This window comes from Flavilitoribacter nigricans DSM 23189 = NBRC 102662 (assembly GCF_002646595.1).
GTDB lineage: Bacteria > Bacteroidota > Bacteroidia > Chitinophagales > Saprospiraceae > Flavilitoribacter > Flavilitoribacter nigricans.
The window spans coordinates 171479-229149 of record NZ_PDUD01000018.1; the positions used below are offsets into that span (position 1 = coordinate 171479).

At 52.1% G+C, this 57671-nt stretch carries 41 protein-coding genes and 1 pseudogene (2 of these 42 running past the window's edge); 13 read left to right on the forward strand and 29 right to left on the reverse strand.

The features are described from left to right. Positions 1-212, forward strand: partial view of a S9 family peptidase gene (locus CRP01_RS11790; RefSeq protein ID WP_099150243.1) — the 3' portion only. Its footprint begins 1816 nt before the window's first position; only the last 212 of its 2028 coding nucleotides appear in the window; the start codon falls outside the window, past its left edge; the stop codon is at positions 210-212. 92 nt (positions 213-304) lie between these two features. Here the strand turns inward: CRP01_RS11790 and CRP01_RS11795 are convergent, their stop codons facing one another. After that, entirely contained in the window at positions 305-2977 is a 2673-nt protein-coding gene (locus tag CRP01_RS11795; protein ID WP_099150244.1) for a sialate O-acetylesterase, read from the reverse strand. Positions 2978-3172: 195 nt separating this feature from the next. On the opposite strand from CRP01_RS11795, the gene pcaDC reads away from it, so the two are divergent. From pcaDC to CRP01_RS11810, 3 genes are all read left to right on the forward strand, one after another. After that, positions 3173-4309, forward strand: coding sequence for a bifunctional 3-oxoadipate enol-lactonase/4-carboxymuconolactone decarboxylase PcaDC (pcaDC, locus tag CRP01_RS11800; RefSeq protein WP_099150245.1), 1137 nt, complete (start codon positions 3173-3175; stop codon positions 4307-4309). Continuing rightward, a complete protein-coding gene (locus CRP01_RS11805; RefSeq protein ID WP_185154556.1) occupies positions 4306-5505 on the forward strand; it encodes a 4-hydroxybenzoate 3-monooxygenase in 1200 nt (399 codons plus the stop codon). Before pcaDC ends, CRP01_RS11805 begins: the two co-directional genes overlap by 4 nt. Positions 5506-5746: 241 nt before the next feature. Further along, positions 5747-6769, forward strand: coding sequence for a hypothetical protein (locus CRP01_RS11810; RefSeq protein WP_099150246.1), 1023 nt, complete (start codon positions 5747-5749; stop codon positions 6767-6769). A gap of 57 nt (positions 6770-6826) precedes the next feature. Here CRP01_RS11810 and CRP01_RS11815 read toward each other — a convergent pair whose 3' ends face one another. The 4 genes from CRP01_RS11815 to CRP01_RS11830 all read right to left on the reverse strand — a co-directional run bounded on the left by CRP01_RS11815 (position 6827) and on the right by CRP01_RS11830 (position 12354). Then, entirely contained in the window at positions 6827-7675 is an 849-nt protein-coding gene (locus CRP01_RS11815) for a glycerophosphodiester phosphodiesterase (protein WP_099150247.1), read from the reverse strand. A 119-nt stretch (positions 7676-7794) separates the two neighbouring features. Continuing rightward, positions 7795-9999: a ligand-binding sensor domain-containing protein gene (locus CRP01_RS11820; RefSeq protein WP_099150469.1), complete on the reverse strand. Its 2205-nt coding sequence runs from the start codon at positions 9997-9999 to the stop codon at positions 7795-7797. Positions 10000-10231: 232 nt separating this feature from the next. Beyond that, positions 10232-11230, reverse strand: a complete 999-nt coding sequence (locus CRP01_RS11825; protein ID WP_222845716.1) for an alpha/beta hydrolase — start codon at positions 11228-11230, stop codon at positions 10232-10234. Between the two features lie 71 nt (positions 11231-11301). After that, a complete protein-coding gene (locus CRP01_RS11830; protein ID WP_222845717.1) occupies positions 11302-12354 on the reverse strand; it encodes a sialidase family protein in 1053 nt (350 codons plus the stop codon). Between the two features lie 260 nt (positions 12355-12614). Here CRP01_RS11830 and CRP01_RS43160 point away from each other — a divergent pair, with 260 nt between their 5' ends. The 3 genes from CRP01_RS43160 to CRP01_RS11845 are packed head-to-tail and all read left to right on the forward strand — an operon-like array spanning position 12615 to position 18675. Further along, positions 12615-13553 (forward strand): PKD domain-containing protein, encoded by a 939-nt coding sequence (locus CRP01_RS43160; RefSeq protein ID WP_099150249.1) that lies wholly within the window; start codon positions 12615-12617, stop codon positions 13551-13553. Between the two features lie 30 nt (positions 13554-13583). Further along, positions 13584-16994, forward strand: coding sequence for a SusC/RagA family TonB-linked outer membrane protein (locus CRP01_RS11840; RefSeq protein ID WP_099150250.1), 3411 nt, complete (start codon positions 13584-13586; stop codon positions 16992-16994). Between the two features lie 16 nt (positions 16995-17010). Then, positions 17011-18675: a SusD/RagB family nutrient-binding outer membrane lipoprotein gene (locus CRP01_RS11845; protein WP_099150251.1), complete on the forward strand. Its 1665-nt coding sequence runs from the start codon at positions 17011-17013 to the stop codon at positions 18673-18675. Positions 18676-18763: 88 nt separating this feature from the next. Here the strand turns inward: CRP01_RS11845 and CRP01_RS11850 are convergent, their stop codons facing one another. The 6 genes and pseudogenes from CRP01_RS11850 to CRP01_RS11870 form a co-directional block, all read right to left on the reverse strand. Then, entirely contained in the window at positions 18764-20038 is a 1275-nt protein-coding gene (locus CRP01_RS11850) for a photosystem II biosynthesis protein (protein ID WP_099150252.1), read from the reverse strand. A gap of 2 nt (positions 20039-20040) precedes the next feature. Beyond that, positions 20041-21051 carry a polysaccharide deacetylase family protein gene (locus CRP01_RS11855; protein ID WP_099150253.1) on the reverse strand — a complete coding sequence of 337 codons (1011 nt, stop codon included), beginning with the start codon at positions 21049-21051 and terminating at the stop codon, positions 20041-20043. A 130-nt stretch (positions 21052-21181) separates the two neighbouring features. After that, complete coding sequence (locus tag CRP01_RS11860; protein ID WP_099150254.1) at positions 21182-22549, reverse strand: PhoPQ-activated pathogenicity-related family protein; 1368 nt, start codon at positions 22547-22549, stop codon at positions 21182-21184. Between the two features lie 6 nt (positions 22550-22555). Then, positions 22556-23815, reverse strand: coding sequence for a hypothetical protein (locus tag CRP01_RS43425; protein WP_394337760.1), 1260 nt, complete (start codon positions 23813-23815; stop codon positions 22556-22558). Between the two features lie 75 nt (positions 23816-23890). Next, a pseudogene (locus CRP01_RS43430) lies at positions 23891-25096 on the reverse strand (sialidase family protein); the annotation flags it as partial. A gap of 139 nt (positions 25097-25235) precedes the next feature. Then, positions 25236-26084, reverse strand: coding sequence for an AraC family transcriptional regulator (locus CRP01_RS11870; protein WP_170110335.1), 849 nt, complete (start codon positions 26082-26084; stop codon positions 25236-25238). A gap of 464 nt (positions 26085-26548) precedes the next feature. Between CRP01_RS11870 and CRP01_RS11875 the strand changes: the two genes are divergently transcribed. Continuing rightward, positions 26549-28444: a PfkB family carbohydrate kinase gene (locus tag CRP01_RS11875; protein ID WP_099150257.1), complete on the forward strand. Its 1896-nt coding sequence runs from the start codon at positions 26549-26551 to the stop codon at positions 28442-28444. A gap of 64 nt (positions 28445-28508) precedes the next feature. Here the strand turns inward: CRP01_RS11875 and CRP01_RS11880 are convergent, their stop codons facing one another. Beyond that, positions 28509-29432 (reverse strand): dihydrodipicolinate synthase family protein, encoded by a 924-nt coding sequence (locus CRP01_RS11880; RefSeq protein ID WP_099150258.1) that lies wholly within the window; start codon positions 29430-29432, stop codon positions 28509-28511. Positions 29433-29865: 433 nt separating this feature from the next. Then, positions 29866-31443, reverse strand: coding sequence for a sodium:solute symporter family transporter (locus CRP01_RS11885; RefSeq protein WP_099150259.1), 1578 nt, complete (start codon positions 31441-31443; stop codon positions 29866-29868). 313 nt (positions 31444-31756) lie between these two features. Between CRP01_RS11885 and CRP01_RS11890 the strand changes: the two genes are divergently transcribed. Beyond that, a complete protein-coding gene (locus tag CRP01_RS11890) occupies positions 31757-32806 on the forward strand; it encodes a sugar phosphate isomerase/epimerase family protein (RefSeq protein WP_099150260.1) in 1050 nt (349 codons plus the stop codon). 65 nt (positions 32807-32871) lie between these two features. Here the strand turns inward: CRP01_RS11890 and CRP01_RS11895 are convergent, their stop codons facing one another. The 3 genes from CRP01_RS11895 to CRP01_RS11905 form a co-directional block, all read right to left on the reverse strand. Continuing rightward, a complete protein-coding gene (locus CRP01_RS11895; RefSeq protein ID WP_099150261.1) occupies positions 32872-34842 on the reverse strand; it encodes a DUF7133 domain-containing protein in 1971 nt (656 codons plus the stop codon). A 21-nt stretch (positions 34843-34863) separates the two neighbouring features. Continuing rightward, positions 34864-36795 carry a 3-keto-disaccharide hydrolase gene (locus tag CRP01_RS11900; RefSeq protein WP_222845718.1) on the reverse strand — a complete coding sequence of 644 codons (1932 nt, stop codon included), beginning with the start codon at positions 36793-36795 and terminating at the stop codon, positions 34864-34866. A gap of 391 nt (positions 36796-37186) precedes the next feature. After that, entirely contained in the window at positions 37187-37981 is a 795-nt protein-coding gene (locus CRP01_RS11905) for a DJ-1/PfpI family protein (RefSeq protein ID WP_222845719.1), read from the reverse strand. 116 nt (positions 37982-38097) lie between these two features. Here CRP01_RS11905 and CRP01_RS11910 point away from each other — a divergent pair, with 116 nt between their 5' ends. From CRP01_RS11910 to CRP01_RS11920, 3 genes are all read left to right on the forward strand, one after another. Next, entirely contained in the window at positions 38098-39072 is a 975-nt protein-coding gene (locus CRP01_RS11910; RefSeq protein ID WP_143473358.1) for a GlxA family transcriptional regulator, read from the forward strand. A 63-nt stretch (positions 39073-39135) separates the two neighbouring features. Beyond that, on the forward strand, positions 39136-39477 hold the full coding sequence (locus CRP01_RS11915; protein ID WP_099150264.1) for a PadR family transcriptional regulator: 342 nt from the start codon (positions 39136-39138) through the stop codon (positions 39475-39477). Beyond that, complete coding sequence (locus tag CRP01_RS11920; RefSeq protein WP_099150265.1) at positions 39470-42136, forward strand: ABC transporter permease; 2667 nt, start codon at positions 39470-39472, stop codon at positions 42134-42136. Before CRP01_RS11915 ends, CRP01_RS11920 begins: the two co-directional genes overlap by 8 nt. Before the next feature lie 119 nt (positions 42137-42255). Here the strand turns inward: CRP01_RS11920 and CRP01_RS11925 are convergent, their stop codons facing one another. From CRP01_RS11925 to CRP01_RS11960, 8 genes are all read right to left on the reverse strand, one after another. Then, entirely contained in the window at positions 42256-45006 is a 2751-nt protein-coding gene (locus CRP01_RS11925) for a glycoside hydrolase family 2 protein (protein ID WP_099150266.1), read from the reverse strand. An 80-nt stretch (positions 45007-45086) separates the two neighbouring features. Further along, the gene (locus tag CRP01_RS11930) at positions 45087-46268 is read right to left on the reverse strand and encodes a hypothetical protein (RefSeq protein ID WP_099150267.1); all 1182 of its coding nucleotides are present in this window, start codon (positions 46266-46268) and stop codon (positions 45087-45089) included. Continuing rightward, entirely contained in the window at positions 46265-46957 is a 693-nt protein-coding gene (locus CRP01_RS11935) for an ABC transporter ATP-binding protein (protein WP_099150268.1), read from the reverse strand. The genes CRP01_RS11930 and CRP01_RS11935 overlap by 4 nt, the downstream gene beginning before the upstream one ends. Before the next feature lie 124 nt (positions 46958-47081). Beyond that, the gene (locus CRP01_RS11940) at positions 47082-48314 is read right to left on the reverse strand and encodes an ABC transporter permease (RefSeq protein ID WP_099150269.1); all 1233 of its coding nucleotides are present in this window, start codon (positions 48312-48314) and stop codon (positions 47082-47084) included. 178 nt (positions 48315-48492) lie between these two features. Then, positions 48493-49710, reverse strand: coding sequence for an ABC transporter permease (locus tag CRP01_RS11945; RefSeq protein ID WP_099150270.1), 1218 nt, complete (start codon positions 49708-49710; stop codon positions 48493-48495). 10 nt (positions 49711-49720) lie between these two features. After that, on the reverse strand, positions 49721-50482 hold the full coding sequence (locus tag CRP01_RS11950; RefSeq protein WP_099150271.1) for an outer membrane lipoprotein-sorting protein: 762 nt from the start codon (positions 50480-50482) through the stop codon (positions 49721-49723). Further along, positions 50479-51072 carry a TetR/AcrR family transcriptional regulator gene (locus tag CRP01_RS11955; RefSeq protein WP_099150272.1) on the reverse strand — a complete coding sequence of 198 codons (594 nt, stop codon included), beginning with the start codon at positions 51070-51072 and terminating at the stop codon, positions 50479-50481. The genes CRP01_RS11950 and CRP01_RS11955 overlap by 4 nt, the downstream gene beginning before the upstream one ends. Positions 51073-51308: 236 nt before the next feature. Further along, positions 51309-51875, reverse strand: a complete 567-nt coding sequence (locus tag CRP01_RS11960) for a DUF922 domain-containing protein (protein WP_099150273.1) — start codon at positions 51873-51875, stop codon at positions 51309-51311. A 336-nt stretch (positions 51876-52211) separates the two neighbouring features. Between CRP01_RS11960 and CRP01_RS11965 the strand changes: the two genes are divergently transcribed. Then, a complete protein-coding gene (locus CRP01_RS11965; protein ID WP_099150274.1) occupies positions 52212-52970 on the forward strand; it encodes a glycoside hydrolase family 73 protein in 759 nt (252 codons plus the stop codon). A gap of 50 nt (positions 52971-53020) precedes the next feature. On the opposite strand, the gene CRP01_RS11970 is transcribed toward CRP01_RS11965, so the two are convergent. From CRP01_RS11970 to CRP01_RS11990, 5 genes are all read right to left on the reverse strand, one after another. After that, entirely contained in the window at positions 53021-54433 is a 1413-nt protein-coding gene (locus CRP01_RS11970; protein ID WP_099150275.1) for a sodium:solute symporter family protein, read from the reverse strand. A 119-nt stretch (positions 54434-54552) separates the two neighbouring features. Beyond that, on the reverse strand, positions 54553-54795 hold the full coding sequence (locus tag CRP01_RS11975) for a hypothetical protein (protein WP_099150276.1): 243 nt from the start codon (positions 54793-54795) through the stop codon (positions 54553-54555). A gap of 88 nt (positions 54796-54883) precedes the next feature. Further along, positions 54884-55660 (reverse strand): 3-ketoacyl-ACP reductase, encoded by a 777-nt coding sequence (locus CRP01_RS11980; protein ID WP_099150277.1) that lies wholly within the window; start codon positions 55658-55660, stop codon positions 54884-54886. Next, on the reverse strand, positions 55657-56820 hold the full coding sequence (locus CRP01_RS11985) for a Gfo/Idh/MocA family protein (RefSeq protein WP_222845720.1): 1164 nt from the start codon (positions 56818-56820) through the stop codon (positions 55657-55659). Before CRP01_RS11985 ends, CRP01_RS11980 begins: the two co-directional genes overlap by 4 nt. 81 nt (positions 56821-56901) lie before the next feature. Beyond that, positions 56902-57671, reverse strand: the 3' portion of a protein-coding gene (locus CRP01_RS11990) for a sugar phosphate isomerase/epimerase family protein (protein ID WP_099150278.1). Its footprint extends 52 nt past the window's final position; only the last 770 of its 822 coding nucleotides appear in the window; the start codon falls outside the window, past its right edge; it ends in the stop codon at positions 56902-56904.

Here is a 57671-nt window from a genome sequence, read left to right on the forward strand (position 1 = left end):
GCCAGTCGATCGAGCTTTACCGACACATCAAAACCCGGACCGAAACACCGGTACGTTTGATCCTGTATCCGGGAGAAGGGCACGGCAATCGCAATGCTACCGCTCGTCTGGACTATAGCCTGCGGATGCTTCGCTGGTTTGACAAATACCTGAAAAACGACGAGTCTGTACAATTAGACACCAAATTGGATGTGAAAGGACGGGACCGTTAGGATGGTGATCAACCGACTCATTTCCTTTCATGAGTGACGGATCGCGTTAGGTGCAATACTGTAGAGGCTGCACCTAACGCGATATTTTTTCTCTATTTCGCCTGTTGGAAATGCTGCACATGTTTGGCAATGTCCCGCATGGGCGCCACCCAGATCTCACTTTCCCGTTCTTTGAGGTACCGTAGCAAGGTCCGGTGTGCTTCCAACGATACGTTCAGATTGTGCTCTCCTCCTACCCCGTGAAACAGGAAGACCAGTAAAGTGCCCTCGGCTTCCGCCTTTTGCACCAACTGAATCAGCTCCTCTCCGCTCTGACCGTTGATACTGTAGCAGTCTACATCCATGAGATCCACTTCTTCGATAGGATGCATTTCGTGGCGGACCGCCCGGGCCGCCAGGAATTCGTGCTCCATTTCCTGAATAAAGGTACCCTCCGCGACCGCCTTGTGGCCACAGGTAAAGGCAAAGGTACGATCCTGCCGGCCGTCGATCGCTTCCAGATAGGCATTGGTCATTCTTAATTCCCTGGTGATCCTATCAAGCGAATACGTGCTCAGATCGTATTCCGGCCTCACCCAGGACATACCCGGTCGGCTGGCATCACAGGGGTGAAAAAGCGTATGGTTGCCCAGCTCGTGTCCATCAGCGGCGGCCCTGCGCCAATCCTCGATCCTTCCAGAACCGGCCGGAGAGGAAGCCGTAAGGTAAAAGGTGCCCTTGAGACGTAGGGAATCAAGTAATGGGATGGCATTATCCAGGTGTACATTCAGTGCATCATCGTAGGTGAGGGAAACTGCGCATTTTTTCCCGTTCCAGGCTATTTCATCAACTCCCGGGAAAACGGATACCTGAAAGGGCGAAGCCGGTAGCCCCGCCTCATTGATCAGGTTAGCGAAACGCGGGTTATCCGCCCAGGCGTAGCGCACGAATTCGGGGTGTTCAATGCCTTCCTTTCGAACGGTAATCTCATGGGCTCCGGTAATTTCCGCATCTGCCCACACAAAATGCCGGTCGGCTCCGGCAATAGCAAAATGGGCCGGCTTATCACCTTTGGAAAGGGCCAGGTCGCTATCGTTGGCTTTGAACTGGAGAACGATCCGGTCCCCATCTACGCGAAACGTTTCCAACAAAGGTCCGGAATGTACCAGATCCTGCTCTCCGTAAGCAAGCTTTCGGGCGCCCAGTGCGAGTCGAACGCCCACGTCCTGTTTGTTGAGAGGGTGAATATCGTTCCATTCTCCGATATCGATGGCTACGGCCATCGCTGTATTGGGCACCTGCAATCCCTGAAGCTGGGCATCGCGCAGTACCGCCCAATTGCTTTCCACCGGCAGATAGTCTACTTCCATAAAATTGGTCAGTTGCACGTACAGGAAAGGAAGTGGTCCCTGATCCCATAGCTTACGCCAGTTGGCGATCAGTGCCGGCAGGAGATCGTAATAGGGCCGCGGGTTCCCGCTGTTGCTCTCTCCCTGGTACCAAAGCCAGCCTTTGACCCGCACAGGCTGCAGCGGAGCGATCATGGCGTTGAATAGTGCCGTCGGCTGGTTCTGCCGGGAAAAGTTGCCACCACTTCTTTGGACGGGAGGAAAAACCTCACCTACCCGGTAGTGCCAGGTGCCTTTCAGATCGATATCCCGACCGTTGGCCGTCAGGAAATAAGGTTTATCCGGTACAAAGCCTCCTTTATTGCCGTAGTTGAGCACCCGGACGGTGATGGTGTTTTTACCGGCTTTTAGTACGCCGGCCGGAATGGTATAACGCCGCGGAGGATATTGGTAGGTGATATTGCCCACCTGGGTACCGTTGACGTAGGCGAAATCGGCATCTACGATCCGTCCCAGGAATAACTTGGCTTCTGCCCCCGCCATTTCCTGCGGAATATCGATCTCCTTCCAGTACCAGACCACGCCGTTGAAATCCCGCAGGCCCTGGTCCTCGAAGTAACCGGGTACATTGATCGGATGCCAGTCGATCGGCTTGTAGCCCTCTTCAAACCATTTGGGTGATGCAGCCAGACCGGCATCTTCCGAAGTACGCATTCGATTGCGCGGCAGGTTATTAATAGAGTCGATATAAGCCTGATCCTGATTTTGCTGCACGGTCGACATCAGATTTGGGAATTCCTGCAGACCGGATTCGCCGATCCAGGCTTCGATCGGTGTACCGCCGACACTGGCATTGATCAGTCCGATCGGGACCTGATAACGATCGTAGATATGCTTTGCGAAAAAATAGGCCGTTGCGGAAAAGCCCAGTACATCTTCCCCCTTTGCCATTTTCCAACTACCGGACGAAAGATCCGGGGCGGGACCATCCAGATTGGTAGCGGTCGCAATAAAAAAATTGCGGATCTGCGGGTAATTTGCGGATCGAACCTCTTCCGGGTAATTCTCCTTAACTCGTTCCATGGGGAGGACCATGTTGGACTGGCCGCTACAGATCCAGACATCCCCGAAGAGAATATCCCGGACCTGCAATTCATTATTCCCACTGATCGTCATTTCGTAAGGACCGCCGGCCGGCTGTGCGGCTAAGGGCACGGACCAGTCTCCGGCCGCATCGGCGGTAGTTCGGTAGTTCTTTCCCCGGAATGATAGTTTGATCTTTTCGCCGGGATCCGCCCATCCCCAGATCTTGAGCGGGGTGTCGCGTTGGAGTACGAGTCCGTCGGAGATTAGACGTGGTAGCCGAATATCAGCGTGCAGGTTGAGACTGGCGCAGCAGAGGGCACTGAGCAATAGATAAAATTTCCACTTGTACATTAGGTCTTTCGTTTGTTGTTGTTGTTTTTCTCATTCAAGGTCTGAAAATTCAAAGCAGTGGCCAAGGAATGAGCAGATTTTTTCCGTTCCTTCGCTTTAAGCCGGGACAAATTGCAATAGTCAGCGCGATTTTTATTTAATTAACGGGTGAGCGGTTCTGATCGATCATTTTCATTCAATTCCAATCCACTTCGTATGCCAATACACTTTACTCTGGAAGGTACTCCGAATAGTCCGGTACTGGTATTCTCCAATTCCCTGGGCACCGATCTCAGTATGTGGGATAAGGTAGTCCCGTATCTCCTACCCTATTTTCGCATATTACGCTACGACACGCGGGGGATGGGGCAAAGTGAGATCACAGAGGCGCCTTACACAATGGATCAGCTCGGCGGGGATATCATCGATTTGCTGGATGAACTCGGCATTGAAAAATTCTCTTTTTGCGGCCTTTCCATGGGCGGCCTGATCGGTCAGTGGCTGGGCATTCATCACACGGATCGCCTGGAACATCTGGTGCTCTGCAATACGGCCGCCCGGATCGGTACGGAAGCTGCCTGGAATGACCGAATCCGCTTACTGAAGGAAGAGGGCATGCCGGCTATCCTGGACAATAGCATGAGGATCTGGTTTACCGAAGAATTTCGGAAAGATCACCCGGAAAAGATGCGCCATATTGAGGAGCGATTTTTACAAAACAACGTTACAGGATATATCAACTGTTGTGCAGCCATCCGGGACGCGGACTATCGGGACCAACTGGACCGGATCACAGTGAAAACTTTGGTTGTGACCGGTAGTAAGGATCCCGTAACCATGGTAAAGGATGCCCGCTTTCTGGTAGAACACCTTCCGGACGCCGAAATGGAAGTTTTACCGGTGAAACACATCACCAGTATGGAGCAGCCCGCTGCGCTGGCGGAACTGCTGATCCGCTTTTTGGTCGGGCCATCGGTATTTGACCGGGGCATGCACGTGCGACGGACGGTGCTCGGTGACGCCCATGTAGACCGGGCCGGTGCTGGAATGAATAGTTTCAATGGCGATTTCCAGCATTTCATCAGTCATTACGCCTGGGGCGAGATCTGGACGCGACCGGATTTGGACAAACCCCGGCGCAGTATGATCACGCTGGCGATGTTGATCGCGCTTAACCGGCAGGCTGAATTCCGCATGCACATTCGTGCGGCCATTCACAACGGGGTAAGCGTGCGAGAAATCCGGGAACTCATCCTGCATTCCGGATTGTACTGTGGTTTACCCGCAGCCAACGAAGCCTTTAAAACGGCTCAGGAAGTATTGCAGGAAATGAATCTAATGGATCAGATATGAAAACGATAAAAACGCAGGTAGGGATCATTGGTGCAGGCCCCGCCGGACTTATACTGGCCCACTGGCTAAAGCAACACGGCATTCACGCAGTGATTCTGGAGCATCGCAGCCGGGAATACGTTGAAGGCCGGGTGCGGGCCGGACTGCTGGAGCAAAACACCGTGGATATTCTTCGATCACTGGGACTGGCCGAAAGGCTGGAACGGGAGGGATATACTCACCATGGCGTTTATCTTAGTTTCGATGGTATGCGTATCCGGGTGCCTTTCGGTGAACTGACCGGAGGACGTAACATTACGATCTACGGGCAGCAGGAGGTCATCAAAGACCTCACCGGTGCCTGGCTGGAAGCTGGTCAGGAGCTCTATTTTGAAACTGCAGCAACGGATATTCAGGATTTTGCGACCGATCAACCCAAGATCTATTTTGAAAATGAGCAGGAAGGAAAAGGGGTGATCCATTGTGATTTCGTTGCGGCCTGTGATGGATTTCACGGCATCGGCAGGCAGGTCCTGCCGAAAGACAGCTACCGGGAGTACACCATCTCATACCCTTTTGGCTGGTTGGGTATTCTGGCCAACGTTGCCCCTTCCACGGATGAACTGATCTATGCATACCACGAACGGGGTTTCGCCCTGCACAGTCTGCGATCTGAAAGCGTCAGCCGCCTCTACATTCAGGTGGACGAACAGGAAGATCTGGAAAACTGGTCCGACGACCGTATCTGGGAAGAATTGGCCATTCGCCTCGGGACCGATGGCTGGCAGCTCCAGTCCGGCCCGATCTTCGAAAAGGGGATCACACCCATGCGTAGCTATATGATCGATAATATGCAATCCGGTCGTTTATTTTTGGCGGGGGATGCGGCCCATATCGTGCCGCCAACCGGAGGCAAGGGCATGAACCTGGCTATTGCCGATGTCAAACATCTGGTGGATGGATTAGTCGATTTCTACCGGAACAATTCCCTGGACGGACTGGATCGTTACTCTTCCACCGCTCTGCACCGGATCTGGCGGGCACAGGATTTTTCCAATTTTATGACCCAGCTTTTTCATAAGCAAAGTGAACACGGTTCCTTTAAATATCGGCTGCAAAAAGCCCGCTTCGATTACATCCGCTTATCCGAAAACTACGCCACTACCCTGGCCGAAAATTATGTGGGTTTGCCATTTGAGGCCTTCGGAAAGCTCTAATTTTATCAATTTCAGGAGCCAGTTCAAAGAGCACTTTCCACCAGTTTAGTTTCAATTTTCCATTTCATCGGTACTGATTAGTGGTGCTATTTTGACCACTATTTTTCCAGCATTGACCATTCAGGGTTAATAAGTGTATTTTTTACACTTTATTGACAACTTTTCCCTCATCTTTGTGTCCCATTAGTACTCAAATCAATGTTCTAAAAGTAAATAGAACGCTATGACGACAAATTGGAATATGAAAAAAACGAACTGGTTCTTGTTAGTGCTGATGCTGACCCTGACTTTCGGTCAGACGGCATTCGCTAATGATAACTTACCCGATAAAGGCATTTTTGATCTTTGGAATTACCAGGAAGTGATCGACGTAAAATTGACTTTCGACCTAGATGAGGTATTCAACGATCGACGCGGTGAAGAAGACTATCCCGCAGAGATCAATTTCAAGGATGAAACTGGTACCAAGCAGGACTGGCAGATCAAGATCAGCACCCGCGGAAATTTCCGCCGTCAGAAATGCAACGAAACGCCGCCGCTCAAACTCAACTTCAAAAAGGGCGATCTTCGCGCAGCGGGACTGGCGGATTTCGATGATTTTAAACTGGTCACCCACTGTATCGACGATTATCAGGCCGCTAAAGAATTATTGCTCAAGGAATACCTGACTTACCGGATGTTCAATCAACTGACGGACATCAGTTACCGGGTACAATTGGTCAATATTACCTATGAGGATAGCCAAACCGGTAAGCGGAAAAAGCAAATGGGATTTTTGATCGAGGATACCGCCCAACTCCGGGCGCGGATCGGTGCGGATAAGATCGAAGAACTGAGAATTGTGGAGCAGGAGAAATACGAGCTGGAATACACCCGTCTGGTGGGAATGTTCCAATATTTGATCGGCAATACAGACTGGGGGATCACCCACTCCAAGAACATCAAATATGTGGAGAAAGACCAAAAGGTACTGCCGGTACCCTACGACTTTGATTTTGCCGGTCTGGTGGATGCACCCTATCTATTGATGGCATCCCGTTTTGGCCAGACCTCCCGCTTCGACCGGGTCTATCTGGGTTTTGAACAACAGGAGAACGAATTGGGTGAGGCCATCGAGATGCTGCAAGCTCATAAAGAAGATATGTACCGCACCGTGCAGAATATGAAAATGCTGAAGCGGTCTTCACGGGAGGAAATGATCGCCTATCTCGATACCTATTTTGAGAACGCCGAAGGGATCAGATTTACGGAGAACTGGTATTAAACGATAAGTGCCGCTGGGAATGAAGGTATCATCTTCCGGCGGCACTTCCTACCTCATCTATTCTTTCATCAGTTGCTTCAACTGATCCGGACGGTCGGTAATGATCCCGTCTACACCCGCCGTCATCATCTTTTCCATATCTTCCTCTTCATTTACCGTCCAGACGAGCAATTTGTAGCCCGTATCGTGCACTTTCTTGGCCCGCTCTGCGTCGATACCCGAAAAGTGGACCGCAATGCCGTTATAAGGCAATGGTGTACTACTGGTGCTTTCCGAGGCCAGTTCTTCGTAGAAGTCTGCAAAATTCTTTCCCATCAGATAGTAAGTGATCAGTGATGGATCCATCTCCCGGGTGCGAAGGACGGATTTTTGGTTAAAAGACTGCACGACCACCCAATCACCGGCATCAAATCGGTGAATAGCGTCAACCACTTTCTTTTCCAGACCGGGATAGGCTTCGTCTCCGTCTTTGATCTCGATCAGGAGAATGGTACGACCGTCAATGGCTTCGAATACCTCATCCAGCGTCGGCACTTTCTCACCGGCAAAACGGGCGTCAAACCAGCTACCGGCATCGTACTGCCGGATCTCCTCGAGCGTCATTTCCTTGACAATGCCTTCTCCGTCCGTGGTCCGGTCGATCTTATCGTCGTGGATGACGATAACTTCGCCATCCTTGGAAAGGATAACGTCGATCTCGATCATATCCACACCGAGTTCTACGGCCTGACGGATAGCCGCCAGCGTGTTCTCCGGAGCCAGTTTGGCACCACCCCGGTGGGCGATCACCTGCACGGGTGCCGCTTCCGGTGCTTCAGCTGTTGATTCATTGTTCGTATCCATATTTCCGCAACTTGCCAGCAAAAAAAGGGCGGCCAGGCCGGCCCAGCATACTTTTGATGTCATATTTAATTGGTTTCGCGTTTAGGCCGCTAAGCTAACGGAAAATTCCGGCAAACTGAATTTAATGAAAAGCAGGACCTGCCAGATTTATCCCAGCTGGTAGTGCTTTGAGCATAAGAAATCTAACCCGCCGCCGGACTGATCACCCCAAGATAACGCCCCAGCCAGTACGGCAACAGCCAGATATCTCCCGCACTGTACTCCGAACGCCCGTCGTTGCCGCCATCCAGCGTAAAACGATTGGCATTGTGGCGGGAAATCCGCAGTTCATCCGGAGGCAGCACCGCTTCAGTGAACTGTTGCCGAAAATTGGGCTCCAGGAGATCAATATCCTTGCGGTGACTGTTGTTCATCGTCCAGGTAATGAGATCCAGCGGATATTCCTGTAAGTACCAAACGGCTTCCGCAAGATCGAAACTATCCGTTCCGGTCATGGCGGTGAACAGGTTCCAGGCGCCTTCCTTTTCGGGACGTTCGGCTTCCCAGTGATCAATGATGGCGTCCTTGTACATCGCCTGTAGGGTATCGTTAAAGGCGTACCGGTACAGGCCCCAATAACCGAGGAAGTACATCTCATCGTCGGAATGGTTCCAGTTTTCGGAAAGCATTTTACTCCAGTCGTCGGCATCCTCGGGAGCGGTGCCGATCTCACTAATTGGACGCATCAGGTTATCGAGGTACTCGTGTTCTTCCATCAGCTCGAACGCTTTTTCCTTATAGATTTCTTTGCCCGTAAAATGGTAGGCGGTCTGCAGCATAGCGATCAGATTGGACGCGTTCAACTTCCGGTCACCGACCATTTTGGGTCGTGCATTCACGTATTCCGGGTTCCACCGCCCCCAGGTGGTCGGTTTGCCGTCAAAATCGACGAGGTAAAGATCATTATCGATCACGTGCTGCATCAGGGTATCGATGAGCGCAATGGATCGCTGCTGCAGATCTTCATCGTCCACGAGTTCGGCCATAGCTCCGTACACGAAAATGTGCCCGATGGCCTCGTCGCTACTGGTCGTAGATTTCCAGTCCCATTCCGGATCACCGGTGGGTTGCCAGCGGTGGGGATCGGAAAGCTGTTCGATGTAACCGCTGCGCTCGAAGGAGCGGGAAGGGAAACCCGGCACATTGTTGATAGTGAACAAACGTTCCATGGCTTCAAGTGACTCCCGGCAATTCTGTAGGGCATCCGGTGCTTTGGTGACCGCATACCGGAAAACCTCTCCGCCCAGATACATGGAGGTCCACAAGCCATCATTATCGGAATCACTCAGGTAACCGGTGGTGATATCTCCTCCGTTCATTCCGCTGAGGCTGGCGTTGAAACCCAGGCGGATATGCCGGTCCCGCACCTGCTCTTGGTAAAAGGAGGCCTTTTCTTCCAGGGTCATCGTATCAAAATGGATCTGGGCCAGTCCTTCATCCGTGAGGATCAGAACACTTTGCTCCGGCCCGGCGGTGATATCGATCACGGCCGATCCCGGTATCCAGCGTTCCCCGTGGTAATAGTCGTATGTACCATCCTCACGCAATGCAAATGCTCCCATATCGGATCCGAACCAAAGCCGCCCGTCAATCTCGCGAATACAACTGATGTCCGTTGCGGGTAGGCGGCGCTGGATGGCTCCGATCGGCTCACCGTTGGATTTATCGACGTAGAGAAAGCCGTCGGAAGTTCCCAGTACGAGCTTGTCCTCCAGTACTGCCAGCGCCGTCAGATCCGGTGCGGTATACACCTGGCGCCAGGATTGCGATTCCGGCGAAAATACATCGACCCGATCCGCTCCGAGTACCCAAAAAGCGGCTGTCTGGGGATCAAATCGGATCACTTCAACCGTTCCGGCGGGAGCTTCTCCCTTCCAGATGGAGTTGCCGTTTTGCAGCAGTTCCAGGGAGGTGCCATCGGAGATCAGGAAACTGAGATCTGGGCCGCCGGCGATCAGCCGGGGCGAACTTAGAGCGTGCTCATCAAAGAGCTTTCCGGCCCAGGCGTTGCTGTAAACCGCCTGCTGGTCTACGTAAACCAATTGTTGATCGTAGCTGGTGATCCCGCTGATGATCTTGTGCTTACTGGTCCGGTAGCGCGTATCCGGCACCAGGGTTCCCGGATAGAGGAACTGCCCTTTTCGGGGTAGCAGTAGTCCGGCCGTAGAAAGCACCCGGATCGCGCCGTTCCGATCGCTGGCGATCTGTAACGGCCTGGTGTCTTCCTGTTCCAGCGTGTACTTAATACTGTAATCCTGAATGAAGGGTGTATCCTGATGGATCTCCTGAGAACGGTTTTCTGAACTGACAGATTCGGTATTGGTCTCCCCGCAGCCCAGGAGCCCCATCAGGCCGCATAGCGCAAAAATAGATACTAGTCTGATCAAAACAAGTTAGGTTTTAGGTGTTTTGGCACCTGTACGGCGCCGACATTTCAATACAAAAAAGGTGTTTATACTTAAATCAATTAGGGCGTTTATGCGGACCTTTCCCTTCGGATACGGTAGTTAAATGCTGATAACAGGTTACGGTTTGTAATAAATTGATTTAAAGTAATTTAGCTGTGGTGTTCTCAATGTTTTATTCCAGGTGTTTCTGAAAAAACTCGTCCATATAGTACTGACAATAATTGTTGATCTTCAAACTCAGGTCCATGGTATGGGGCCAACCGTCCAGCCGGTGATAATAACTCGCAATGTTTTCTTTGCGGAGCGCTTCATCCAGCATATCGGCCTGCACGATGGGTACAATATCATCGATCGTGCCGTGGAAGGTAAGCGTCGGTGGATCATCGGGGGTGATAAACGTGATCGGAGAACAGGCCTTATAGGCACTTTTGGTCTCACCGGAGTATTCCATACCGATCAGTTGCTGCACACTAGGATGATTAATGGCAAAATCGGTAGTCAGGTCTACGGGTCCGTAAAGATTGACGATAGCTTTAACCCCGGCGTCCGTTTCATCGGTTGCACATTCTCCCTGGTAGTTCTCATCCCTTGCGTGGTAACCCACCATCATTGCCAGATGCCCACCGGCCGAGCCCCCAATTACCGCTACCCTTTCGGGATCGATATGGTAATCGGCCGCGCGGCTCTTCAACCATTTAATGGCGCAGACCACATCGTCAAATGCAGCGGGGAAAGTAGCTTCCTGGGAAAACCGGTAGGCCACAGTGGCCGTCACGTATCCTTTTTGCGCGTAATCAACGAGATAGCGCCGGTAGTCGTCTTTATTCCCTTTTTTCCAGGAGCCTCCGTGAATAAAGACCAGTAGCGGCCGCTCTCCGTCGAGAGAATCGAGATGATAAATGTCAAGCTTCAGGGTTTTCTCCTGGGTTACCTTATAGACCAGATCCCGGCTGACTTTGATATTGGCCGGTACTTCCGGCTTATCCTCGATCAGCTTCAGCATACCCGTGGCGTAGGCCACCTTGAGCGTGTTATTATTCGCATAACCTGCCGGTGGCTCCGGAGCTCCGGAAGCCGTGCTTGAAGTACAGGATGGGGAAAGCACCAGACAGTAACTGAGGATTACGGGCAGTAATACCAGCAGCGAACGAACGGGGAAAGAGGATTTCATGATGCTTAAATTTTGGGCATTAAGGAGGTTACAACGCATTATTTCCTGGCAAAAGACCCAGACATCGATCGTTAACTTTTGATGCCCTTCGGGTCAACTACAACGTGTTTAACGGTTTTACGATTCCAGGTGTACACAATATGGACCATTCCATCTTCGGTCTGAATAATGGACGGATAGGAATATTCATCTTCTTTGGTGGTTTCCGGATTGGAGAGCGATTCCAGCTCCAAAATATCGGTCCAGCTTTTGCCGTCGGCGGAAACGGCCAGATTCAGCGGCACCCGGTCTCCCCATTCCCCACCGGTTGGATTGTATACGAGCAGATGGCGGCCATCCGCCAGGGTGACTCCGTCAATACCCGAATTCGGATTGGGAAGATCAATGGCTTTCATTTCACTCCAGGTGCGACCGTTGTCTTCGGACCAGGCTTCCGAAACGAATCCATTTTCGGTGCGGCACAACATTTGTAATACACCGCCCGGATGCTCAAAAATGGTGGGCTGGATGGCGCCGATGGTTTTTCCGTCGTTCAGATCGCCGGTATTTTCCCAGGTTTTGCCCAGATCGGAAGTTCTTTCCACCTGTACTTTCCAACCGTCGTGTTCCGTACTGGTCGGGCAAAGCAGGTCGCCATTGGCCAGTTGTACCGGTTTATTTTTAATCGGTCCGTAGATCCCCTCGGGCAGCTGTACGGGTTCAGACCAGGTTTTTCCTTCGTCATCGGAAGTCACTACCAATCCCCACCATTCCCGCGGATTGGGACCTACCTTATAGAACAGCATGAGCGGCCCTTCCTCCGGCTGGAACAATACCGGATTCCAGCAGGGATAGCGGAGCGTATCGTTCTGTACTCCGTTGACCACCTCCCGCGGTTCGGACCATTTGCCATCTTCGTAAATGGAAGTCCAGATCCCCACATCGTCGTTTTTCTCGTGGGTCCCTCCAAACCAGGAGGCCACGAGTTTGTCGCCGGTGGCGGCAATGGTTGAAGCGTGGCACTGGGGCGTTTTTGCGGCGGCAATTTCGTAAACGAATTCTTCTTTCACGATCACCTCCGGATCAGATTGCCCGCAGGACGCCAGCAGTAATGTCAGAAATAATACAGCAGTTGGTTTGATCATAGATGTTTTGCAATTCATTTTACACAAAGAAAAGATAAGTTACCGGGTTTCCCCAAATAGTTTTTTCGTAAAAAACTATGATTTTTTACCTCTGCTTAATATTGATTAAACACCAGGTTTTCACTCCCTTAAGAAGTTAAAAAACCACATACATCAATCAAAAAACCAGAAGGAAAGCGAATACTGATCTTCCTATCTTACCAACAGGTAGCCGGGAAATCGATCCGGCACCGCACACCTAAACAACAACCTTATTGCCTATGCAACGATTACACTCATTAATCTGCCTGATCGCCGGCGGATGCCTTTTCCTTCTCGTTTTTCCAGGCTGTGAGAAGGAAGCAGTGGTCGAGCCACCCACTGCGGGTATCTTCAGAAGTATTGTCGGTAAACAGGTTGCTTTTACCGCACTTACCCTGCACGCCGATGAATGGCTCTGGGACTTTGGGGATGGTTCCACCAGCACAGAACAAAACCCGGTACACGTCTACGGATCAGGCGGGGTTTACAACATTACCCTCACTGCCAGCAACGGTATGGGCAGCGCAAATGCTACCACCCAGGTCTCCCTTGACCTCTCCCCCATTGAAATGCTCACCGGCGGCGCCAACGCTCCTAACGGAAAAACCTGGAAGATCAGTGCGGCTCACTCTGAGCACGACGCGATCGCCCTGGCGAATGCCGACTTTACCGTCATTCAGGAAGTGCCGGCCGGTGCTTTGGGGCTTTTCCTCGGCCTGGGTGAAGAATACGAAGATACCTTCACCTTCCGCGCGGACGGCGGTTATGTACACGACAACAAGAACGGCGGCTCCTTCGGCGGGCTGGTTTTCGGCGTCGTTAATCAGGTGGATATTGTAAATGTCACCGAAGAAAGTCAGAGCTTCGGATTCGCCTCCCTGGCTTACACGCCCGAAGCGAATGCTACTTTTACCTATACCGAATCGGAAGACTTTACGGTGACCGTCGTGAGTCAGGCCGACGGTGAGACCACCGGCGACATCACTTACGAAGATGTCAGCACCCTGGATTTTTCCGGAACGGAGTTTATCGGATTTATGGACTTCCACCGGAAATGCATCATTCAGGAGATCAGTCCCGAAAAAATGCGGCTGGCCATGTTCATGTCCGCCACGCAGGGGGCTCACTTCAATAAACCCTCCCTGGTCGTGATCTTTACCTTCGACGCGGTACAGTAATCTTAATTCCCTAATGCACAATAGAACAAAATGCGTAAATATATACACTTCACTATAGTACCAGGGCCCCTGCTGAGTTCGGTGGCCTTGGTTATTTTACTGCTTGCAGTGTGCCTGCCCTTTCCTACATCGGCCCGTACCAGTTTTGCACCGGCTTTTACGGTGAGCGGGCAGGTAACGGACGAAAGTGGTACCGGACTCATGGGCGTAACTATTCTGGTAAAAGGTTCCGGTGTCGGTACCACTACGGATGTGGACGGAGCCTATCAGATCGAGGTCGCCACCCGGGAAGATGTACTCATCTTTTCCTACATCGGCTACGAGAGCCAGGAGATCGTGGTGGGAAACCAAACCCGGATCGATGTAAACCTGAGTGAGAACGCCGAAACCCTGGATGAGGTCGTGGTGACCGCTTTGGGATTATCCCGCCAGGAGCGTTCCCTTGGCTATTCCGTCGGACGGGTTGATGGCGAAGAACTCACCCGGGTGACCCAGGAAAACGTGCTGAACGGCCTTGCCGGTAAAGTATCCGGTGTGACGATCAATTCCACCGGAGGTACCGGTTCTTCGGTGAGCATGGTGATCCGCGGGGCTACCTCCCTGAGCAGTGACAACCAGCCGCTCTTCGTAGTGGATGGAGTGCCGCTCGTTAACACCCTCAACAACATCACCCAATTCGGTAACCGCAACAACGTGGATTACGGCAACGCCATTTCCGACCTTAATCCCGATGATATCGCCGATATCTCCATACTGAAGGGCCCAAGCGCGGCCGCTCTGTACGGCTCCCGGGCGGGTAATGGTGTGGTTTTAATCACGACCAAATCCGGAAAAAAAGGCCAGGGCGTACGGGTATCCGTGAGCTCCAATACGGTATTTGACCAGCCTTATCAGTTCTTTGGACGCCAGACTCGCTTTGCGCCGGGCTATTTCTCCTTTACGCCCGACGATCTGCCTCCGGGAACGGTATTTTCCGTGAATCCCGCCGAAGCGGCCGGGGCGGGTATCGAATTGGATCAGGGCTATTTCGCCGTCCAGTGGAACAGCCCCCGTGATGCCAACGGGTTCCAGGTTCCGACCGAATTGGTGTCCTATCCCGATAACGTAAAGAACTTCGTACAAACGGGGATCACTACGACCAACACGGTGTCTTTGTCCAACAATACGGACATCATGAACTACCGGATCGCTTACACCAATATGTCCAACCGGGGTATTATCCCGAATTCCAACTTATCCCGGAATAACCTGTCTATCGGCGGATCGGTCAAAGCGACCGATAAGCTGACGGTCAGCAGCAACGTCAATATCAATAGCTCGGGCTCCGACAACCGACCCTCCAGCAATCGGGGGACCAACCCACTGCAGTGGGCGTACGCCGTACCGGCTAACACCAATATCCTGGATCTGAAAGACTACTGGGAACCCGGACAGGAAGGTGTACAGCAACGTACCCCCGCCAACGGCGTGTACAACAACCCTTACTTCCTGGCAAACGAAGTGAACAACAGTTTCAACCGGGATCGGATCTTCGGTAACCTCAAGGCGCATCTGCAGCTTACGCCGACCTTCAGTCTGCAGGGACGATACTCTCTGGACCGCTATTCCGAAAAGCGCGAAACCAAGATCGCTCCGAGTTACACCCGGGAGACCAATAACGGTGCTTACGGGGTCGTTGATCTCGCCAATTCGGAACAGAATATCGATGTACTGGCGGCCTACGATCAGCGATTCGAGTCCTTTAGTCTCAATATCTCCGCCGGTGGTAATATTCTGCATGCAACTAGTTCCTTCATCAGCAACTCTTCCAAACCTTCGGTTGGTTTGATCGTGCCCAACGTCTATACGGTTGGCAATATCAAAGCCGGAGCGCTGGATTACAGCAGTGCGCGGACGGAGAAGGTGATCTACAGTGCTTACGGTATGGCCAGTTTCGGCTTCAAGGATATGATCTACCTGGATCTGACTGCGCGTAATGACTGGTCGAGTACCCTGCCCAAAGAGAATCAGTCCTACTTCTATCCCTCTGCTTCACTGAGCCTGATCGCCAGTGAAATGATGGATTTGGGCCGGAACATCAGCCTGCTGAAGTTCCGCGGCGGATGGGCCCGGGTTGGTAACGACGCCAACCCTTATCAGCTCTATCCGACCTACAATGACATCGGACAGTGGGGTGAATCGACCCGCCTCAGTAAATCCGGTACGATCCTGACCCCGAACCTGAAACCGGAAGAAGCTACTTCCTGGGAACTGGGTATGGACCTGGCCTTATTCCAGAACCGGCTGCGTTTCGAAGGTACTTACTACCATGTGGACAACCGCAACCAGATCATTCGCAATATCCCGATCGCCGGATCTTCCGGGTATGACCGGATCAATATCAACGCCGGTCTGATTTCCAGCGAAGGCTGGGAATTCGGACTAGGAATTACGCCGGTACGTACCGCTGCCGTGAACTGGGACCTGAATGCCAACTTCACCCGCAACCGGACCACCCTGGAGGCGCTTTCGGACGGGATCGAGTTCATTCGCTTCTGGAGCGATGCCAAAGGCGGTGCCTGGACCTATGTCGGCGACCAGATCGGAGATATCTACGACGCAGCTATTTTGCGGGTAGAAGATCCTAACTCTCCCTATTATGGCTATCCCATCGTCGGTGGTGCGGATTTCGAATGGCAGGAGGTGAATGCGGAAAACACCCGCAATAAGGTCGGCAACTACAATCCGGATTTCATCCTCGGTTTACAGAACAGCCTTTCCTTTAAGAATTTTACGCTCAGTTTTACATTGGACTGGCGGAAGGGCGGACAGTTTATCTCCCAGACCTACCGCTATATGGCGGAAGATGCCAGCTCCCAGCACTGGATGGATAATCTGATCAATCCGGGTGGTCGTACGGGCCGGGAACTCCGGGACTGGCTGGTGGCCAATCAGGAAGAATTCATCATCAACGGCTTTAATGTGGTGGGCGGACCGTCGGTCAATTTCGGTGGTTTCCCCGAGGATTTCAGCGGAACGGTGGTTTACGACGGAACTTTCGTACCCGGTGTGGTACAACTTCCCGACGGGAGCTACGCCGAGAACCTGGGTGAGAACAACCTGATACCCTACCTACCCTACGTGGTCAGCTACCCCTGGGAGTTTGCTTCTCCGTCTATGTTTGATGCAGATTTTATTAAATTGCGGGAAGCCTCACTGAGCTATCAATTACCGGCCGGAGCGCTGAAAGCGCTGGGAAACATCCGCGAAATGAGCCTGTCGCTGTACACGCGGAACATTATCCTCTGGACCAAAGCCAAGATCGGTATTGATCCCGAACGGGCTTTCCAGGCGGAAGCTTCGCGCGGTAATCGCGGAACGCAATTCATGCAGGGCATCGAACGCTATAACGTAGAACCCTGGGTATTGCCGATCGGCTTCAAGCTGAACTTTACTTTCTAGCCAAAAATCCAAGAACATGCTTTCGATTAAAAATATATCTACGAGTCTGCTGGTCCTCCTTCTGATCAGTGTGACCTCCTGTTATGACCTGGAGGAGGTCAATATCAATCCGAACGGAGTTGATCCGGCCAATGCCCATCCCAATCTACTGATGAGTACCGTGATCACCGGCGTGGCCCAAACGGTTGTTAACCTGGGCTACGGTGATATCGCCGGTGTGGTGCAACATACCCAAAAGGACGGATGGTCCGGTAGCCACAACAGTTACGAATGGTCCGATCAAAGCTGGAATTCTTACTATTCCATCCTGCGGAACAACGATGAGCTGTATAATAAAGGCGTTGAAATGGGACTGGAATTCCACCAGGGAATGGCGCTGGTGATGAAATCCTATGTCTTCGGCCTGATCACCGATCTCTGGGGTGATGCGCCCTATTCGGCCGCTCTTCAGGGAGAAGCTGGTGGCGCGGAAAATATCAAACCGGCATTTGACGCGCAGCAGGATATCTACGCCGGTATCCTGGCGGATCTGGAAACCGCCAATACGCTGCTTTCCAAAAGTCAGGATGCTTATTCCGATATCAATTCCACCCAGGATGTGCTTTTCCGGGGAAATGTCCGTCGCTGGCAGCAATTTGCCAATTCCCTGGCTCTGCGCTACTACATGCGGCTCTCCGAAAAAGATCCGGGAACAGCCAGAGCCGGAGTGGAGAAGATCGCCGGCGATCCGGCAACCTATCCACTGATCACCAACACGGCGGATGACGCCACGGTAGATTTTGTCGGCAACAGTGATGCCGACTCCTGGCCGGCCAACACGGTTTTTGATGGTACAGGTGGCAGTAATTTCCGTCGGCTAAAGATGTGTTCCACCCTGATTGAAACCCTCCAGCGCTTGAATGACCCACGCCTGGGCGTTTGGGCCGAAAAGATCGATATTCCGATCGTGGTGGACGATCAACTGGAATCGGGAACGGATGAGATCATCGAAGGGATCCGCTACGTGGCCCGTGATATTGCCCAGCAGTACGAGAACTCGCTCGGTTTTCCGGTTGATACGGATCCCAATTACGTAGGATTACCACCAGCCTGGTCGATCGTACCGCAGGCCTATAACCTGAATCCCAACCTGGAACAGGGGCCGCAAAACCCCCATGCTTCCCATCTGAACGATCGCTACCAGAACCCGGCCGGAGAACTCCTGAAATCCCGACTGTTGTCTGCCGCAGAAGTTCACTTTATCCTGGCCGAAGCTGGGATCAAAGGATGGTCCGTAGGCGCCAGCGCGGAAGAGCACTACTACGCAGGGGTTGCAGCTTCTCTGGAAGCCTGGCAGGTGAGCGGTGATTTTGCGGACTACGTTGATGGATCCAGTGTAGCCTTTGCCGGAACGATCGAGCAGGTGTTGGAACAAAAATGGATTGCCAGCTGGACGGCGGCAGCCGAAGCCTGGTTTGACTACCGGCGTACCGGATTTCCGGCGCTTGAGGCCGGTGTGATCGTAAAACGGCCGGCTCTGCCACTGCGCTTCTACTATTCACTGGACGAAATTGATTATAACCCGGAGAATGCGGCGGCTGCCATCAGTAATTTGCAGGAAACGAGCTTTACTGCTCCGGATGGTAAAAACAGCGCCTGGTCAAAAATTTGGGTGCTGCAGGGAACGGGGAAACCGTATTGATCCTCTTTACTGTATGAAAAAGGGTCTGACGAACGATCGTTCGTCAGACCCTTTTTTTAGGCTTTGCTTACTGCGGCATATCAGCTTCTTAGAATTCATAGCGCCGCTGCATACCTTCAAAGGCCTCATGGGTATTCATGGCAATGAGCGCGCATATGGCCAGGATGGCCAGCATGATGAACAATAAACGCCCCCATTTGGCCGGCTGTGGCGCCTGTGGATTGAAGTAAGGCTCCGATCTACTGATCAGGAAAAGGACAATCGCATAATTTACCAGATAAAGGTATTGTTCGATCCGGTAACCACTCAAAAAGGCCCCGGTAAGGAGGAGGCTAAACAGAATGTAAACCAAGAAGTAGCCCCGAAAGAAAAGCGTGGCATCCTGCTGGCTAAAGCTCACAGCTGGGTCTTTTCTTTTGAAAAAATACCAACCGGCCGCGATGGTGGTTAGCACTACGCCCAGACCTACGAGGGTCTGGACGGCAAAGGCAAAAGAACTGACCTCTAATCGTTCCGCAATTTCATTGAGCCGTTTGGTCGTAAAGGATTCCTGCCAGATCACCAGGGGGATAAGCAGGCAAAGGAAAAGAAATGCCCAGAAGTGGCTGTTCCAGTGATTATCGCTTTCGCTTTTTTCCCACTCACTGGTATAGGTACCGTAAGCCATCCCCAGTCCTCCGAAGAAACCAAGCGAATATTCCATTACATTCCAGAAATTGAAAGCGATATCGGTTTGTTTGCCCAGCACCTGTAGGAAGTTGCCGAAAGCGAAACCGAATCCCGCGCCCAAACCGGCAAAAACGGCTACCCGCAGGGCGGCGTGCTGATGATGGTGGAGCAGGTACCAGGTTAGCGCCAGCCCCATGCCCAGGCAGGCCGCCCATAGCTCCGATCGAGGCGGCGTCATAAACCATTCCAACTGATAGATCAGGAAAAAGTAGACGATAATACCACCCGCTACCAGTTTAGCCGCCAGATCCAGCCATTCTACCGGCCGGTCGGTGGAACTGGCCAGCGCCAGTCCAAACAGGCCGCCTCCCAAAAATCCGTAAAGGCCGCCAATAACGAATAGCATGGTGAGCCCGTAGTAGACATTGACAAAATCGACGCCATTTCCGTAGCCTACTACCACGCCGTAACTCATCATGCCGCCGAGGCCCCAGCCGATAGCTGCCGCCAGGGTGGCTTTGAACATTTTGGCATTCCAATCTTCCCGACGGGCGATCAGCAGCGTACAGAGCGCTCCTACCCCACCGGCCCAGGCTGCTCCCTGCTCGTGACCGAATTGTCCGCGGATGGCCCAGGTGGTGCCCAAGGCCATGCCGACGATCAGCAGGTTCAGCCCTATTTTTTTGCCGTCCATACTCAGGAGTTTTTAAAGCGTTCCATGATCTCTTTCCAGTTGGTAAAGATCAGGCCCTCCTCTTCAAAGAATTGTTTCATATCCGGATCGGCGAACATTTCCGCTTCCCAGGCCCGCTGTTGCCAGGAGTTCGTAATGGTTTTGAGGTTGTCGGTCAATTCCGACGGGTGGAAAATGATCTCCGTCAGCCCGGGCTGCAGGGACTGGATCAGCTCTTTGAATTTGGTGGTCTTTTCTTCGTAAGTTTTACCATTGGGTGCCGAGTAGAAATAGTCCAGCTTCGGCAGGGAATAATTATTGACCATATTGACCATCTCATCGTTCAGCGGATATCCCTGCTGACGGAATCCTTCCAGCACTTCCGGTTTGGTCATATCGATCACCATAGCCGGTATCTGGTATTCTTCGGCTACTTTCAGATAGGCTGCCGTAAACAGGTGGGAGCCGTAAAGCGTGCCCATGTGGGTGTCGATGTGGTCCGGGCGGTATCCCCAGGCAATAGCCTGCTCGACCTGCGCCCGGATCTCCTTTTCTACTTCTTCCGGTTTGGCGTTCTGTACGACCTGGATCACTTCGTGCCACAACTTCCCGTCTTCATCCAACAAGCCGGGCGCTTCCTCCCCACTGGTCAGTCCCGGCCAGCGGTAGGTCTTCCATTCGCTGGTCAGGGTGAGGTGCAGGCCGACATCCTCCTGAGGATGTGCTTTGGCCCACTCAATGAAATCTTTTGCGTTGGGGCAGGGCATCATTACGGCGCAGGATTGGATGTGATCCGATTCCAGATAATTCCGGGCGGAGATATTGGCCTCCTCGCACATACCGATATCGTCGGCGTGCAGGATCACGACTTTTTTTCCGGCGGGGAAACCCAGCCTTTCGGCCCAGGTGCCGGGCGTGGATACTTCGGCGGTTTCCGTTTCGGTTTGCTGACCGGAAGTAGGCTTGCAGGCCGTTTGCAATAAAAATAATGAGCTCAGCAGAAACAGGCTCCAAATAGAGAATAAGTTCTTCATAATAAAAAGGTGGGTTTTAGGTGTTTGGTTTTCAAGGCTTACGGTGTCGGGAACCAGGGGTAGGTTGGAGGATAGTTGATCTTTTGACTAGTATGTGGAACCCAGCCCCTGATTCCCGACGCCCTGCAGGCTACAGTACCCGTTCGGCATCGGCTACGAACATCCGGGTACTTTTGGTGTAATGACCTCCGTTGGGATCTTCGTATTCCAGGTCCAGGTAAAATGCCCGGTAGCCCGAAGCGGGGTATTCCACTTCGGTTTTCAGACGTTTAACATCTTGCTGATCCAGGTCTTTTTTCTGAAACTGTTCGTCCCGGAAATCCCGATCCTGCGAATCGGCCCACCAGAGAGCGGCCGCTTTCAACTGATCGGAAGTCGCCTTTACCGTCAGGCTGGCACTTTTTCCGTTCGGCCGGATATTCCAGGTGGTAACGGGATATTTCTCTTTTCTGAGGGTTTGACCAAAGAATGCACTCAGCGCCCGGAGCGCCTGCTCGCCCCCGCCCAGATCGTGTCCGGCGTTGGGAACGTAGTGGATATAATTTTCACCGGGGATGTCTGCAAAATAATGCTTCACGGCATCCACGGGCCAGTACTCATCGTTGGTGCCGATAAAGATCAGTTTCGGCATATCCAGATTAGCCCGGTAGGCGTAGGGATCGATCATTCGGGTGATCTCGGGACCCCGGCCCGTTTGCATTTCCTGGACGATCCCCAATTTGACGTAATCCTCGATCTGTATACTGTATTCCTTCCAGACTTCAACCTGATAGTTGAGGTTAACGGGCATATTCAGCACATCGATCACCATGGGAGCAATGGCGGCTACGCGGTCATCACTCGCCCCCGTGAGCCAGGTGGTCCAGCCGCGTTTGGAGGCCCCCGTCACCACAAAGCGATTAACGGAGCGTTTTAATTCCTGTTGGCTGAAAGCCTGCACGGCATCCATGGCCTTGGTCGCACTTTTTACCATCGGAAATAAGAGCGGCCAGGTAAAATCACCGTCCGCTTTGAAGTTGTGCAGGGTGTAGGAGATCAGGGCATCCTCCGTCAGGCCGTCGTAAAGTGGTTGATTGGGTGTTTGCCACAGAATGGTGGTAATGGCTTCGTTTTTCTGGGCCATGGCGGCTACGGTCCGGGTGAGGCCGTCGTCGTGTTTACGCCAATCGGGCTGACCGTTTTTCAGCCCTTTACCCGTAATAAACAACAGGGCCCCATCGTAGCTGACCTTGTTGGGTACTAATACCGTAAGCTGATGCACCCAGGTGTGTTCCCGCCATTTTTGGGAAGTGAGCAAAACCACGTAGGCCTTTACCGGGCCGAGATCATAAGCCTCCTTAATTTCCCAGTCGAAGGTCTGGTCATCGTTATGCAGATACCGCGACAGCGCATTTTCGGCGGTTGTCGGGCCGCTGGTATCCAGAGATTTTTGGTTGGTTTTACAAGCCGTAAGGAAGAGTAAGACGACGAAGAATAAGATTGATTTTTTTCGAAACATGGTGCTTTATTTTTTTGCTGCGGGTACGGGTTGTTCCGCGATCATCCGCAGGGCATTTTTGATCAGGATCTCCCCCGTCATTTCCCCCAGACTGGTCCGGGAAACGTACTCATAGCGCTCGAAGCTGTTGAAGTCCTCGCGGGTAAGAATGTACCCGAACGCATCATTGGTCAGGCCGAACAGCAGATTTTGCTGTCCCTTCATTTTCCGTTTCAGGTAGTATCCGATATTTGGTAAAGCCTCCCCGGGTATGGTCAGGATCTGAGCGGAACCGACATTCAATAAATTGATCTGAGTGCTTATCTGATGATCTTCCGATATCTCGATCCCCAGCGGAGAGTATTGAATAATGAAACGCATCATTTCCGAATCGACGGGAAACTGTACGCGTTCGGCCCGGCAGCGAATGCCCGGATTACTCTGGATCGGTGCATCGGCAACGATCCGCAGTGCCTCATCCGCCAGCAGTTCTCCGATCCGTTGGCATTCTTCCCAGGTACGCGCTTCTTCTTCGGCCTGGGATTCCAGCCGGTTGTCGGCCGTCACCATACCTCCCTGGGCACCATTCATAAAGAGGGCCATCCCACCCGTTTTTGCTTCAATGCGATTGTAGAGCGGACCGCAGAGATCCGGGCTCAGTATTTCCCGCTTGGATCCAATCACCTCAGGGTGGATCGCGTAGTTGACGAGCGTGGCGATCACTTCCTCTTTCCCGTCGGTTCCGGCCCGAATGGCCTGAATAACGCCGCAGCGCGGATCGTATAGACGCTCGGCGTAGTAGTTGTAGGCGATCTTCCCTTTGGCTTCCCCTTCGGCGATCTTCAGCGCCGCCGGCTCCAGTTTGGATGTTGCATCGTTTACCGCATCGGCTACCTGCTGGACGCACCAGTCGAGATACTTCATATCGGCTCCGGTCTTTCCGGTCTCATCCGGAAAGGCATAAGCATCCGGTCCGCTGTGGGTATGGGTGGCACCGATCAGGATGTTTTCGGGGCGGATGCCTTTGATGAGCTTTCGGGATCTGTCTCCCAGGGCCGCGGGCCAACCCAGGTTATCGATATTGACGATGGCAATTTTTTCTCCCGCTTCTTCCAGTACCAGGGCCCGAACGTAGAGATCGCCCCGCTTCACTTTGGAAGGTTTGGGGGTACCTACGCCACCGGATACCGGCAGTAACGGATCCGGAGTGATCACGCGCAGCGCAGCGCCGGCGCGAAAGCTACTGCTATCGTCCGGATCTCCGGCTTTTATCCAGTCCTCATTCAGTTTTAGATATTTGATATTTTCAATTCGTCGGTTGTTCTCGTCCTGCTCGGTGTAGCTGTAAACGACGTGCAGGCTTCCATCATCGGAACTGATAATGGATGGGTAGGCACCGGTATTTGGTCTTTCTCCCGGATCCAATTCGAGGTGGCGGGTGTAGTCCCAGGATCTGCCTTCATTGGTGGAAAGGGAAACGGCCAGGCTGTGTCTTCCGTTTTCGGTATCGTTGTAGGCAATCGCCCAGTTGCCGTTGGGCAGGGTAACGACATCCGATCCCGATCCCGGATTGAGCAGATCACTGTCCCGTACCGGGCTCCAGGTCTTACCCTGGTCCGTAGAAATGCTGTAGGGATGCCGCTGGGGAGGAGGACCGTTGTCCCGCATATAAGTCACCAGGGTACCGTCTTTTTTCTTGGCGACCGAAGCCTGGATATTGGCAATGCCGACAAGGGGCGTACTGAATTCCCAGTGCTTGCCAAAGTCATCCGTAATGGCAAAGAGGGACATTTCCAGCCCGTCGGAATAAAGCGGTAATAGAATCCGGTCTCCGATCAGGACGGCCTTGTTTTTCGTCTGCCAGCCCATGCGCCGGAAATAGGGATACCCCAGACTCTGAGAGGACCAGGAACCATCTTCCTGATAGAGGCGACCGGAGCGTACCATATTATCGCCGCGGGCCTTGGCCAGGATATCCTGCTTAAAGGCCACAAAGCGTTCGAAAAGCTCCGCGCTTGTCCCCTGTTCCAGCAGATAGTCGCCGTAGGCATCGTATTGCGCTTCGACCTGCCTGACGAATCCATCATCCGGCTGGATACCCCGCTCGGTTGGGCCGCCGGGTTTAACGTGAATAACGTCCTGCCAGTGCCATTCGGGGGCGCCGTCCTGCGCTTCGTAATTCTTACTGATCCTATATTTTAATAGGGAAGTCTCCCACTGGTTGGCCATTACCGTGTACCATACCAGCCAAAGCTGATCACGGGAGTCGAGGAAAAGTACGGGATTGATATCCGGGAAATCGGGTACATCCGCCATGACGAAAGGGGCTGACCAGGCGGTAGCGCCTTTTTTCAGACGGGCACCCAGAATACGGACATCATCGGCCCAGCGTTCACCATCGCCTTCAAACCAGGCCGTCAGCAGATCACCGTTCGGTAACTCGACGATGGTGGAGCCATGAGTATGTAGATCCTGAAGTGGAAAGATCGGTTCTCCGACCGATATCTTTTGAGCCTGGAGGGCGGAAACCGCAAATAGTAAGAATAGCAGTGAATGGTATAATCTCATGTTTCTCGTTTTGTATCTGACGCGAAAGCGACCTTTAGTCCTTAAAGAACAACGCCTCAGGTACCAAACAAAGAAACACCATTCACTAAGCCTCTAATAGTGATATTTTGCCTGTTTCCTATTATTTTTTAACAAGTGCTCAACGAAAGACTTTCCGGTAATCGGAAGGCGTCTTCTGCATAATGCTGCGAAACTGGTGATTGAAATTGGCAATGTTGTTGTAACCGCTTTCGTAGCAGATCTGAGAAATCGCCTTGTCCGTTTCCGCAAGCATTTTGGCCGCCAGCCGGATGCGCACACTCTTCACGTAATCCATGAAGGTGCGGTTGGTTTTTTTCTTGAAATAACGGCAGAAGGCCCCGGGCGTCATATGTAATAATGCCGCCGCTTCTTCCTGACGGATACCGTTCTGAATGTTCTGGAAAACGTATTTGTAGACCAGCTTTACCTTTTCCAGGTCTTTGACGAAACTCGGTGAGTAGGCCGTGTCCGAAAGGTATTCGTAATCATCCATCTGCAACAGCAGGTTGAAGACCTTCAGCAGTTCGATGTAACTTTCCAGTCCCTGGAGGGTGACCAGTCTTTCCAGACATCCGGCGATCTGCCGGATCTTCCGGCCCTTGAACCAAATCCCTACACTGGCCTTTTTGAGTAATTCCTTGACTTCTTCCAATTCAGGAATATTGAAAAAGTCCGAGGAGATCAGGTCCTCGTAGAAATGGATCACAATGGAAGAAGTAGATCCGTCTTTTTGGGAATTAAAGGCGTCCCAGCAGTGGGGAAGATCGGGCCCCAGCAACACGAGGTCGCCGTCTTCAAAACTGGAAATGTTGTTGCCAACGATGCGTTTCCCGGATCCGGTAACCACAAAGTTCAGTTCAAAATTCTTGTGGGAATGGATGCGCGGGGGGCGATCATCATGGTGGTGTTTCCGCACGATAAAGGAGTGCCGGTGCGGTACGTGAATTTTGTCGAAAATCAGCTCCATTGAAAGAATTTTAACCAGAAATGAACCATTCATTAAGAAATCATGAAGAATGGGTTAAAATACCATGTTAAGCTAATAAATTATTTTGGCACCTAATATTTATTTGCCGGATTTTTTCCGGGAATCGCCGGGGATAGCTTCGCCCGGAAGAAAGGTTAAAATACCACATGAATTTCGTGAAAAAACAGAAGGAATCGCCTTAGTCTCTTTTTTATATTTGTTCGAATGGCCAGCTTACAAGCGGCCCGGATCATAATCCCGTCAAGTTTTACTCGACGCAAAGCGGGCTGGGATTTCCCCGGATCGCTTCGGTCAGTAGGCAACTTTAATAATTTAAATTCACCAATTTCTGATTTGACTAAACGAATTTCACTGTCCCCTAATCTTTATGCAGAGGGAATTGTGTCTATTTTGCACAATTCCTTCTCTTTTTTTGACAATAAACGAAACCAACCAAAACGAGCATGACCAACGAATTAAAAACGATACTGGAAAAGATACGGAAGGTAAAGATCGCCGTATACGGAGATTTCTGCCTCGATGCCTACTGGATACTCGATCCGGAGGGCTCCGAAATATCGGTGGAAACGGGACAGCAGGCCGCTTCCGTCGGACGCCAATACTACTCCCCGGGAGGCGCCGGGAACGTAACGGCCAATCTGGCGGCACTGCAACCCGCGAGCATCCGGGCGATCGGAGCGATCGGCAACGACCTCTACGGCCGGGAGCTCAAACAGCAGGTACAGGATTTGGGGGTCGAAACTGCCTCCCTGGTCGTTCAGCCTAAAGATTTTGATACTTATGCTTTTGTCAAAAGTCATCTGGACGAAGAGGAGATCTCCCGGGTAGATTTCGGCGTCAACAATCAGCGCTCCGCGGCTACGGATCAGTTACTGCTGGAAAGTATCCGCCGGGCCCTGGAGGAGGACGATGTCCTTATCTTTAACCAGCAGGTACCGGATAGTATCACCAATGCGGCCTTTATCGAAGCGGTCAATCAGCTGATCGCCAAAAATCCCGGTAAAACCGTACTATTGGATTCCCGGCATTTCAACGATCAGTTTCAAAACATCCATTTAAAGATCAACGAAGTAGAACTGGCCAGAATGAACGGCAAAGGCATCAGCTATCAGGATTACGTCAGTACCGAGGAGATCGAGATATTCGGCAAAGAAACTTTCAAGCGCTACCGCAAACCCGTATTCGTGACCTGTGGTGACCGTGGCATTATTGCCTTTGATGAGGAAGGCATCCACCGGACGGGCGGCCTTCAGCTGAGCAGCACACTGGACACCACCGGCGCCGGAGATACAGCCATGAGCGCAATTGCCCTGAGTCTGGGTGCCGGCTGTAGCCCGGCCCAGGCGATCCGACTCGCCAATTTGGCGGCGGCCGTTACCGTCCAGAAAGTGTTTACCACCGGAACGGCGAGCGCGGATGAGATCCTGCAACTGGCGACCGATCCAAATTTTGTCTACCAGCCGGAGCTGGCCAAAAGCCCCCAAAAAGCGACCTATCTGGAAGGAACGGAGATCGAGCTCTGTGGATACGTTGCCGGCAACCGGGCCATTCCCATACAGCACGCCGTATTCGATCACGACGGAACGATCAGCACCCTGCGGGAAGGCTGGGAACGGATCATGGAGCCCGTCATGATCCAGGCGATCCTCGGTTCCCATTACCAGACGGCCGATCCCGGCCTGTACGAAAAGATCCGGCAGCGCGTTATTGCCTACATCGACCAGTCGACGGGCATCCAGACCATCATCCAGATGGAAGCCCTGGCGGAAATGGTGAGGGAGTACGGTATGGTCCCTAAAGATCAGATCCTCGATAAATTCGGCTATAAGGAGATCTTTAACGATGCCCTTCTGGAAATGGTCAACAAAAGAATGGAGAAATTCCGGACCGGACAGCTGCACCTTGAAGACTTTACGATCAAGGGAGCGGTCGATTTTCTGCATACCCTAAAGAACAAAGGCATTACGCTCTACCTGGCCAGCGGCACGGACCGGGATGATGTGATCAAGGAGGCGGAACTGCTCGGCTACGCCGATCTATTTGACGGCGGCATTCACGGTTCGGTGGGCGACGTGGCGAAGTATTCCAAGAAGATGGTACTGGAAAAGATCATCCGGGATAATGGACTTAAAGGGGAAGAACTGATCGCCTTCGGGGATGGTCCCGTTGAAATTCAGGAGTGCCGGAAAGTGGGTGGGATTACCGTGGGTATTGCCTGCGAAGAGCCCCGCCGATATGGCCTGAATCTCGAAAAGCGTAGCCGCCTGATCCGCTCCGGAGCCCAGATTATCATTCCGGATTACGCACAGCAGGATCGTTTGCTGGAATTGTTGTTCTAAATTCAGCTAAAAAGATTAACGGCGGCCGGCGTTCCATTTTGTTGGAGCGCCGGCCGCTTTGTTACTATCCGGGAATGGCCTGCAGTACCTTCAGCGAACCGTCGGCTTCAAACCACATTTTGGAAATGGTATCAATACTGTGGGCTTCCTCCTTCGAAAGTTTCCGGGAATACCGCGTGAGCGCCTGGATGGGCAGGCCCCGCTTTTTCATCAGGTATTTTACGCCCGAAGGATGGAAAGATCGCTGCGCCAGTTCCATCGCGCACAGGACGCTATTCAGTTCATCCGCGGTGGGATCATTGGCCTCTCCCCTTCTGGCGACTTCGATGGTCAGATCGGGCAGCCAGTTAGCGACCACATTCATGGAGCCCTGGGCGCCCGCCCGGATGGAATCCAGGAGATACGGAATATTAGCCTGCAGGAACGCCAGGGGCGTATCCCGGGTGCTGTCGATGACGGCCAGGATCTTGTCCAGATCACAACTTGTTTCCTTAAACGCGAAAAAACGTCCGCTTTCCGCCAGCTTCCGGATCAGGTCCAGTCCGAGATGATAAGAACGTGGAAAAGGGCATTCGTACAATCCCAGCGGCATTTCCGTTTTTTCGGCAATGGTGAGAAAGTAGGTCTCCAGTTCCTGATCGTTATCGTAGTTTTCGGGAACGGTCAACATAACGATATCGGCCCCGGCATCGGCTGCTTTTTCACAAAAGGAGATGTGGTCATCGATTGTTTCTCCGAAGTTTCCCGTCACTGCTACGGGCGTTTTCCCGTTGACGGTCTCCACAGCTTCCCGGATGAGCAGCAGCTTTTCCTCATCGTCCAGCTCAAACATTTCACTGGACAGGCAATTGGCATAAATACCCCCGGGATTAAAACTCAGGTGCCACTGCAAAATATCGCGGTAGGCAGCCACATCGATCTTCAGGTCCTTGTCGTAGGGGGTAACGAGTACCGGCCAGATACCTCTGAATCTATTTTGGTTTTTCATTGATTTACTGTTTGATGAACGGGATTTATGGTTCCGGGCAATCGATTGCCCGGCGGTAAACACTTAGAGACTATTTGACAACCTCTCACTGGGTTGCCCATACGGGCCCGTACCGGGGCAAAACGCGGCTTTTACCGCCACTTTGCACCTATTTTTAACTCCGTAGCTGGGCTATGCAGTGAAAAATAGCTTTCAATTGACGGCAAAATCCGGGTTTTTCTCCGGCAGAAGAAGTTGTCAAACAGTCTCTTTAGGTATATGGCTAGGGAAAAATGTTTCTTAAAATGGCAGTCGGTATCGGCCTGCTTTCCTTTTCGGAAAAATACAGGCACCAGAGATTGCCCCGTGCTGTTTGTGCATTTGGAATCTAAAAGGCTATACCTGGTAACAACTCGCGTTGGTTGATGCTTAATACATGAGAGGATCAGCAGTATCAGTGCTCAATGGGCTGATCATCCTGCGTCCAGACCGTTAAGTTCGTCAGGTCGCGTTTTTCTTTGGTTTTGTTCATCAGTAAGAGAGCTGCTACCAATGCTGTAGCGAATAGCAGTATATGTCCTAAAAATGGTGTATAGTAAAGATCAAAAGGCACCTTGAGGCTTTCCGGTAATACGCCCGTACTGCTCAGTACCGTCCAGAGCGAGAACAGGAAAACCGCACCGATGCCGATCCAGACCGCCAGGAAATTACCGATCCGGGTGAGGAAACCGAACATGTATAAGCCGAATATCCCGGCCGCCACAAATCCAATCAATATAGTGGCCAGATCCTGTAGCGTTTTGGTTTCAGTCTGGTTGAGTAAGATGGCTCCGAGGATCATGATCACCGAAGCAATACTGGCAAAGATGTGGGCCATCTTCAGGTAATGCTTATCGGTTGCTCCGGTCACATAATGCCGGCGGTAAATATCGTGGATGCCTACGGTCGAAATGGCATTGATACTCGAATCGAGCGACGACATGGCGGCGGCCAGAGCCGCTGCGATCACGATCCCGGTGATTCCCGGAGGCAAATAATTGATCACAAAATACGGCAGTATCTGCTCCGCTTTCTGAACGCCGTTCAGCATTTCTCCGGCATCCTGGGTTGGGAATACCTGAAAGAAAACGAAGAGCGATGTACCCAAAAACATGTAGAACGCCCAGATCGGTACATTGATCATGGAAACGAACATTGCCTTGCGGGCTTCGTGAATATTTCGGGCCGCGGCGTAGCGCTGCACAACATTCTGATTGGTACCGTACTCCTGCAACCAGGTGGACAGCCCCAGGATCAACATCATGGTCCCGGTCTTTTCTGAAAGGCTAAAAGCCCAACTGGTTTCCTGCACCTGCCCGTCCACCACTTCGGCAAACGCCAGTTTATTATTAGCGAAAGCGATGTCCAGCAACTGATCCAGTCCGCCGGGTAACGTATTAATGATCACAAAGATGCAGATCAAACCGCCGAGGATCAGGACAATGGTCTGGATCACGTCCGTCCAGATCACGGCGTCTATTCCTCCGATGACGGTATATATGCCAACAAACACCCCCGCCAGCAGGACACTCATCAGCGCACTGACCCCGGTGATCTCGTGGATCAGCAGAGATAACAAATACAGAATAATACTGATCCGCAGCAACTGGCCGATAATGAAGGTAACCGCTCCGTAGACCCTTACCGATGGCCCGAAGCGATGCTCCAGGTATTCATAAGCAGAAGTAGTTTTGGTTCGTCGGAAAAAAGGTAAGAAAACGTAGGCCGCAATTAGGATGCCGATCGGCAACATGACGTTGGGTAAAAACCGAAGCCAGGCAGTTTTGAAACCATCTGCGGGATAGGCTAAAAAGGTAACCGAACTGATGGAAGTCCCCACCATACTCAGCCCAATGACCCAGCCCGAATAAGATCGTCCTCCGACAAAATACTCCTCCGTGCTGTTGTTCCTTCTGGAGAAATAAATCCCCATCCCAATGAGTGCTCCCATGTATACGGTCAACATCAGGATATCCAACCAGTGTAAGCTCATCCTATTTGCTTGCTGTTTTCGTTATTATGCATGGGGTAACACCATTATTACAAAGAAAGACTATGTTAAGTCTACCTAATTGTAGTATTTTGTTAAATTCCCATTGTTTTTTCACAAACGACTAAAAGCCTATCCAGAAACCGTTTTTGCTGTCGAAAATGACCAGATTTGGGTACTCATGAAGTCATTTTCGAGTTTCGTAGCAGCGCTACGGAAGGAGGAAATGACGAAATGAGGTTCTATAGATGGTTATTATAAGACCAAAGGATGGTTTTTGGATAGGCTCTAAATTAAAAACGAAAAGCAAACTTTTATGAAAAATCCTCAACAATCCGGGCTTTCCCGGCGCAGATTTATCGGAACTTCAACGGCTCTTATCACGGGCGCTGCCGTCGGTGGGCACTCACTCATTGGCGCTCCGGCTATCCTGAAGCACTACGGTAGCTCCGGTTCCAAGATCAACGGCGTACAGATCGGGGTGATCACTTATTCCTTCCGCAGCCTGCCCGATCAGAGCGCTGAAGCTACCCTGCAATATATCGTAGATAGCGGTATCAGTGCTGTCGAACTCATGGGCGATCCGGCGGAGTATTATGCCGGCAAACCCGAAAATCCGGTAGATCGCCGGGCTTTCTTCGGCCTGATGCGGGCCAGTCGCAACGGGGAACTGACCGACAACCAGAAAAAGGAAATGGAAGAGATGCGCGCCCAGATGAATGCCTACGACAAAGAGGTGGCCATCTGGAGAGCTACTGCTTCCATGGACAAATTCAAAGAAGTGAAGAAGATGTTTAAAGCATCCGGTGTCAAGATCTACGGATTTAAACCGAATGCTTTCGGCAAAGGCAACACCGATGCGGAGATCAACTACGGTATGCGCGCGGCCAAGGCGCTCGGAGCCAGCCACGTAACGCTGGAGCACCCCAGTGATGACGCCCACACCATGCGGCTGGGCATGCTGGCAAAAAAGAACAAAGTGTACGTAGGTTACCACGGTCACGAGCAGCAAACGCCCGACTTCTGGGATACGGCGCTCCAGCAATCCAGCTACAACGCGCTGAATATCGATATCGGGCACTACGTTGCGGCGGGTAACGACAAACCGCTGGATATCCTGAAAGCCAAGCACGACCGCATCATGAGTATGCACGTAAAAGACCGCCAGACGCCGGCGAACGGCAAAAAGAACCTGCCCTGGGGGGAAGGAGATACACCCATTACCCAGGTGCTGCAGTTGATGCGGGATCAGAAATACAAATTCCCGGCGACGGTCGAACTGGAATACGAAGTTCCGGAGGGATCGGATGCGGTGAAAGAAGTGAAGAAGTGCCTGGAATACTGCCGGAAGGCACTGCAGGCATAAATAAGAAGGACGTTAAGAAGCTTTCCGGCTTCTTAACGTCCCCATTCAACATCACCGTTCGGTGATTATCTCAAGCTATTGATCCAGTTTGCGATCTTCAGAGCTTCGGCCCGGGGCACCTGTGGCATCGGAGCCATCGGCGTAGCGTAGCCGGGCCAGTTGGCCGGTTCCGGATTGTAGATCAGTTCCACGATCCTTTCGGGCGAATATTTTCTTTTGGCGATTTCCTTATAAGCCGGTCCTACCTGTTTGGAATCCACTTTGTGGCAGGCGAAACAGGTATTCTTCTCCAGCAACGGACGTACCTCGTCGTAAGTCGGCGCCGCAGCGGTGGCTTTGGGTGCCGGTTGGCTTACCTTCGGCTTGGCTACTCTTTTACGCTGAGCGGCAGCCTTGGCCTTTTCCGCAGCTTCTTTCGCAGCGGCTTCGGTGGCGGAGCTATAGGTGCTCAATTCCGCAACCGGAAGGGCCGCACCCGAAGGAATATTATTCAGCGTGTAATAAGCAGTCGGGTGCAGCACACCTACGCCACTTTCGGCGGCCTTTATTCCCGGCACGTTGATCACATGCACGTAGTACTGCCGCAGGTTTTCCACCACGACGCGAACTTTCATACCGTCTTCGGATACTTTCACGCCTTTGATCTTCAAGGGTTCCTCGTTGATCGTCGGGCTACCGTATACCGGATGGTATTTGTAGATGAAACTGCGACCGGTGTAGCTGTCCACATCCTTGGCGGTTTCGGGATCAATTGGCTGGGTGAATTCAATCTCAAAGCCGTCAGGTTTCGCGTGTACGGTCTGCATCTCTAAGGGCACTTTCCCCGTCCAGACGAGTTTTTCCAGACCGGAATTGGTCGTACCGGCGGAACCCCAACCGCGGTTGGTCTCGCCTACGTACAGCGCTCCGTCGTGGCCCCAGGTCATCCGCAGTACACCAGACTGAAAACCGGTGCGGAAATCGATGGCTACTCCCTGGTAGCTACCCTTCACTTCCTCCAGGTCCACCCGCATGATCTTACTTTGTCCCTGGTCACCCACAAATAGCTGACCGGTAAAAGGACCAAAGTCCCCTGCGGTGCGATCTTCCAGAATTTCGGAATTGGAGATCCCCATCAACCCATGCGGCAGCCACACTGCCGGTAGCTGGACCTGCGGGAACTTCTCCTTAACTTTGTACAGGATATCCGGATCTTCTTCATCCTGAATATTGTCCGGTTTTACGTAACGACCATTGACGCGCACCTGGCGTTTATCGACCTGATCGTAAAAAGCTTCCGCGGTAAGTTCCAGCGGTGAGTTGGATTCCTCACTCCAGCGCAGTCCGGCGGGGTGCCCCATAAAAGCACCTTTCTTCACGTGCCAGACACCACCGGATCCCATCCAGTCGCCCTGGTTGTCCGTGTAGAACAATTCACCGTCAAAAATGCCGAGTCCGCAGGGTGAGCGCATCCCGGTGGCCCAGGGCTGCATTTCTCCGTCTTCGGTGATCTGCATGGCCCAACCTCTCCAGGGCACCCGGCTTTCTCCTCTCCACCATTCCTCGTTGCCGAAAGCAACGTTGCCGGTGACCATCATCGTGCCGTCCGGCAGGAATTTGGGGCCGTAGGAATATTCGTGGTAGTGACCGGATAGCGGCCAGGCGTAGATCGTTTCGTAAATATCGGCGGTGCCGTCCCCGTTGGTGTCCTGCAATTTGGTCAGTTCTCCGCGCTGGGCTACGTATAGGGCATTGTCCCGGTAAGCCAGTCCCAGTGGTTCGTGCAAACCATTGGCAAAAAGGGTATAACGCGGTTGTGCGCCATCGTACAGGTCCGGATTCTCAACGATCCAGACTTCTCCCCGGCGGGTACAGAGGGCAATACGCCCGTCTTCCAGCGTCGTCATTCCACCGACTTCCAGGAGCATGCCTTCCGGTACCGGCATGGTGATCATCCGGTAGTATTCATTCTCCAGTTCGGAAAGATCCTGAGCTATACCTGGAATACAGGTGAGTAGCAACAAAATATTGAATATGAATAATTTAGTACCTTTCATCTTTATAAGAAATAAAATAATTTACCAATTAATTGTGTAGGTCAGGTCCGAACCGGCCAGGTCGCTGACCAATTCCTGCTTGCCGTTCTGCGTACGGATCACTGCAGTATGTCCGGAATCGATCTGAATGTAATATTGCTGATCGATCACATAGATACCGTTGGGCAGCTTTTCGATCTTTTCCCCCTCCGCCAACTTGGCGAAATAGGAAGTCGGCTTCGTTTCATTCTTAAAGCTGATCGTACGATTCAGGGCGCTTCCGCTTTCGTCCGGACTGATCTTGTCTTCCAGTTCCAGATCCCCCTTGGCGTAGAGGAAGATCGGCAGGCCCGTTGCCCGATCGATCCGGTATCCTTTATTGGCAAACTGACCGATCTCATTCAGCGTAGCGGGAAAAGCGGCATCTGCGGTTTCCTGCATGGCTACGGATGATCCGGTGAAGAGGAATTGCGCTGCACCCCGGGGACGGAAAGAACCGTCTCCGCGACTATTCCACATGGGCGTAGCGTTGATGAAATCTCCCCGCCAGACACAAACCGGAGTACCGGCTTTCAGATCATAGATGAAGTGAGTGCCCTGTGGTGTGCCTACTCCGATGGTATGGGTGAGCCGGCGGCTGCGGTCGCGATCAAAATCGAGGAACGCACGCAACAGCCGGGGCTGGGCCCCTACCTCCACATAAATGGGAGATGCTCCCCTGCCCGTGCTCGGGTAAGAGTCGTAAGCGTGCAGCGCACGGGGAAAAGAACCGACTTCAAAGAGTCCCAGACCGGCGTCAAACCAGGCATCACTTTTGTAATAGTGAATGGTGAAAGGATTTTTACCGGCAGTCAGGGATGGTGTGAAATACTGGTCTCCACCGATCCGGTAATTGCCTTCGTAGGTCTTACCGCCGATCTCGATCCGCACCGCGCCGTTGTGGTTGATCCGGAGGGCATACGGGCCGGCAGCCGGAACTTCCAGGTTCCCCTTAATGATCATGCCGAACTGCTCGGTTGGATGTTCCCCCTTCACATTGAGTTGCTTCAGCTTTCCGCTGGCCGTGGGTTCCATTTTGGTGAAAGCCGCAAAATCATCAACAGGACCGTTATAGTAGGCATATTCCAGATCGCTGAGGCTAACTGTCTTTTCCTCCAGGGGAAGATACTGGATATTGCGGAAAGCAACCGGACCGTGATCACCCTGGATCATCAGGGGACCTTTGGCGGCTTCATTCTTCTGGATCGGTCCGCCGGTAGGCAGCGGCACTTCTACATTTTCGTGAATGCGTACACCGTTCAGATCGACGTGGATAAAACGGGCATTTTCCGTCTTATTGCCCTGGCTGTCGAAGCGTGGTGCCCGGAATGCAATGGAAAGGTGCTGCCAAAGGCCGGGGGCTTTCGCCGCATTGGTAATGGGGGCTTTACCCATGTAGATCTTGCCTTTTTCGCTTTCCCAGTTGCGGTAAATACCTCCGATATCGCTGAAGGCCGGATCTTTTACGCCCCAGCTATCGAGGAGTTGTACTTCGTAACGTCCCTGCAGATAGATCCCGGAATTGGATCCTTTGGGGATCATTACGTCCAGTTCCAGCAGCAGGTCTCCGTGTTCCCAATTTGTCAGCAGCTGGTCCCGGATGGAATCATTGTTCATATTGAGCAGAATACCCGTACCGGCTTCGAAGATAACCGCTTTGGGTTTGGGCGGCGGTGGAGGTGTTACTGCTTCATTTTTACGTTTGCGTCTTTTCTTTTTCTTCTTCGCTTTTTCGTCCATCACCGGCGGTGGTGGCGGTGGCGGTTCGTGAATATCGACGGCCGGGTTCATCATAACCTTACCAACGATAGACCAGTTACCGGCCTGATCCTCAAAAGCAGAAAGATCGTCTAGTTGCAGTGGTTTAAGCTCATGTTGAGCGTAAATGGATGATGCTGTTGTTATTAACAGCAGCAAAAGGAGCGTTCGCATCATATGTTTTACCTAGTTTAAAAATTGGATGGTCGGCAAAACTAAAGTTTTCCCACAAAGATGCGCACAATGGAGCGGGACAAAATTGAAATCTGCCTTGCAGTCTACAGACATTGATCCCGGCCATCGCACCGTAGGATAGCCGGGATCATTGATACTAAAAAGGAATATTCCCGGGAATAACAATGGGTGGTAAGGTAGATCCGGAACGAATTAAATACCCTCGTCTACTCCCTTAGATGCAGAGCTGTTCAGTTTCAGGAATTGCTATTTGATTCTTTTAATTGCAGGCCCAATTAAAGGTTGGCCATTTGCTTTTCGCCTGATTCTGGCTTCTTGAATTTGCCATTTTTCATACACTACAATATGAGCACTGAACGATCCTGCCGCACCATCAGGGCGTTTCCACGATCACTCCGGCGGAAGGATCCCATTTGTCATATTCCATGTAATGAGCGGTTGCTTCCGCCGCCGCCCGGCCGTAGAGTTTTTCCACTATGTGCAAAGCCCCGTCGATCCCGGCGGATACACCGGCGGTAGTGATGATGCGACCGTTGTCGACCCAGCGGGTATTTTCCAGTACTTCAGTTTTTGGGGCCCGGGCTTTCAATCCGTCGATGGCCCCGTGCCAGGTGGTCGCTTTGAGTCCATCCAGTAATCCCGTCTTCTGGAGAATAAATACGCCAGTACAAACGGAGATCGCCGCATCCAGATCGGGAGCGACGGACGTCACCCATTCAATAACTTCCGGATTGTCTACGGACGACCGGGTATTACCGCCCGGTAATACAATAATATCCGGCTTGGGCGCATCCTTGATGCTGTATTCCGGGAGAATACGCACAAATCCCTGGCTGATGATCGGTTCTTTAGTGGCGGCAACCGTATAGACGTTCATAGCGCCTCCTTCCGGATGAGTGGCCGCGAAGACCTCACCGGGACCGCTGAAATCGAGGATCTCTACCCCATCGTAAATAAAAATGGCAACGTTTTTCATCATACTTTCTTTAACGAGTTGCATGCCGCAAACCGGACAGCTGCCCGCTTCGGCATGCGTAGCGGTATCGCAATTTCCATCCCCGCAGGGAGGGCAAATATAGAGGTCCGCCGAAGCGGTATCCTGAGCCGGAAGGGTCACTACTCCCGACAGCAGGCAAAACAGTAGGGTAATTTTCAAAAAGATTTTCATGTCGAATGATTTTGATTGGAATAAAAATAAGGCCGATTGGTAACCGCGTATTCAAAGTGTCTTTTTATGACCTTTAAAAGTCTTAAATTGTCACTTTGAAAAACATCCGGCCGATCATGAGGAAAAAACGAATTGCTTTCCTGCTCTTTCCCAAAACGCAACTGATGGATTTCGCGGGCCCGGCCCAGGTCTTTTACGAAGCCGGACAGGTAGGTGGGCGTTCCTACGATCTACAATATGCCTCCGTGACGGAGGACATTGAAACGGAGCAACAGATCCGATTTTCTGCACTTAGGGAATTTACCCAGCTGAACTTACAGCAGGGGGATCTGATCTGCCTCCCGGGCATCGACTTCAAAAGCCTGCAGGCCGGGGTAGCGGATGCAGCCATCAGAGCAGTGACTCCCTGGATCAAAAGACAGCGAAATAACGGCGTGGAAATTGCGACCATTTGTACCGGTTCGCTACTGCTCGGTAAGATGGGTTTGCTGGACGGGATCCAATGCGCTACGCACTGGAAATGTGTGGAATATTTTCGAGAGCAATTCCCGCGGGCCCGCCTCCGCCAGGATCGGCTGTACTGTCTGGATCAGGGCATTTTCACCAGTGCGGGTATGACCTCCGGGATCGATATGGCCCTGGCCCTCATCGAACGCTGGGATAACCCCCTGATCGCCGCGAGAGTTGCCCAGGAAATGGTGATCAATATCCGTCGGCCGGATACGGAGGAGCAGAAAAATATATTCCTCGATTTTAAAAATCACTTCAACCCGGACGTTTATCAGATCCAGGAAATACTTTCCAGCCGGCTGGAGGTAGCCTTCACCATCCAGGATCTGGGCCGGCAAATGAATAAAAGTCCCCGCCACCTCTCCCGCCTCTTCAAGGTGCATACCGGGAAAACCATCCAACAGTATCGTAACGAAGTGCGCCTGCAACACGGGCAGCGTTTATTGCTGCATTCGGAGATGACCGTCAACGAGGTGGCCCTGGCTTGCGGCTTTGATAATGTGCGTCAGTTCATCCGCCTTTGGAAAAAAAGTAAAGGTGTGCCGCCCGGGCAGTTTAGAAAAATGACAGCCTTGCCCTAAAGTTTTTTATACAAATGTTAATCTAATCAAATTTTGTTTCATACATTTGTTATACAAATACTAATGAAATACCTCATGACCTACAGCTTAGGACAGTTGGAAGAAAGCGTTTTGCTTATCGTAATGATCCTCAAAGAAGATGCCTACGGCGTATCGGTTGCCGAAGCTTACGAGCAGGAAACCGGCAACAGCATTTCCATACCGGCCATTCATACGGTGCTCAAACGACTGGAACAAAAGGGAATGCTGCGGTCCGAGATGGGAAGCGCAACGGCCGAAAGGGGCGGACGGCGGAAAAGGATATTTGAAGCTACGCCGCACGGGTACCGGGTGATCGCCGATCTCCGCAAAACCCGCTTACGTCTCTGGTCACTGATCCCTAAATTAGGTCTTTACAATGGATAATCCGAATCCACAAAACTCCGGCCCGCAACCTCCCCGCTGGGCCCAACGCTTCCTGCGGTGGTACTGTGATTCCGACCTGATGGATGAGGTACAGGGCGATCTGCTGGAGATGTTTCAGCTGCGGGTAAATCGATTCGGTGCCCGTAAAGCGAAATTCCTGTATATCAAAGAGGTTCTGCAGTTCTTTCGGCCGGCCACCATCAACCGATCACGATTCAGTTTTAAATACCCGACTACTATGTTAAGCCTTTTTAAAAACTATCTGAAAGTGGCCTGGCGCAATATGCTGAAGTCCAAGGCCTTTTCTTCAATCAATCTGGCCGGACTGGCCATTGGACTGGCGGCCTGCCTGCTCATTTTCCAGTACGTGCATTTCGAATCGAGTTACGACCAGTTTCACAAAAACAACCCGGATATTTACCGGGTGCAACTGGACCGGACCTATCCGGACCGGCATGATCAAAGCGCTGGTTGTACCGCTTTTCTTGGGCCCGCGCTGAAAGAGGAGATACCGGAGGTACGGGACTTTACCAAACTTTGGGGAACCTCACACGTGAATAATGTAATGGTCTACGAAAATGAATCCCATCTGGAGGAATCGCTTTTCTACGCCGACGCTTCTTTCTTCCAGATATTCTCCTATCCTCTGGTCAGCGGTGATCCGGCAACGGCCCTCAGTGCCCCCTACTCTATCGTGCTGACGGAAAGTACCGCTAAAAAGATATTCGGCAATGAGCCGGCACTCGGCAAATCAATCCGTTATTCCGGCAGCTTCGGCACCGACAATTACCGGGTGACCGGAGTGGTACAGGATCTGCCCAAAAACACCCATCTGAAATTTAATACCCTGGTGTCTTTTCAGACCCTGGTGCAGCAAACGGACGGCAATGCGCACAACAGCGATGGCTGGAATGCCTTCCTGACCTACCTGCTACTCGAACCCGGTACCGATCCCGATCAACTGAGTGCCAAATTACCGGCTTTCGTCGATCAGCACTATACCCGCTACTTTGAGAACGGTACCAAAGTGGCCTTGCATTTACAGCCGCTTCCTTCGATCCACCTGAAATCTAATATTCGTTTTGAACCGGGCGTAAACGGCAGCAACAAGATCGTACGCATTCTTTTGTTTACTGCCATATTCATCCTCGGAATAGCCTGGATCAATTATATCAATCTCGCCACGGCCAAAGCGATGGAACGCGCCAAAGAAGTCGGAGTAAGAAAAGTGGTCGGTGCGGAAAAAGGAGACCTCCGGCGGCAATTCATGACCGAGGCGGTACTATTGAATCTGATCGGCCTGGTCTTTGCCGTAGCCATCGCCCTGGCGGCCCTGCCCCTCCTGAACCAGCTGACCGGCATCCAGATACCCGCATTTGAATTCCTGCGGGATCCGAAAACCGTACTGATCCTTTCCGGAATTTTCATCCTTGGGGTGATCCTTTCCGGATTTTATCCGGCCTTTATTACGGCATCTTTCTCTCCAACCCGGGTACTCAGTGGAGAAAAAGGGGCGGTGAAGGGGATCAATTTCCGAAAAGCCCTGGTGGTTTTCCAGTTTAGTGTATCGATCATCCTGATAGCGGGCAGCTTTATCGTATCCCGGCAGGTGAATTATATGATGAAAAAGGATATCGGTATGGATATCGACCGGACCCTGGTACTGAAAGGACCGGGAGTGATAGACAGTACCTACGAACAGCGACTCGCCGGCTTCAAGGAGCGAATGAATCAATATGGCTTCGTATCTCATACAACAAATTCTACTGCGGTGCCGGGCAAGGAGATTCGCTGGGTCAACAATTCGGTACGTTGGGCCAGGCAGCCGGAGAATAATTTGGTTTCCCTGCCTTTTGTGGGTGTTGATGACGATTTTTTCAACACCTTCGAACTCCCATTGATCAGCGGTCGGGTTTTTGACGAGCAGCACCAGGCCGAATCCAACAAACTGGTGATCACCCGCGCTGCCACCCATCTTTTCGGATTCGAAACGCCCGAAGCGGCCATCGATGAGGAAATAATTGACAATGGGGATAAGTTCCAGATCGTAGGTGTGGTGGACGACTACCACCAGGAATCGCTGAGTTTTGATTACCGGCCGATCGTCTTTCGTTATCTGGAAAATGCGAGCAGTTACTATAGTATCAAATTCAATACGGATCAACTGGAGGAGAGCCTGGCTACCGTAGAGCAGGAATGGAATGCATCTTTTCCCGGCAACCCCTTCTCCTATTTCTTCCTCGACGAATTCTTTGACCGCCAGTATCGTTCGGACCAGTTGTTCGGCCGCTTATTCGGCATATTTACCGCTCTAGGGATCTTTGTAGCCTGCATCGGTCTGTTGGGACTTTCCTCCCATACTGTGCAAAAACGAACCAAAGAAATTGGTATCCGAAAAGTGCTGGGCGCCAATACCGAACAGATCCTGGTGTTAATTTCACGAGAACACCTGGGACTCATTCTGGTGGCAGCCCTGGTGGGCACTCCTCTCGCCTACTGGATCATGACCCAATGGCTCGGAAATTACGCCTTTGCGATCGATCTTCACTGGTATTATTTCCTGATCCCGATCGGGATCTTGTTCGTGATTGCTATGCTGACGATCAGCTTCCACGCGCTCCGGGCCGCCCTGGCCAATCCGGTAGAGGCGATCAACTGAACCGGTAGCAATTAAATCAGAAGAGGTTGAACGTTGTGTATTCCCCGGCAGGGAACAGCTACAACGTTCAACCTCTTTTCTTTTTACGGTAGGTCGAAAAACTTATCCGCCGAAGGGTATCAATACTTTAATACCAGGGAAGGATCAACGGCATACTGCCCAAATGACTTCCCGTAAATCGCCACGCCACCGTTGTCTTCGGCTGCGATCCGCACGATCAGTTTACCGTCTTTGGCCGCCTGCCGCAGCATCCGCTTATTCACCGGTACCTTGATCAGGTATCCGTAGGAACCGCCTTCCCGGATTTTACGATCCTGGGGCTGATGGTGCCAGGATAAAAAGCCACGGTGGTCCGCGGGATCATCCGGAAGGATAGCCGTCATCATTTTGGTGCCGTCCACGGTAATTGAAACGGTGGATGGCGTTGCCGTTTCATCCGTCATCGGATATGCATTCGGGTTACTGCTGGGCGCAACGCGCGATCCCAGCATGTAGTCCTGATCGTTATCGAATTCTTCCATGTCCTTCACGAATTGTTGTTTCGCGGATAGCTCAAACAACAGGTAGGATTGCTTGGAGCGATTGACTTTTACATCATCCGGGATCTCCAGTTCGTATTCGAAATAGCCTTTGCCGGCACCATTTACCTTAAGCCCATCGAGGACCTCCCACTGTTTTTTACTCCAGTCGGAGCGGGAAAATGCGTTGGGAGCGATGCTGACCACATCGGTTTTTTCCAGCTCCTGATCGCTTTCTATTTCAAAAAGCATGAAGTTGCGGTGCAGGGTCTTCCCACTCTGATCTTTCAGGACGAGTTTCAAATTACCCGTTCCGGCTACATCCGGCAGGGGTACACTCAGCTCAGTTAATTTTTCCTGCATCCAGGGCTGGTAATCGATCTTCAGGGTGCCGGCGTGATTCTTCTCCGTTTCACCGATATAATTGGTGGTGTGCAATTCATAATGCAGTTCGAGTGGTCCCAGGGCATCACCCGTCATAGCCGAAATATAAAGCGGGACCTTCACCTCGGAACCACCTTTGGCCGTCAGGCAGATCTCATTACCAGTCGAGATGTAGAGCGGTGCGTGCAGATCATTCAGGCTCATCCCCTCGACCATGTCACCGAGTCCGGTTTCTTTTTCCGTGCGGTCAAAACGCCAGTAGCCGTTCCACTCGTTGATCACATCGTGGTGCTCGGTGTACAACCAACCGGCGATCTTGGGGAAGATCCGGAAAGTATTCATCATCCGGTGGTAATCCCAGCTCCAGTCCACGTCTCCGGTACTGCCATCATAACCCCAGACATTACCACATTCGGAATTAATGTTCGGTTGCTTACCCTGCTGGAAACCATCTTCAAAATCAAAGTCGCTGCCGGCATAGGTATTGTCACTGATATTTTTCAGATGCTCATCCCATTCCCAGCCGGGAAGGTAGGCGTGCCAGGAATTGATATCCGTTTCGGTATGGCCGGCACCGTAGCAGATGGAGTTGTCTTCCACCAGACGGGTCGGATCCAGCGATTTGGCCAGGTAATACATGGAAGCGACCCAGTTCTGGGTAGTCGGAAGATATTTTTTTACCATTTTATCGCCCTCTTTCACTTCCGTGCGCAGTCCCCAGGTTTCATTGAAGACGATCCAGGAGAAGATCGAGGGATGGTTGTAATCTCTTTCGATCATTTCGCGAAGGGTATACTCAGAAGCTGCCTGCATTTTTTCATCCGGTTCGCCCCAACTGTTCGGCAGGTCGGCCATGACCAGCAGGCCCAGCTTATCGGCCCAGTACAGTTTGCGGGGCACTTCCACTTTGATGTGTACCCGGATGCCGTTGAGCCCGATTGATTTACTGCGTTCGATCTCCTCTTTCATAAACTGATCGGACGGGAACGTATAAAAGCCTTCTGGGTGGTAGGATTGATCCAGTGCCAATTGGACGTATATGGGTTCGTTGTTCAGGGCGATGTAGGGATACTCTGTGCCCGGCATATTCATCACGGAGACCTTACGCATCCCGAAATAGGTACTAACCTGATCCGATCCCAGCGTAGCTTCCAGATCATACAGGAAAGGATCCTCCAGGCTCCACCGGTGAGCATTCGGCATGGGGATCTCCACACTGTATTTGAACTCGCCGGCCGGAATGGTCACTTTTTGGGAAATAGCCGGTTCGGCATTGGGGATCTCCAGTTGCAGTTCGAGGTCCCTGGTGGAGGTTTCCGGTAGGTAAGCCGTCACCGTGGCGGTATTTTTGTCAATATCCGGGAGCACGTGTACCGCGTCCAGATAATCGGTGCCTCTGGCTTCCAGATAGATCGTCTGCCAGATGCCCCGGGCATTTCCGTAGCCCTGTTTGCCGTAAAGCGTGAAATCTCTTCTTTTGTCATCAACGCGGATGACCAGCTTCTGGGCGGTTCCGTATTTTAGTAGCTCCGTAAGCTCAAAAGAGAAAGGAACATACCCACCGCGGTGAGAACCGAGCAGCTGGCCGTCCAGCCAGACGTGGGTTTCCCAATCCGAAGCGCCGATGGTGAGAAAAGTCCTTTTATTACGCCAACCGGCGGGCACCGTGATCTCTTTCTGGTACCAGCCGATATCGGCTTCATCTTCCAGTCCGGATAATTTTGAACCCCAGGGAAACGGGACCAGTATTTTCTTGGAGAAGTTGCGGTCGCCTTTTTCCCAACCGGAGCTGAGTCCGGTGTCTTCCGGATCGAAAGCAAAGTCCCAGGTGCCGTTCAGATTCTGCCAGTCGGCACGTTCGAAATCCGGTCGCGGGTGCTCAGGTAATGGAATATCGGTTTGCGAGAAGATAGTAATGGGCAGGAATAAAAAGGCCCATAGAAGTGCGGGGGGATAGGTCGAATTCATAGCCTGTTTAAGTTGGTAAATCTCGAGTATGTCGGCATGAATATAGAACAAAAATCCTAGCCCAACTTCATCGCGGGCTTCTAAAAACTGAATTTCAAGCGCATAAAAGCCGCCTGAATGGGACTGGTATAGCGCTCATTCCGGTTGAAAACCAGCTGTCCCACCAGGTCCAGATCCCAGTTTTCCTTGATCGAATAGGTCAGGGATGGATTGATAAAAAGTGGATGTACGGGCACCGGGCTATAGATCAACGCCAGGCCCGAATTCAGGAGCGGGGTGATCGGTTTGGAGACCTGGGTAAAGATCGCCCAGCGGTAGGGATACAGATTGCGGGCCGATAGTTCAAACGAGAACAGGCCACCGATAGGCGCCGTGGTACTACCCTGATCGTTATACAGCAGTCCCAGGTTGACATAGGTAGAATTGGCGAATGAATAATCCAGGCCAATGGTAGCGGCAAAGGCATCCTGTAATCCATCCTGGAGTCCCCGGAAATAATTGAATTCCCCTTTAAATCCGGCGGTGCTGATATTCCCGGCCCAGCCGCCACCGAGCGTCAGAAAACCTTCGGTATAGCCTCCCAGCAACTGAAAGTCGTATTGCCATTTATTGAAGCGCCACAAGCCGGCAATAGTGGCTTCATCCCAGTGGTCAAAGGCTTTAGTGACGATCTCTACGCTGGAAGCAAAACCCGTGTAGTAGCGAACGCGCAGCGCATCGCTCCCGGGCCGTTCCTCGTAGTCAAAATCCGTAAATGAAAAAGCGTTGAAAACATCGTTGGGATTCCAGACGGTGCTGATGCCCCAGTTGACCCGTTGGCGTCCCAGGCGTACTTCCCAGTTTCCGTTGACGTACTCCAGATAGATCCGGTCCAGCATGGTATGGATCGCCCAGCCGTTCTGGTCCAGCAGGACGGCAGAAAGATCAAAATAATCATTGTTCACATCGTCGATCTGCCGGCCGTAATCCGGAGTGGCTTTGACCAGATCACCGTAGAAGATCCGGTTCCGGGCTTCGGCGTAAAAAGTAAAATGCTCATTTGGATACCACTGGAAATTGAGTCGGTTGTGAATGAGGTTATCCTGGAGAAAGGTATCCACCAGCCGAAAGTTTTGCAGGTCCGGGTAGGCGTCATTGAAGAACAGCAGGGTTTGCAGGTTTTTTACGTACCCGCTCAACTGCCAGTTCTTTTCCTTTTCGGTGTCCTGCCCAAAAAGGAATGCCGGTACTAGCAGCAAACTCAGGAAGAAAAGCTTTCTCATGCCTCCGGTCTTATTTCATCCGATTCGATCTTACCGTCCACCAGCGTAATGACCCTTCTGGCCCGATCGATCACCCGCTGATCGTGCGTAGAAAAAACGAAGGTGATGTGTTCTTCGCGGTTCAGCCGGGCCATAATATCCAGCAATTGGGTAGTGGAAGTTGAATCCAGGTTGGCGGTCGGTTCGTCCGCCAGGATGAATGAGGGTTTCGGCGCCAATGCCCGGGCCACGGCTACCCGCTGCTGCTGCCCGCCGGAAAGCTCGGAGGGGCGTTTGTCCATTTTTCCTTCCAGGCCGACGGCTTTCATTAATTCTTCCGTGCGGGCTTCCCGTTCCGCTTTGGAACGGTTTTGCAAGAGCATAACGAATTCCACATTCTCCCGGGCCGTCAGCACCGGGATCAGGTTGTAGGCCTGAAAGACGAAACCGATCTTATTCTTACGAAAATCGATGAGCTTGTTATCCGAGAGCCGGGTGATGTCTACCCCACCCACTTCTATCTGTCCCTGAGTGGGATGATCGAGTCCGCCGATAATGTTGAGTAAGGTCGTCTTGCCCGAACCGGAAGGCCCGACAATCGCGGTGAATTCACCTGCTTTGATCTCCAGATCTACGCCGTTGAGGGCGTGTACCGGGATCTTATTGGGATTGTATACCTTTTCAACTCCCTGGGTTTTGATAACTGACATAGCTTTTATTTTAGCGCCAGCAGTGGGCTCCGTTCTGATGTTATTTTCCGGATGGGGCCACCGTTGATCTGGACATGGTAATCGTAATTGAGATCTTTCAATGAGTCTGCGTAAGACTGACTAATCAAACTTTTCGAATCGCCTCTACCGGTCGCAACCTAATGGCTTTCAAGGCCGGATAGATGGCAGCGATTAGGGCCGTAAGCGCCACTCCAATTGGTATCTGCCAGTAGACGATCGGATCAACACCGAGATAGACGATATTGGACATACCGTATTGTTCTATACTATTGCTGTAGGCGGACAGGTCTAACCCTCTGTTGCCCAGATAGCTTATAGTGCCCCACCCAAGTAGCAGTCCGAAAGGAGCAGCGACCAGACACAGCATGAGGGTTTCCAGAACGATCATGGCGAAGACTTTCCCTTTGTTCATGCCGATCGCCATCAACATCCCCAGTTCCCGGTATCTTTCCAGTACGGCCATCAGCATCGTATTGATGATCCCGAAAAGCAGGGCCAGCATGATTACGGTGAGGTAGATCAGGGAAACGTTTTTCATCTGCCCTTCGTAAAGCTGCAGGTCCGGAGAGATCTCGCGGTAGGTTTCTACCTGAAGCTTCGGAAATTCCTTCCGCCATTGTTCGGCGATCGGACTCACCTGGTCGATATCCTGGAGTAAAACGGCAATTTCGTGTACAATGGGTTCATCGCCGCCGGTGCTCACCGCGCCCAGCAGTCGGTTGAGGTCATCCCGTTTAACGAATACCTGGCTTTCATCGAACGGCTTGTTCTGTGATTTATAAAGCCCGACCACCCGGAACGCAGCGGAGGTGATATTTCCGTCCAGATCCTGAAAAGTGAGGACGACCTTTTTCCGGACGTCTACTTTAAGCTTTTCGGCCAGTCTGCGCCCCAGCAGTATCTGATTTCCCCGGCTTTCCCCGAAGTATTCGCCCGCTACGACCATTTGGTCCAGCTGGCGAATGTCCCGCTCCATTTCCGGCACGACACCGTTGATCTGCACGCCACGGGTCGTCTGACTGGAAGCGATCATGCCGTTGGAAAGGCTACGCACACTGATCGCCCGAACTGCCGGATCGGCGGCCAGGGTTTCTTCCAGCATTTCCGGATCGGCTATCCGGAACTTAACATCCTTGTCCCGCTGAAAATCCGGATTGTGGATCTGAATATGAGAAACAACCTCCTCGATGGCATTGTCGATGTAGCTGTTCATCATGCCCGTTGCGAAGCCGCTCATGAACAGGGCAGCCCACACGCCCATGGCGATCGCTCCGATCACCACCCAGGTACGGGTTCGACTCCGCCAGATGTTTCTCCAGGCCATTAATGGGATCATTGGAATTTATTTTAGGTGGTCAGTGCCGAAATAGTCCCTCTCCTTTTCAAGAATGACCAGACGATCGCTGACCGACATGTAATAGCATTCAATTATATCACTAAACCAAAGAAGCGCAAGGCAATCACCCTTCTCCCCTTCACCCAGTCACCCACTCTCCACCTTCTCCCCCTCACCATCAATCCCGCATCGCCTCCACCGGTTTCAGCCGCTGCAGTTTCCAGATCGCGTACAGGGCCAGCACCGAAGTGATCAGGACCACCACGATCGCCTGCACGGCAAAGATCTCTACGTTGAACTCCGCCGGGAAGATGGGTTCAAATCCGAATTTCTCCATCGATTTGGCATACTCACCGGAAAAGCGGATGGGGTTTTGATGGAAATAGAGTACAACCGGAATACTCGCCAAGATCCCGGCCACGGCGCCCAGTAATCCCAGAATGACCACTTCCAGCCAGACAATACCCGCCAGCCGAAGTCGGCGCATGCCGATAGCTACGAGAATTCCAAATTCGTATTCGCGCTCCTTGGTCATCATGAGGATGGTTCCGAAAATGCCGAACGCGATGATCAGATAAAGGATAAAGTAAACGATGTAGTTACCGGCGCTGTCCAGTTCCTTAGCCTGAACGAGATCCGGCAGCAATTCCTGCCAGTCCATAACCTCATATTCATTGCCCGGGAGGGCGGCCTTTACTTCCCGGACGGCCGATCTGATGTGATCCGGATCATCAATTTTCAGGGCCAGGGAAGTGACCATGCCTTCCGCACCGTAGAACCACTGGGCTTCTTTTAAGGGCAGGTATACCATCTGCTTGTTCAGCTCCGGTGATCCGAAATGCACAAATCCTTTGATGGGATATTTGCCGGCCGCATTGATCCCGTGGTAACCCTGACTGATCAGTACCAGCGTATCGCCGATACCCAGCTGCAGGTGTTCGGCAATGCCGTCGGCGATCAGTACGGCCTGTTCGTCGGCTTGCAGGTAATCGCCTTTGGTGATGCGTTCCTGCAGGCTGGTCATTTCATTTTCCTTTGCCGGATCGATCCCTACTATGAGTACGCCCATGGTCTGATCGCCAGTGGACGCCAGCCCGAAGGATTCGAGCCGGGGCAGCACCGCGCCGATGGCCGGTATTTCCTGCTCGAAGTGCTGTAGGGAATCTACCAGGGGAAAAGCTTTGTCTATGGATTGTTCCTCCCAGTAGCCGTTCTGATGGATTTGCGCGTAGCCGAAATAATAATTGACCACGTTGTTGATCATATTATTCCAGGCTCCTTTCTGGATGGACTCCATAAAGCTGGCAAAAAGCACGGCAAATAGGATGGAACCCATCGTGATCAGGGTCCGGCGCCGGTTCCGCCAGATATTTCTCCAGGCTAGTTTGAAGATCATGCTTTGAGCTTTATTTTACCCTTTTCAAATTCTGTAGCGAAAAGAAGTTTTCCGAGATGGGTTGGTCAAACTCCATACTTAGATATTCTACTACCGTCTTGTGTCCTTCCTCCTCGGCCGGGATCACTTCCATACGAGAGGCCAGTTTTTTACCCCCCAGCACTTTGATGTTCTTGCCGAGCATGGTATTGACCAGATAGCCGTCTTCATCGTAGAATTCGGTTTTGAGCTGGATGAAATCCGTCTTGTCGATCCAGACGATCACTTTACCCCAGACCACGGGTGCATCTTCATTGGGGATCAGTTCGATCTTATAGGTCGGCAAACCATCGATAGTTTCCGAGCCCAGCAGACGCTGGGCGTAGTCTTCCACGACCGAAGATTCCCGCACCAGGTCATCATTGGTGAAGTCCGACCCCAGCCAGGACTGCATCATCATGGACGGTGGCAGTTTGATCACCCGGTCAATGGAAGGCTGCCAGTTCCATATCTCTTTGTCGCGTTTCAGGGTGGCGGTTCCTTTATCCCGGGCTGGCCCCGTCACCAGGATCAGGCTGTAGTCGGTGCCTTTGCTCCAGGTCTTCATGCTCATTTCGCGGGTCCAGGTCGGGCGGATGATCGTCATTTTCATGCTGCCCTGACTGGTTTCCCCGCGCACTTTCTGATCGGCTTTCGCAACGATCTCCCTGGCGGAGAGTTCCTGGGCCGCCAGTGGTTTCCAGGCGGATGCGATCAGGAACAGGCAGAATAGATAGATTAATTTATGTCTCATGATTGCTGCTTAGGTTTAATTTTTTTCAAAATGTGTTGCTTCATTTTCTCCAGCGGATAATTCTCTTCCATCTGCATATATTGGAGCATCATCCCGTCTAACATGGCTCCAAACACCATGGCTTCTTCCAGAGGTTCCTCGACGCCCAGGCGCTCAAAAAGGCTGACGGCCTGGACCATGGCATTTCCCTGTTTTTCCTGCATCAATTCTTCGAAACCTTTGAGCACATCCATCTGAAAGGCCAGAGAGGTGAGCAGTTTCCAGTGGTGCAGATTTTCCGTAACCCATTTGATGGACATCTCTACGATCTGAACCAACTGTTCGTAGGGATCCTCCGAAGAAGCGAGGGCTCCGTTTAATAAGTGCTCCCCCTCCTCCATCGCTTCCAGCATGATATTGTACAACAGGTCCTGCTTACTATCGAAATAGCTATACATGAGTCCTTTGGAGACTCCGGCGGCTTTGGAGATCTGACTGATCGAGGTACTGTGGTAACCAAACTTACCGAACAGTTCCAGGGCTGCCTCTTTGATCGCTGCCGCCGTTTTCTGGCGGATCTCTTCATTCTGTTCTTTTGTTTTGGGCGACATATTATTTTTTGACTGAACGTTCGGTCAATGTAATGCTTTTTAGGATTTCTGTCAAGTTTTGAATCGGTTTTCGGGGGATTTCTCGATAATGGGAGGGAAAAATTCGACGGAGGGCAGCAAATAGAAAAGGCCTGTCAGTTCAATCGCAACTGACAGGCCTTCAGGCAGCCTTGATGCACTACCCTATTGGTCATTCATTTTTAATCATGGATCGTTTCAAATCCAAAAAATCAGCACTAGTTATCGGCATATTCCGATTCGATTAACCCCAGCGCTTCATCGATCTTATGGTCCCACTCTTCCTGCAGATCGGAGCTTAGACCGTGTACGGTGGTCTTATCGTAAGACTTGTCAAAGTTTACGTATTCCCTGAAGAGGGGTTCGATCACCTGTGCTTTTATCCTCGGATAGTTGCGCGGCGTAATATGGTGATCCTGCAGTGCGGTCCGGATCTTGCGGGCGTATACCTCAGCGATGTCGAAATGACGCTGCTCGTGGTTCAGCAGGTAGTCACTTTCTTTGGCTTTGTCCTTTGCCCAGGACCGGTCACAGCGGAAGATCGCTTTCACATCCACTTCGATCCGATTATTAAAATAACCCGCTACGCTCGGAGTCGCTTTGATCGTGGAATAGGTTACCGCTCCGGTGATTTGTCGGCCGGACGGAATACCTTTAAAATCTTCCCAGCTCAGACGGCGGTCGCCGGACCAGACGATCTCTTCTTCGAAAGATGCAGCATTGGGAGCAAAACCAAAATGAGTGGCCAGGAATGGAAACAGCAACAGTAGGAATAAGTGATTCATCAGTGTATCAATTAAATGTGTTTCCAAAACAACGACCTTAAATCGAAACTGCATGCCCTTTTCCACTGCATTAACAATACCTTAAATCAATTTGCCAAACCTTTAAATTTTTACTCACATTTCCACCCCGCTCACCCTCAGTCGGATAGCCGGACTTTCCACCTTTTTCACATCCGTTTTTAGAGCCGATCGTGGATAAAAGGTTGGTCTGAAATCCAATTTTCGAGGCCGAAATGGAGTAATATTAATGAACGAAAGAAAGTCCCATACCACCACCCGCGCTCTACGGTCCAAATCTTTTGCCAACAAATTTCTTAACCATAAAATCCCGTTAGTATGCCCAGATCTTTACCCGTAAAGTCCAAGCCGAAAAAGATGATCCGTCAATGGCTGCTGGCAGCCGGAGGACAGATCCGGATCCAGTCCGCAGAATTGCAGCAATGGATCCACGCCAATTGGTTCCGCCTCCTGATGATTGGTCTGCTGACCCTGATCTTTCTGAAAAAGGATGTACGGTTCCAGTTGGATCTACAGAATGGAGCCTATCAGGTATCGCCCAACCAGCTACAGGAACTGATAAAAACGGTACCGACAGCTACTACTGCCGAAGTGGCCCCGGTCCATAATCCGCCCGTATTGAACGCCAAAGACCAGCAGCAGGCCTCTTATGTCGATCGCTTTGCCAAAGTGGCCAGAAAAGAAATGACGGAATTCGGAATACCGGCCAGCATCACCCTGGCCCAGGGTTTATTGGAAACCAATGCCGGAACAAGCCCGCTGGCTACCGATCACAATAATCACTTTGGACTGAAATGTTTCAGCCGCAGTTGTGATAAAGGCCATTGTGCCAATTATTCCGATGACTCTCACAAGGATTTTTTCCGAAAGTTCACCTCTGCCTGGGAAAGCTACCGGGCGCATAGCCTTTTGCTGGTCAACAGCGAACGATACGAAGATCTTTTTAAACTTCCCCGTTCGGATTACAAAGGATGGGCCCGTGGATTAAAGGAGGCAGGATATGCGACGGATAAGCAATACGCACGGAAGCTGGTGCGGCTGATCGAAGGGTTACGATTGTATGAATACGATGTATAAAAGGAGCAGTGCCGCGTAATGAACCACAATACGCGGCACTGCCAGGTTGTTTATTCTTTTCCTTTGGCCATTGCGATCAGGGCAAAAGCGAGGATACCCAGAGCCAGGATCAGCAGTAGATCCATGCGCAATCCAAGTATTTCACTGGGCACTACGCCCAGCAGGGAACCAATGAACAGGAGCAAACCGATCAGAGTTGCTACGGGCAGGATCTTCAACTTTTCCGGCTGCTTGTAAAAAATGGCGCTAAAGATCATCGGCGCCAGCAGGGAAGTACCTGCGAAACTGGTACGGGCCAGCAGGGCCAGTTGATCACTGCTGACAATGGAGAACAACAGGGCTACGACGGCGAAAATACCAATACCGATCTTGGTGGTTCGTAGCATTTTTTCGTCATCGCCCATTCTCAAAATGGAGCGCATCTCCGTACCGAGGGCAAAGATCTGGGAGTCGGCGGTGGAGATAGCCGCAGCCAGCAATCCGATAAGGACAAAAGCCGCCAGCGTGGATGGCTGGTCCCGGATGAGGGCCTGACCGAGAAATTCGAACGCGCTCATATCCGGATATTTCAACGAACCGTACAAGCCGATGAAAGCCGTTGGCAGGATGACCAGAATAGCGAAAGTACCCACCCCCACTGCCATGCGATACATAGCCCGGTTATCCTTCATAATTGCCAATCGGATGGATACCTGTGGCTGGGTGAAGGGGATCATCAGGATGGCGACTGCAGATCCAATGAGGAACTGGGCACTGAATAGCCCTCTGGGGCCCGGGGTGGAGAGCAGTTCCGGGTTTTGTGCCTCCAGTTGGGTGTAGCCCGCTTCGATGCCGCCGATACTGTTCAGACAACTCAGTCCGACGATCCAGATCACGATCAGCAGAATCAGGCCCTGGATCGCATCATTGTAAATGATCGCTTTCAGTCCTCCGATCTCACTGTAGACCATCATCACCACCACCATGATCACCGACCAGCCCCAGATGGGTAAAAGGTCGGGAAAGGCCTGGTCCAGGAAATCGGAAACGCCCTTGATCTGGATGGCTACGTAAGGGATCAGGAAAACGAAAACACCGAAGAAGGCCACCAGGCCCGCCAGTCGGTTTTCGTAACATTTCGTCAGAAATCCGGCCATGCCCCAGTAATTACCCTGACCTTCCTGCAGGGCCTTCTTGCGAAAGTAAAACCCGGCCCAGATCACGCCGAAGATCATGGCCATATCCGATACGGCCAGAAAGGTCCATGCCCCTACCCCATGGGTTCGGAAAAAATCCGGCATTCCCAACAGGGTAAACGTACTGAACAGCGTAGCTGCAAAAGTAAAAAGCCCGAGTACACTACCCAGACTTCCGCCGGCCAGCAGATAGGATTTACTATCCGAAGCCTTTTTCCTCTGCCAGAGAGAGATTGAAATAAGAATGACCAGATAGATCAGGCCAACAATGAGTAAGGATTGAAGCATGGTGTTTCGTTTGCATGATGCCGGCCCCTATCGTTGGGAGCGCAAAAAGTCGGCACCGGTTAGCTTTGATTTCAGTTAAAGTAAGGCCGGTCAATATTTGGGAGCCGGCTCCGTCTTTGCTAGTTCTTTTCGTGGCGATCGCCAAACAGCGGATCCCTGCGTCCCGGATGCACCAGAGTGGCTACGTAGGTGATCAGAACCATCGCAATACAGACCGCAATACCCGACCAAAGGGTATAGGGCATCCCAAATAGCTTAGGCTCGAACACTCCGGTTGGAATAAAAACGGGCGAAAAAGCAAGTACCATCAGCAGGATGGCCAGGCCGCAGCAAATTCTCCAGATGAGTTTATCGTTTTTCATAAAACCTTATTAGTCAGTTGACCACCGGTCAACCGTTTGATCCGGTACCAGGGACCGGAAAAGTTACATTAGAGCTAAGGTGCCAGATCTACAGTCTCTGGGAGGTCAGCCCCCCGTCGATCATGATCACCTGTCCGGTAGAATACGGGAAATCTCCCCTTACCAAAGAAGCTACAGCCTTGCCGATATCTTCCGGAAATCCCCAGCGAGGCTGGAGCGTCAGACCTTCGGAGATCAGTTTGTCGTACTTCTCGGTAACTACGCTGGTCATATCCGTTTTGATCACGCCCGGGCGCAATTCGTATACGGGAATGCCTTCGCCGGCCAATCGGGTGGCGAACAGTTGGGTCATCATCCCGATCCCGGCCTTGGAGATACAGTACTCTCCGCGGTTGATAGAAGCAACCGTTGCCGAAATGGAAGACACATTGACGATGCAGGCTTCGTAGTCTGCGTCCGCACGTTTGTGGTCCAGCATCTTATTGGCGATCGCCTGCGTCAGAAAGAGCGGCCCTTTCAGGTTGACGCCCATGACCCAGTCGTAACTGTCTTCCGACATGTTCAGCAGGTCATTGCGTTCTTTGGGAGCGACTCCCGCATTATTGACCAGTACATTCAATTGCCCGAAGTGATCCCAGATTTCGGCGATCATACGCTCGCGATCGGCTTTTTCGCCGATATCTCCCTGCGCGTATATCACATCCACGCCGGTACTGCGCAATTCCTCCAGCGTTTCCGTTACCCGTTCTTCGGGCCGGACCCCATTGATCGCCAGCTGTACACCTTCGGCGGCAAGGGCCCGGGCAATGCCCAGGCCTATGCCCCGACTCCCGCCGGTGACGAGAGCTACTTTCTTATTACTCATGCTTCAAGATCTTTTACCGGCAGCAAGCACCGTTTTTCCCAACTTTCCAGTCCCAATTCCGCCAATTGTACGCCTTTGGCTCCCTCCAGTAGTCCCCACGGGAAGGGCGTGTCGAGCACTACATGTTGCAGATACAGTTCCCACTGGGCTTTGAAAGCATTGTCGAAATCCTCCTGATACGGAACTTTGCTCCAGTCTTCGTGGAAATCGATCGGCTGGGGAATATCCGGATTCCAGACCGGCTTCGGCGTATTACCGTAGTGTTGGATGTGGCATTCCCGCAGGCCGGCAACGGCCGAACCTTTGGTGCCGTCCACGTGCAGGGTCAGTAGGTCATCCCGACGAACGCGGGTAGTCCAGGAAGAGTTGAACTGGGCGATCACACCACCTTCGAGTTCGAATACCGCATAGGCGGCATCATCGGCCGTAGCTTTGTAGGGTTTGCCCTGCTCGTCGATCCGCTCGGGAATGTGGGTAGCACCCAGGCAGAATACACTTTTTACGTTGCCGAAAAGGTTATCGAGTACATAGCGCCAGTGGCAGAGCATATCCACGATAATGCCGCCGTCATCTTCTTTACGGTAGTTCCAGGAAGGCCGTTGGGCCGGAATGGAGGTACCTTCGAATACCCAGTAACCGAATTCACCGCGAACGGAAAGGATCTCACCGAAGAAATCGTTTTCCATCAGTCGTTTCAGCTTCAGCATCCCCGGCAACCACAATTTATCCTGCACAACGCCGTGCTTGATCCCGGCTTCTTTGGCGATCCGGTACAGGTCCAGGGCTTCCTCGGTAGTCGTACCGCTCGGTTTTTCACAATAGACGTGTTTACCCGCTTCAATCGCTTTCTTTACGCTGGCGTAGCGGCGACCCGTGATCTGGGCATCAAAATAGATCTCGTAAAAATCATCGGCCAGGACTTCATCCAGGTCGGTTGACATCCGCTCGATACCGGTCTTTTTACAAAGGGCAGCCAGTTTTGCCGCGTTCCGGCCTACCAGCACCGGTTCCGGATAAATGATCATTCCGGAAGGGGTCTTTACACCTCCCTGCTGACGGATAGCCGCGATCGAACGCAGTAAATGTTGGTTGGTACCCATCCGGCCGGTCACACCGTTCATGATCAGGCCGATGGTTCTAGTATTGCTGTTATCAGACATTTTATTTTAGTTATTATGTTGTGGACTGGTCAGGAGCCGTCCGGTCCCCGGGGGAACCGGCCACTGCTAACCGGTAAAATATTAACTGTGTTTTTTGTAAGCTTCGATGATCTGCGCGAGGAAGTCGTCCTGGTCCATGGCCCAGTAATGATTAGAGAAGATCTCTACCTCATTAAAGCCGTCGAATCCGGCTGCTTCCACCCAGGAGCGGATCAGGGGGACATCAATGCAGCCCTCTCCCATCAGGCCCCGGTCCAGCAGCATATCACTGGTCGGGACTTTCCAATCACAGACGTGAAAAGCGTAAAGGTTCCCTTGCTCGCCGCAGCGTTTAATTTCCTGCTCCAGTTGATCATCCCACCAGAGGTGGTAAACATCAACGGCGATCCCCACCTGCTCGTGGCTGATCGCTTCGGCTACTTCATTCGCCTGGCCCAGGGTATTGATCGCCGAGCGGGTATCCGCGTACATGGGATGCAGGGGCTCAATACCCAGCTTCACCCCGCGTTCGGCCGCGTAGGGGATCAGGGCCTCGATCCCGGCCTGGATCTGCTTACGACTTTCCTGCAGGGATTGCTTGGGCTCGGCGCCACAAACCAGCACCAGCAGCGGTGCGCCGAGCGTGGCCGCTTCGTCTATCATCTTTTTATTGTCGTCGAGGGCTTTGAGCCGGGCTTCCGCACTGTGGTTGGGGAAAAAACCGCCGCGTACGTAGGAGATCACCTCCACTGGCGAAGCTTCCACCAGATCGCGGGCTCGTTCCTGGCCCACTGCCTGGGCGGCATCCTGCCAGATGCTGATCCCGCCGACTCCGGCGGCCGCGTATTTATCCAGGGCGACATCCAGAGACC

Bases quoted from the DNA above. Each gene is read 5' to 3' on its own strand.
- CRP01_RS11795 (WP_099150244.1), bottom strand. From the start codon at position 2,977: ATGTACAAGTGGAAATTTTATCTATTGCTCAGTGCCCTCTGCTGCGCC.
- pcaDC (WP_099150245.1), top strand. From the start codon at position 3,173: ATGCCAATACACTTTACTCTGGAAGGTACTCCGAATAGTCCGGTACTG.
- CRP01_RS11805 (WP_185154556.1), top strand. From the start codon at position 4,306: ATGAAAACGATAAAAACGCAGGTAGGGATCATTGGTGCAGGCCCCGCC.
- CRP01_RS11810 (WP_099150246.1), top strand. From the start codon at position 5,747: ATGAAAAAAACGAACTGGTTCTTGTTAGTGCTGATGCTGACCCTGACT.
- CRP01_RS11815 (WP_099150247.1), bottom strand. From the start codon at position 7,675: ATGACATCAAAAGTATGCTGGGCCGGCCTGGCCGCCCTTTTTTTGCTG.
- CRP01_RS11820 (WP_099150469.1), bottom strand. From the start codon at position 9,999: ATGGGGCTCCTGGGCTGCGGGGAGACCAATACCGAATCTGTCAGTTCA.
- CRP01_RS11825 (WP_222845716.1), bottom strand. From the start codon at position 11,230: ATGAAATCCTCTTTCCCCGTTCGTTCGCTGCTGGTATTACTGCCCGTA.
- CRP01_RS11830 (WP_222845717.1), bottom strand. From the start codon at position 12,354: ATGATCAAACCAACTGCTGTATTATTTCTGACATTACTGCTGGCGTCC.
- CRP01_RS43160 (WP_099150249.1), top strand. From the start codon at position 12,615: ATGCAACGATTACACTCATTAATCTGCCTGATCGCCGGCGGATGCCTT.
- CRP01_RS11840 (WP_099150250.1), top strand. From the start codon at position 13,584: ATGCGTAAATATATACACTTCACTATAGTACCAGGGCCCCTGCTGAGT.
- CRP01_RS11845 (WP_099150251.1), top strand. From the start codon at position 17,011: ATGCTTTCGATTAAAAATATATCTACGAGTCTGCTGGTCCTCCTTCTG.
- CRP01_RS11850 (WP_099150252.1), bottom strand. From the start codon at position 20,038: ATGGACGGCAAAAAAATAGGGCTGAACCTGCTGATCGTCGGCATGGCC.
- CRP01_RS11855 (WP_099150253.1), bottom strand. From the start codon at position 21,051: ATGAAGAACTTATTCTCTATTTGGAGCCTGTTTCTGCTGAGCTCATTA.
- CRP01_RS11860 (WP_099150254.1), bottom strand. From the start codon at position 22,549: ATGTTTCGAAAAAAATCAATCTTATTCTTCGTCGTCTTACTCTTCCTT.
- CRP01_RS11870 (WP_170110335.1), bottom strand. From the start codon at position 26,084: ATGGAGCTGATTTTCGACAAAATTCACGTACCGCACCGGCACTCCTTT.
- CRP01_RS11875 (WP_099150257.1), top strand. From the start codon at position 26,549: ATGACCAACGAATTAAAAACGATACTGGAAAAGATACGGAAGGTAAAG.
- CRP01_RS11880 (WP_099150258.1), bottom strand. From the start codon at position 29,432: ATGAAAAACCAAAATAGATTCAGAGGTATCTGGCCGGTACTCGTTACC.
- CRP01_RS11885 (WP_099150259.1), bottom strand. From the start codon at position 31,443: ATGAGCTTACACTGGTTGGATATCCTGATGTTGACCGTATACATGGGA.
- CRP01_RS11890 (WP_099150260.1), top strand. From the start codon at position 31,757: ATGAAAAATCCTCAACAATCCGGGCTTTCCCGGCGCAGATTTATCGGA.
- CRP01_RS11895 (WP_099150261.1), bottom strand. From the start codon at position 34,842: ATGAAAGGTACTAAATTATTCATATTCAATATTTTGTTGCTACTCACC.
- CRP01_RS11900 (WP_222845718.1), bottom strand. From the start codon at position 36,795: ATGATGCGAACGCTCCTTTTGCTGCTGTTAATAACAACAGCATCATCC.
- CRP01_RS11905 (WP_222845719.1), bottom strand. From the start codon at position 37,981: ATGAAAATCTTTTTGAAAATTACCCTACTGTTTTGCCTGCTGTCGGGA.
- CRP01_RS11910 (WP_143473358.1), top strand. From the start codon at position 38,098: ATGAGGAAAAAACGAATTGCTTTCCTGCTCTTTCCCAAAACGCAACTG.
- CRP01_RS11915 (WP_099150264.1), top strand. From the start codon at position 39,136: ATGAAATACCTCATGACCTACAGCTTAGGACAGTTGGAAGAAAGCGTT.
- CRP01_RS11920 (WP_099150265.1), top strand. From the start codon at position 39,470: ATGGATAATCCGAATCCACAAAACTCCGGCCCGCAACCTCCCCGCTGG.
- CRP01_RS11925 (WP_099150266.1), bottom strand. From the start codon at position 45,006: ATGAATTCGACCTATCCCCCCGCACTTCTATGGGCCTTTTTATTCCTG.
- CRP01_RS11930 (WP_099150267.1), bottom strand. From the start codon at position 46,268: ATGAGAAAGCTTTTCTTCCTGAGTTTGCTGCTAGTACCGGCATTCCTT.
- CRP01_RS11935 (WP_099150268.1), bottom strand. From the start codon at position 46,957: ATGTCAGTTATCAAAACCCAGGGAGTTGAAAAGGTATACAATCCCAAT.
- CRP01_RS11940 (WP_099150269.1), bottom strand. From the start codon at position 48,314: ATGATCCCATTAATGGCCTGGAGAAACATCTGGCGGAGTCGAACCCGT.
- CRP01_RS11945 (WP_099150270.1), bottom strand. From the start codon at position 49,710: ATGATCTTCAAACTAGCCTGGAGAAATATCTGGCGGAACCGGCGCCGG.
- CRP01_RS11950 (WP_099150271.1), bottom strand. From the start codon at position 50,482: ATGAGACATAAATTAATCTATCTATTCTGCCTGTTCCTGATCGCATCC.
- CRP01_RS11955 (WP_099150272.1), bottom strand. From the start codon at position 51,072: ATGTCGCCCAAAACAAAAGAACAGAATGAAGAGATCCGCCAGAAAACG.
- CRP01_RS11960 (WP_099150273.1), bottom strand. From the start codon at position 51,875: ATGAATCACTTATTCCTACTGTTGCTGTTTCCATTCCTGGCCACTCAT.
- CRP01_RS11965 (WP_099150274.1), top strand. From the start codon at position 52,212: ATGCCCAGATCTTTACCCGTAAAGTCCAAGCCGAAAAAGATGATCCGT.
- CRP01_RS11970 (WP_099150275.1), bottom strand. From the start codon at position 54,433: ATGCTTCAATCCTTACTCATTGTTGGCCTGATCTATCTGGTCATTCTT.
- CRP01_RS11975 (WP_099150276.1), bottom strand. From the start codon at position 54,795: ATGAAAAACGATAAACTCATCTGGAGAATTTGCTGCGGCCTGGCCATC.
- CRP01_RS11980 (WP_099150277.1), bottom strand. From the start codon at position 55,660: ATGAGTAATAAGAAAGTAGCTCTCGTCACCGGCGGGAGTCGGGGCATA.
- CRP01_RS11985 (WP_222845720.1), bottom strand. From the start codon at position 56,820: ATGTCTGATAACAGCAATACTAGAACCATCGGCCTGATCATGAACGGT.